The following is a 56676-nucleotide window of genomic DNA, read 5'->3' on the forward strand; positions in this document are numbered from 1 at the left end:
CAGTCGCTGCGACAGATCAACACCCACGAAGAACAATGATGCCGCAGCTCGCTACATCACCACATGAGACATCGTCTAAGCCCGACTTCTCCGGAAACTTCTGAAATGAACGTGGACTTTGCCGTCCGGGACGTGCGGTTGGTGTTCGACAGCGTGGGCCCGACACCCTTGTGGTACTGCTTTCCCTGACTGGACGGTATGTAGACGCCTTGATCGGGGCCGCAGTACTCGCCGTTTGGTGAATCGCCCTTGGGGGGCGGAACAGGACTGGTCGGTTCCTCTGGGGTGTTGCTGCCCTCGTCGGGCATCTCGATCAGATCCTCTTCCGGCTCTTCCGGAGGTGCCGTATGGATCTGGCTGTCATCCACTGCAATGGGATTACTTGCGGTGGATGGGGTATCCGCGTTTTGCGCGGCTGTGGCTGGTCCGGCCACGCCTACGCAGAGCACGAGCGCCGTTGCGGAAACGAGCGCTCCTCGGGTTGCGAAGATGCTCATGAGCACCTTTCTGCTTGAACCGCTCCCCCTGAGCGGCCGAGTGCCTGAACGCTATGTGAGAGTCATGTGCGCGACAAGAAGATCTGTGGCCTTCTGAGGACAACTTGAGCAATGTGGCCCTGAGTTGGATCGCGTCTCAGACGACGCTTCTTCGTCCGTGAACGTCCTCGTGCTGGACTCGGTGGGTCTCGGCGACGGCCGCGTCCGCACCGGCGGCGTCCTGCGGGGGGTCGCCGGTGGCCCGGCCGACCGTCCGTGCTTGACGGCGCCGGTCGTCCGGCCGTGTCCTCCGCCTGGGCGCCCGCCCGTGCCTGCCGCCCGGGGCTCCGCGCATCCGGCAGCCGTCACGTGGCCGGCCCGATGAGGTGGCCCGGGCGTGCCGGCGGCCCGGCAGGGCATGGTCGGTGACCTGGGATGCCCTGCGAGCCGGTTCGTGTCGACCTGTGGATGCCTTGCGAACGGGTTCGTTCCCGGTCCGAGCCGTTCGCGCGGTGACGCGGGACTAGTCCGGCTGGTGTTCCGGGCCGCCGAAGTCCGGGCTGGTGTAGTCGGGGCTGGAGTAGCTCGGGCGGGAGGCGCGGGTGGAGCCGCCCTCCGGGCTGCTGAAGCCCGGGCGGGCGTAGCCGAGGTTCGGGATCCGGCTGACGGGTGCGGACGGTGCCGTGGTGCGGTGCAGTGCGGCCGTCTCCGGGTCGGCGAGGGCGTCCCTCAGGAACGGGACTATGCCCCGTTCCAGCAGGGCCTCGCGCCAGGCCTCCCTGGCACGAGAAAGTTCCTCGTCGGCCTCCGGGTACGGTCCGCCCAGTGCGGACGGCTTGTTGCGCAGCGCGGTGAGCAGCAGGCCGATCGCGGCGACGAGGATCGCCACCGCCGTCACGGCACCGAACACCCAGCCCGTGGTGAGCATGGTCCGGGCGAACGCGGCGTCCGGGTCGAGCATCCGCAGGACGTAGCCGACCAGCAGGAAGATGCCCGCCGCGGTGCCGGCCAGCACCGGGGCCAGTACGGCGACCACGGCGACGACACCCGCGCCGGCCGCCTCGGCGACCTCGCCCATGCCGCCGGTGAGGCCCACCGCGCCGGCGGACTGTTCGGCGGAGGCGGGGCCGGACTCGCGTACGGACGGGTCGGCCGGTGCCGAGGGGCGGCGCAGTTCCTCGCGGACCTTGACGTAGTGCTGGTACTCGGCCGCCGCGGCGGCCGTGATGATCGCGGTGGCGCCCAGCGCCATGGTGCGCAGTTGTTCCGTGTTGAGCCGCTGACCGACAGCGGCGAGTTCCGGGCGGTGTGGTGCGGAGCGCAGCGCCTCATCGAGAACCCGCTCGAACTCCTGGCGGTCCTCGCTCAACAGGTGCTGCGGAACGCTGTTCATGTGCATCCCCCGATGCTCCGTAGGGCTTGGGGCTCGGCATGCTGACGAGCCGTCGGGCAGAAACGGAGGGGAGCCTGCTACGGATAAGCCGATGGTAGAGCGGTGACGGCGCGCGGTGACAGGGGGTTTACCGAAATTGACGCCGCGCGGACCCGGGAACCGGGCTCGGAACGTCCGGTCCGCCCAACGGTCACATGGACAGTGGCAGTTGCTGGACCAGCAGCTTTCCTGCCATGGTCACGCCGCCGTCCATGGCGATGGCCAGCCCGTCGGCGTAGACGTGCGGTCCCTCGACGACGGGGCCGGATTCGTCCCCTCCGTCCTCGGAGCCGACCTCGCCCAGCAGGTACGGAATGGGGCTGTGGCCGTGAACGACCCGGGTGCCGCCGTACGTATCGAGAAGGGAGCGCACCGCGTCGGCGCCGCCCTCGTCGCGGAAGGAGAACCGCTTGGTGAATTTGCGGAACAGGTCCCAGACCTCGTCCGCGTCGTTACGGGTGAGCGTCTCGCGGACGGTGTCGTTGACCTCCTCGATGGAGCGGCCGAAGTCGAGGTAGGCCGTGGTGTCGGAGTGCAGCAGCAGATGCCCGTCGACCTCCTCCACGGCGTCGAGGCGGGCCATCCACTGCAGGTGGTGGTCCTGGAGGCGGTCCATGTCGGTCTTCTGGCCGCCGTTGAGCAGCCAGGCCGCCTGGAAGGTGGCGGTGCCCGCGCCGGAGTTGACCGGGGTGTCGCCGAAGCGCTTGGCGCCGAGCAGCAGCAGCTCGTGGTTGCCCATGAGCGCCTTGCAGTAGCCGCCGGCCGCGGCGGCCTCGGCGGACAGGCGCATCACCAGGTCGATGACGCCGATGCCGTCCGGGCCGCGGTCGGTGAAGTCGCCCAGGAACCACAGCCGGGCGGTGCCCGCGCACCACCGGCCCGCGGAGTCGATCAGGCCCTTCTCCTGCAGCGCTGCCACCAGCTCGTCCAGGTAGCCGTGGACGTCACCGACCACGTACAGCGGGCCGGGGCCGCCGGCCGGCTGGGGGGCGGGGACGGAAACGGGATCGACGGTCACCTGGACAGTGTCCCCCCGGTTGATGACCGGGAGATCCCGCTGTGTGGGTGTGTATCCCTCCGGGTACGCCTCCTCGGCCGGGGGGACGACGTCGCCGGGGTGGGTGCTCTGGGTGTACGGACCGGTCTCGTGGACGTACGCGGGTACCCGGAAGTCGCGCAGCGTCGCCGTCCGCTCCACTTCGGGTCCCTGACCGGCCCCCTGAGTCATCGACCCCTCCACCATCGCGCCGCATCTGCACCGCTCGGACTGCCTGGTCGCAGCGGCCCGCGGTGTCGTGGGCCCATCATAGGAATGCGAATCGCGCCATGTGATGACCCAGGGGTGGTGAATCAGAGCAGGGCTCCAGTTCATCGCGGCTTTCGCCCTGATTGTGCCGGGCTGCGACCGCCTCACCGGCCCTCTCGCCCTGCTCTCGCCCTGGTCGCCCGGCGCGGGAGCGGACCGTCCTCCTCGGGCGACCGGCCCGTTTTCGCCCGGAGGAGTGGTGCCGTCCGCTGCCCTCAAGGCTGCGGAAGCTCCGGCTCCGCCCCGGTGGGCGGACCGGGGCGCGAGGGGCTCCACCCCTCCAGGAGCCCGTCGCCGTCTTCCGCCGGTGCCCCGGTCAGGCGCCCCTCGGCGACCTCGGCGGGCTGACCGTCGTCCGCGAGGGGCGCCGCTGGGACGAGGTGCGCACGATCAGCTCGGTCGGTATCACCTGCTCCACCGGGTGGTCGGATTCGACTCCCTCGATGGCGTCGATCAGCAGCTGGACGACCGCGGTGCCGATGCGGCGCGGCTTGAGGGAGAGCGTGGTGACGGGCGGGTCGGTGTTGGCGTAGACCGTGGACTCGCTGCAGCAGACCAGCAGCAGGTCGTCCGGCACGCGCAGCCCGTAGCGCCGGGCGGCGGCCAGCAGATCGGTGCCGTTCGGGTCGAACAGGCCGTAGACGGCGTCGGGGCGGTCGGGACGGGCGAGCAGCCGGTCGGCCGCTACGGCGCCCGCGCAGGGGTCGTGCGCCGGGTAGGCCTCGTACACCGGGTCCTGGCCCACGCGCTCGCACCAGCGCAGATACGCGGTGGTCGACAGGTGGGTGTAGGTGTCGGTCGTGGTGCCCGTCAGCAGGCCGATGCGCCGGGCGCCCGCGTCGGCGAGATGGTCGAGGATGCCGAGGACGGCGGCCTCGTGGTCGTTGTCCACCCAGGCCGTGACCGGCAGGGCGCCGGCCGGGCGTCCGTCGGAGACGACCGGTAAACCCTGCCGGACGAGCTCGCTGACCACCGGGTCGCGGTCGGAGGGGTCGATGACCACCGTGCCGTCCAGCGCGACGTTGGACCACACGTCGTGGCGGGAGGTCGCGGGCAGGATGACGAGGGCGTAGCCGCGGGCGAGCGCGGCGGAGGTGGCGGCGCGGGCCATCTCGGCGAAGTACGCGAACTCGGTGAAGGTGAAAGGTTCATCCCCGTAGGTCGTGACCGTCAGGCCGATGAGTCCCGACTTGCCGGTGCGGAGCGTACGGGCGGCGGCCGAGGGGCGGTAGCCCAGCCGGTCGGCGACCTCGCGGACATGCCGGCGGGTGGCGTCCGGGAGCCGGCCCTTGCCGTTGAGGGCATCGGAGACGGTTGTGATGGAGACTCCGGCGGCGGCGGCCACGTCCCTGATGCCCGCTCGACCCGGCCGGCTGCCTCGGCGTGAGGTTTCCGCGCGGCTCACCTGGTGCTTCCCTGCTGCTGTCATGGCGAGCCGATAGTAGGGCTCATGCGGTGGGGTAGGGCGGACGCATATGCGGGCGTTGACAGGCACGTTTCTGCATGATCATAAACGCTGAATTCCCTTGGATAGCAAGGAGGTTGAGCGCTCCCACGACGGGACCTGTCGTGCCGCTGCACGCGGGCCTGTCGAGGGTGCGATGTTGCGAAGAGGTCTCAACTCACCTGCACGGGTGATGCGCGCTACGGCGCAAGCCACCGGCGCATAGATATATGTGAGGCGCGCCCCCGCGGTGCGCGCCTTTCGTGCGCCTATGGGGATGTGTTGCCCCTGTTGTACCTGTGACGTATGAGGAACCACCTCGGGACGCCCGTCGCCGCTCTACGCAGCCGCGCGGAATCCTCATAAGGTGAGCAGTATTGATGTCGGCGGCGGTCATGGGCCGCCGGTCTTGTCGAGGAGGACTGCGGTGAGCGAGACGAGTCCCAGGCTGCGCGCCGAGCTGGAAGGGATTCCCACCTACAAGCCCGGCAAGCCGGCGGCGGCCGGTGGTCCGGTGGCCTACAAGCTGTCCTCCAACGAGAACCCCTATCCGCCGCTCCCGGGCGTGATGGAGAAGGTCACGGCCGCGGCCTCGTCCTTCAACCGCTACCCGGACATGGCCTGTACGGCGCTGATGGAGGAGCTCGCGGAGCGCTTCGCGGTTCCGGTGTCGCACCTGGCCACCGGCACGGGCTCGGTCGGCGTCGCCCAGCAGCTGCTGCAGTCCACCTCCGGTCCGGGCGACGAGGTGATCTACGCCTGGCGGTCCTTCGAGGCGTACCCGATCATCACCCAGATCAGCGGCGCCACGTCCGTGAAGGTGCCGCTGACGGCGGGCGAGGTGCACGACCTGGACGCCATGGCCGCGGCGATCACCGACCGGACGCGGCTCATCTTCGTCTGCAACCCCAACAACCCGACCGGCACGGTGGTGCGGCGGGCCGAGCTCGAGCGCTTCCTCGACCGGGTGCCCGGTGACGTCCTCGTGGTCCTCGACGAGGCCTACCGCGAGTTCATCCGGGACCCCGAGGTGCCCGACGGGGTCGACATCTACCGGGACCGGCCCAACGTCTGTGTGCTGCGGACCTTCTCCAAGGCGTACGGCCTGGCGGGGCTGCGGGTGGGCTTCGCCATCGCCCATGAGCCGGTGGCGGCGGCGCTGCGCAAGACGGCGGTGCCGTTCGGCGTCAGCCAGATCGCCCAGGACGCGGCGATCGCCTCGCTGCGGGCCGAGGACGAGCTGATCGGACGGGTCGGCTCGCTGGTCTGCGAGCGCAACCGCGTGGTGGAGGGGCTGCGGGCCCAGGGGTGGACGGTGCCGGAGACCCAGGCCAACTTCGTGTGGCTGCGCCTGGGGGAGCGGACGGTGGCGTTCGCCGAGGCGTGCGAGCAGGCGGGCGTGGTGATCCGGCCGTTCCCCGGCGAGGGTGTGCGGGTCACGGTCGGTGAGTCCGAGGCGAACGACATCTTCCTGAAGGTGGCGGAGGAGTTCCGCAAGGAGTCCTGAAGCACGCGAGCAGTCCTGCAACGAGGACCAAGGAGCCGGTCCGCGACTCAGCCGTAAGCCGGCTCCACGCGTATCGGGTCGCCGTCGCGGACGGTCGCGAGCCGCCGCGGGTCCTGGTCGATCCGGCCCAGGACGTTGCACGGGCTCGCCAGGCGGCATTCGTCCCCGTGGGAGATCGGCGTGGGTCCGAAGGGGAGGGCCAGGGCGTCACCGTCGGTCCAGAAGGCGACGGTGCCGGGCTCGACCACCTGCCGGGCGTCCGCCGTTTCACGTGAAACGGCCACACCCGTGTCGAAGTAGACCTCTTCGCCCCAGGTCCGGGCGGTGGAGGTGAGGGGCAGTGCCTTGGCGAGGGCCTGGGTGGTGGGGGTGTCGTCGAGGGTCGCGGTGAGGTGCCCCGCCGGCCAGGAGATGCGGATACGTGTGCTCATGGCCGCAAATTCAACAGAGTGTTGAAGTTCTTGCCAAGGGCTTGACGTCACAGGGGACCCCCCTTCCTGGTCCGAAAAGGGGTAAGTCATAATTGCTTGTGAATGTGAACGCGTTCACAAGCGCGGGTAAGGAGTGACGACGTGGACCTGGCTCTGGCGCCGGAGACCCTGGCGCGATGGCAGTTCGGCATCACCACCGTCTACCACTTCCTGTTCGTTCCCCTGACGATCTCCCTGGCCGCCCTCACCGCCGGCCTGCAGACCGCGTGGGTGCGCACGGAGAAGGAGAAGTACCTCAGGGCGACCAAGTTCTGGGGCAAGCTCTTCCTGATCAACATCGCCATGGGTGTGGTCACCGGCATCGTGCAGGAGTTCCAGTTCGGCATGAACTGGTCCGACTACTCGCGCTTCGTCGGTGACGTCTTCGGCGCCCCGCTCGCCTTCGAGGCGCTGATCGCCTTCTTCTTCGAGTCCACCTTCATCGGCCTGTGGATCTTCGGCTGGGACCGGCTGCCCAGGAAGATCCACCTCGCCTGCATCTGGATGGTCTCGATCGGCACCCTGCTGTCGGCGTACTTCATCCTCGCCGCCAACTCCTGGATGCAGCACCCCGTCGGCTACCGCATCAACGAGGAGAAGGGCCGCGCCGAGCTGACCGACTTCTGGCTGGTGCTCACCCAGAACACCACCCTCAACCAGGTCTTCCACAGCTTCTCGGCCGCCTTCCTCACCGGTGGTGCGTTCATGGCCGGCATCGCCGCCTTCCACCTGATGCGGGGGAAGCACATCCCGGTGATGCGGACCTCCCTGCGGCTCGGCCTGGTCACCCTGGCCGTCGGCGGCCTGTTGACCGCCATCAGCGGAGACACCCTCGGCAAGGTCATGTACGAGCAGCAGCCGATGAAGATGGCCGCCGCCGAGGCCCTCTGGGACGGCGAGGAACCGGCGCCCTTCTCGGTGTTCGCCTACGGGGACGTCGACGAGGGTCACAACAAGGTCGCCCTGGAGATCCCGGGCCTGCTGTCCTTCCTCGCCCACAGCGACTTCGAGTCGTACGTGCCCGGCATCAACGACACCAATGAGGCGCTGCAGGAGAAGTTCGGGCCCGGCGACTACAAGCCGATCGTCCCCGTCGCCTACTGGGGCTTCCGCTGGATGATCGGTTTCGGAATGGCGTCCCTCGCCCTCGGCGTGCTGGGGCTGTGGCTGACCCGGAAGAAGTTCATGCTGCCCGCGGCGTTGCGCACCGGGGAGGACGAGGTGCCGCATCTGGTGCTGTTCAGGCAGCCGCTCGGCGCGAGGCTCGGCCGTCTGTACTGGCTGCTGACGGTGTGGACCATGGCCTTCCCGCTGATTGCCAACGCCTGGGGATGGATCTTCACCGAGATGGGCCGTCAGCCCTGGGTCGTCTACGGCGTGATGCAGACCCGCGACGCCGTCTCCCCCGGCGCCTCCACGGCCGAGGTCGTCACCTCCATGTCCGTCTTCACCGCGCTGTACGCCGCCCTGGCCGTCATCGAGGTCAAGCTGCTCGCCAAGTACGTCAAGGCGGGCCCGCCCGAGCTGACCGAGAGCGACCTCAACCCGCCCACGAAGGTCGGCGGCGACCCCCGTGACGCCGACAAGCCGATGGCCTTCTCGTACTAGGCCGAGGGAGCAGCACCGTCATGGAACTGCACGACATCTGGTTCGTCCTGATCGCCGTCCTGTGGACCGGCTACTTCTTCCTGGAGGGCTTCGACTTCGGCGTCGGCATCCTCACCCGGCTGCTCGCCCGCGACCGGACCGAGAAGCGGGTGCTGATCAACACCATCGGGCCCGTCTGGGACGGCAACGAGGTGTGGCTGCTCACCGCCGGCGGAGCCACCTTCGCCGCCTTCCCCGAGTGGTACGCCACGCTGTTCTCCGGCTTCTACCTGCCCCTGCTCGCCATCCTGATCTGCCTGATCATCCGGGGTGTGGCCTTCGAGTACCGGGCCAAGCGGCCGGAGGAGAGCTGGCAGCGCCGGTGGGAGACCGCGATCTTCTGGACCTCGCTGATCCCGGCGTTCCTGTGGGGCGTGGCCTTCGGGAACATCGTGCGCGGGGTGAAGCTCGACGCGGACTTCGAGTATGTGGGGCACGTCTGGGAGCTGCTCAATCCCTACGCCCTGCTCGGCGGGCTGGTCACCCTGACGCTGTTCACCTTCCACGGGGCGGTGTTCACGGCGCTCAAGACCGTCGGGGAGATCCGGCAGCGGGCGCGGGCGACCGCCACCCGCGTGGGTCTCGTCACCGCCGTACTGGCGGCGGCCTTCCTGCTGTGGACCCAGGCCGACAAGGGGGACGGCAGCAGCCTGGTCGCTCTGGCGGCCGCCGTGGCGGCGCTGGTGGCGGCCCTGGCCGCGAACCGGGCCGGGCGTGAGGGCTGGTCGTTCGCCTTCTCCGGCGTCACCATCGTGGCCGCCGTGGCGATGCTCTTCCTGACGCTGTTCCCGAACGTCATGCCGTCCACGCTGAACGAGGACTGGAGCCTGACGGTCACCAACGCCTCCTCCAGCCCCTACACCCTGAAGATCATGACCTGGCTGGCCGTGATCGCCACCCCCGTCGTCCTGCTCTACCAGGGCTGGACCTACTGGGTCTTCCGCAAGCGGATCGGCACCCAGCACATCGCCGATCCCGTGCACTGAGGTGTGTTTCACGTGAAACCGATCGACCCGCGCCTGCTCCGCCACGCCCGTGCCACCCGCCTCTTCCTGGTCGCGGTCGTCGGCCTGGGAGCGGTCGGCGCGGGCCTGGTCATCGCCCAGGCCATGCTCATCGCCGAGACCGTGGTGGGCGCCTTCCAGCAGGGCAGGTCCGCCGGTGACCTCGCGACTCCCCTGGTGCTGCTGGCCGTGGTGGCGGTGGGCAGGGCACTGGTCGGCTGGCTGACCGAGCTGGCGGCCCACCGGGCGAGCGCCGCCGTCAAGTCCGAGCTGCGCGGACGGCTGCTGGAGCGGGCGACCGCGCTGGGTCCCGGGTGGCTCGCCGGGCAGCGCACCGGTTCGCTGGTCGCCCTGGCCACCCGGGGCATCGACGCGCTCGACGACTACTTCTCCCGCTATCTCCCCCAGCTGGGGCTGGCCGTGGTGGTGCCGGTGGCGGTGCTGGCCAGGATCGTCGCCGAGGACTGGGTCTCGGCCGCCATCATCGTCGGCACCCTGCCGCTCATCCCGGTCTTCATGGTGCTGATCGGCTGGGCCACCCAGTCCCGGATGGACCGTCAGTGGCGGCTGCTGTCCCGGCTGTCGGGGCACTTCCTGGACGTCGTCGCCGGGCTGCCGACGCTGAAGGTGTTCGGGCGGGCCAAGGCGCAGGCGGAGTCGATCCGCCGGATCACCGCCGAGTACCGGCGGGCGACCATGCGGACCCTGCGGATCGCCTTCATCTCCTCCTTCGCATTGGAGCTGCTCGCCACGCTGTCGGTGGCACTGGTGGCCGTGACGATCGGCATGCGGCTGGTCCACGGCGACCTGGATCTGTACACCGGCCTGGTCATCCTGATCCTCGCGCCCGAGGCGTATCTGCCGCTGCGTCAGGTCGGCGCCCAGTACCACGCGGCGGCGGAGGGCCTCGCCGCCGCCGAGGAGATCTTCCGCGTCCTGGAGACCCCCGCCCCGGACACGAAGGGCGGGCCGGTGCCGGCCGGGGCCGTGTCCTTCGAGGGCGTGACCGTCCGCTACCCCGGCCGCTCCACGGACGCCGTCACCGATGTGTCGTTCACCGTCGAGCCCGGCGAGACGGTCGCGCTGGTCGGGCCGAGCGGCGCGGGCAAGTCCACCCTGCTGAACGTGCTGCTGGGATTCGTCCGTCCCGACGCGGGCCGGGTGCGCATCGGGGGAGCCGATCTCACCGGGCTCGATCTGACCGAGTGGCACCGCAGGGTCGCCTGGGTGCCGCAGCGTCCGCAGTTGTTCGCCGGGACGGTCGCCGAGAACGTACGGCTGGCCCGGCCCGACGCCGACGACGACGCGGTACGGCGGGCGCTGCGGGACGCGGGAGCCTGGGACTTCGTCGCCGCGCTGCCCGAGGGCATCCACACACCGCTCGGCGAGGACGGGTCGGGACTGTCCGCAGGGCAGCGGCAGCGCCTCGCGCTGGCCCGGGCGTTCCTCGCAGACCGGCCGGTGCTGCTGCTCGACGAGCCGACGGCCGCGCTGGACGGCGCCACCGAGGCCGAGGTCGTGGCGGCGATCCGACGGCTGGCGGCGGGCCGGACCGTGCTGCTGGTGGTGCACCGGCCCGCGCTGCTCACCCTCGCCGACCGCGTGGTGCGGCTGACGGAGCCGGGGGACGGAGGCAGCGCTGCCCCCGCACCGGGGACTGCTGCCCCCGTGACCGGCACACCGCAGGCGGGCCGCGAACCGGAGGCCAGTACTGAGCCGACGCCCGACCTCGCAGGGGAGCCTGTGGCACCGGACCGCCAGGGCAGTGTCCTCGCCCGGGTCCGGGCCATGTCCGGTGCCCGGCGGGGACGGCTGGCGCTCGCGCTGCTGCTGGGCAGCCTCGCCCTGGGCAGCGCCGTGGGGCTCATGGGGACATCCGGGTGGCTCATCTCGCGGGCCTCGCAGCAGCCGCCCGTGCTCCACCTGATGGTGGCCGTCACCGCGACCAGGGCCTTCGGTATCGGCCGGGCGGTGTTCCGGTACGCCGAGCGGCTGGTGTCCCACGACGCGGTGCTGCGGATGCTGGCCGACACCAGGGTGGCGGTCTACCGGCGCCTGGAACGGCTGGCGCCCGCGGGTCTGCGCCGGGTGCGCCGCGGCGATCTGCTCTCCCGGCTGGTCGCCGATGTGGACGCGCTGCAGGACTACTGGCTGCGGTGGCTGCTGCCGGCCGGCGCGGCGGTCGTCGTCTCCGTGCTGTCCGTCGGCGTCACGGCCTGGCTGCTGCCGGAGGCGGGCGCGGTGCTCGCGGCCGGGTTGCTCGCCGCGGGAGCCGGGGTGCCGCTGCTCACCGGGGCCGTGGCCCGGCGGGCGGACCGCATGCTGGCACCCGCGCGGGGCGCGCTGGCGACCCGGGTGACCGATCTGCTCACCGGCACCGCGGAGCTGACCGTCGCCGGAGCCCTGCCCGCGCGGGCCGCCGAGGCGCGGCGGGCCGACCAGAACCTCACCCGGATCGCCTCCCGCGCCGCGACCGCGACCGCCCTGGGCGACGGGCTCACGGCACTGATCTCCGGACTCACCGTCACCCTGGCGGCGCTGGCCGGGGTTCAGGCGGTGGCCGCCGGACGCCTGGACGGGGTGACGCTGGCCGTCGTGGTGCTCACTCCCCTGGCCGCCTTCGAGGCCGTGCTCGGCATGCCGCTCGCCGTGCAGCACCGGCAGCGGGTGCGCCGGAGCGCCGAGCGGGTGCACGAGGTGCTGGACGCCCCCGCGCCGGTACGGGAGCCGGAGTCGCCCCGGCAGGCACCCGCGGAGCCGTTCCCGCTCACGGTGAAGGGACTGTCCGCGCGTCACGCCGGGCAGGACCGGGACGCCCTGACCGGGCTGGACCTGACGCTGACGCCGGGGCGCAGGATCGCGGTGGTCGGGCCGTCCGGCTCCGGCAAGACGACCCTCGCCCAGGTGCTGCTGCGCTTCCTGGACCCGGGTGCGGGCTCCTACACGCTGGCCGGCGCGGACGCCCGCACCCTGGACGGTGACGACGTACGGCGGCTGGTCGGCCTGTGCGCCCAGGACGCGCACCTCTTCGACAGCTCCGTGCGCGAGAACCTGCTGCTGGCCAGGCGGGACGCCACGGAGGACGAACTGCGCGACGCGCTCGCCCGGGCCCGGCTGCTGGACTGGGCCGACTCCCTGCCCGACGGGCTCGACACCCTGGTCGGCGAGCACGGAGCGCGGCTGTCCGGCGGCCAGCGGCAGCGGCTGGCGCTGGCCCGGGCGCTGCTCGCGGACTTCCCGGTCCTGGTGCTCGACGAGCCGGCGGAGCATCTCGACCTGCCCACGGCGGACGCGCTCACCGCCGACCTCCTGGCCGCGACCGAGGGCCGCACGACGCTGCTCATCACCCACCGCATGGCCGGGCTGGACGCGGTGGACGAGGTGATCGTGCTGGACCGGGGGCGTGTGGTGCAGCGCGGTCCCTACGAGGAACTCGCCCTGGTGGACGGGCCGTTGCGGGAGATGCTGCGCAGGGAGGCCGAGGCGGTCACGCTGATGACCGCGCGTCAGCCCGTCGCACCGGCTTGACGCGACATCAAGCCTTCGGGGGACGCCGATCGTTCGATCAGACGGCCGCATCACTGGTCCATCCGGGCACGAGGTCCCCCGGGCGTACGACCAGAACAGGCCGCTGCGGCGGGGCCGGGTGAAGGATCGCTGTCATGCGCCTCATCCGTCGCCGTCCGCTGCTCGTCACCGTGCTGCTGTGTGCGCTGGCCGTGCTCGCCGCGCGGCCCAGTGACGGCGACGGCGCCCACGCCCCCGGCCACGGGGCCCCCACCAGCGTCAGCGCCCAGGTGGCCAAGCTGTACGCGGAGGCCGCGGCGGCGACCCGCCGGTACGAGGCCGGGCAGCGCCAGGCGGCCAGGCAGAGGTCGGAGGCACAGCGGCTGGAGAAGCTGCTGGACCGCGAGCGGCGGGAGATCGCCGTGCTGCGCCAGGACCTCGGGCGGCTCGCCCGGTCCCAGTACCGCAACGGCGGCGGGTTGCCGCTGACCGCCCACATGATCCTCGCCGACGACCCCGAGGAGCTGATGCGTGGTCAGCGGGTGTTCTCCCAGGCGAATCTGGCGCTCGACAACGCGCTGGAGAAGAGCGCCCGTGCCGAGTCACGGCTCGCCCGTGACGAGGCGAGGGCCGCGGCGGCCTGGAAGAAGCTGGAGAAGCGCAACCGGCAGCTGGTTGATCTGAAGCGGGACATCGAGCAGAAGCTGGAGACGGCGCGCTGGCGGCTGCAGGGCCAGGCGGACGCCTCGGTGGCGGCCGGCTCCTGCCGGGGCGCGGTGCGGCTCGACCAGCCGGAGACGAACTTCACCGACCCCTGGGTGGCGCCGGTGGAGACCTATGAGCTGTCGGCGTCCTACGGCAGTGGCGGCGCGCGGTGGGCCAACCGGCACACCGGGCAGGACTTCGCGGTGCCGATCGGCACAACGGTGCGGGCGGTGGGCCAGGGCAAGGTGGTGAGGGTGTCCTGCGGAGGCGCCTTCGGCATCGAGATCGTGATCCAGCACGCGGGCGGCTACTACACGCAGTACGCCCACCTGGCCTCGGTCGCCGTCGACCAGGGGGAGCACGTCGCACCGGGGCAGTGGATCGGCCAGTCCGGGACCAGCGGAAACTCCACCGGGCCGCATCTGCACTTCGAGGTGCGGGTCACCCCGGAGATGGGTTCGGCGGTGAACCCGGTGTCGTGGCTGGCCCACCGCGGGGTGTCGCTCTGAGCAGCCCCTGACCAGGGCCAGCCTCATCCTTGCTCGGTCCGTTGATCAGCCGTGTTCGGCCAGCAGCTGCTCGATCACCACGGCGACGCCGTCGTCGTTGTTGGCGACCGTGTGGCCCGAGGCGGCGGCGAGGACGTCCGGGTGGGCGTTGCCCATCGCGTAGGAGCGGCCCGCCCAGGTCAGCATCTCCACGTCGTTGGGCATGTCCCCGAACGCGACGACCTCCTCGTGCGATATGCCGCGCTCGGCGCAGCACAGGGCGAGGGTGCTGGCCTTGGACACGCCCGGTCCGCTGATCTCCAGCAGGGCGCTGGGGCTGGAGCGGGTGACGGTGGCGCGGTCGCCGATCGCGACCCGGGCCAGGGTGAGGAAGGCGTCGGGATCCAGCTCGGGGTGGTAGGCGAGGATCTTGAGCACCGGCTCACCGGCGGCCTGGGAGTCCGGTGCCAGCAGCTCCTCGGCGGGAGCGAGGGCGTCGGGGATCTCCATGTGCAGCTTCGGATAGTCGGGCTCCTGGTAGAAGCCGTAGGTCTGCTCCACGGCGTAGAGCGTGCCGGGTGCGGCCTCGCGCAGCAGCCGTACGGCGTCCAGCGCGTTCTCGCGGGCCAGCTCCCGCACCTTGACGAAGCGGTGCTCGCCGGGGCCGCCGTGCAGGTCGACGACGGCGGCGCCGTTGCCGCAGATGGCGAGGCCGTGGCCGTGGACGTGGTCACTGACGACGTCCATCCAGCGGGCGGGGCGGCCGGTGACGAAGAAGATCTCGATGCCTGCCTTCTCGGCGGCGGCCAGCGCGGCGACGGTGCGCGGGGACACCGACTTGTCGTCGCGCAGCAGAGTGCCGTCGAGGTCGGTGGCGATGAGCCGCGGTGGAGTGGCGAAAACCGGGGTCACGGGCTGTCGGGTCGCTGAGGTCACCCGGCCATTGTCCCGCATATGCCCGCACGGCCGTGCGGATCTCCGCACATCTGAGTGGTTACTCCCGTCACCACTCGGCAGCCCGCCGCCACGCCCTGGGGTCGTCGGCGGCGCGCTTCTACTCCCCTGATGACGCCGGCGCCCCAGGGCTCACGGAAGCTGCGCGGCCGCCTCGGTGGCGATGCGCTCGAAGACCTTCTGGTCCACGGCGAAGTCCGAGTCCGGGATGGGCCAGTGGAGCACGATCTCGGTGAAGCCCAGCTCGGCGTGCCGGCCCGCGAAGTCGACGAAGGCGTCCAGGGACTCCAGCGGACGGTTCCGGTCCGGGGTGAACCCGGTGAGCAGGATCTTCTCAAGCGCGGCGACGTCCCGCCCGATCTCGGCGCAGGCGTCGGCCAGCCGCTCCGTCTGCCTGCGAAGGGCCTGGACCGACTGCTCGGGGGTGCCGTTCTCGTACAGCTTCGGGTCGCCCGTGGTCACCCAGGCCTGCCCGTAGCGTGCCGCCAGCCGCATGCCGCGCGGTCCGGTGGCGGCCACCGCGAACGGCAGCCGGGGCTGCTGCACACAGCCGGGGATGTTGCGTGCCTCCTGCGCCGCGTAGTGGTCGCCCTCGTACGACACCGAGTCCTCGGTGAGCAGCCGGTCGAGCATGCCGATGAACTCGGCGAAGCGGTCGGCCCGCTCGCGCGGGGTCCACGGCTCCTGACCGAGCGCGGTGGCGTCGAAGCCGGTGCCGCCGGCTCCTATGCCAAGGGTGACGCGTCCGCGGGAGATGTCGTCGAGGGAGATGAGCTCCTTGGCGAGGGTGACCGGGTGCCGGAAGTTGGGCGAGGTCACCAGGGTGCCGAGCCGCATCCGATCCGTCACGCACGCCGCTGCGGTCAGGGTGGGGACGGCACCGAACCAGGGGCCGTCCCGGAAGCTGCGCCAGGACAGGTGGTCGTAGGTGTATCCGGCGTGGAAGCCGAGCTCCTCGGCCCGTTCCCAGCTCGCGCGGCTGCCCTCGTGCCAGCGGCGGTAGGGGAGGATCACGGTGCTCAGGCGCAGACTCATGCCCCCGAGCCTAAGTGCCGTCACCTGTTTCACGTGAAACGGTCACGGTCCGTGGCGTCGCAGGCGAGCGGTCACCGCACCCGGCTGCTGAGCCAGGGCGTCAGGGCGATCACCGGGACGTACTCCTTGTGCGTCCGGTCGCCGGGCAGCGGCACGATCAGGAAGTAACCGGGCAGAAAGCGGCGGGCCTTGACGTAGGCCAGGCCGTCGAAGAGGGAGCGGAGGAAGGCGGGCACGTCGTCGCGGGGGATGTCCGGGCACTCGACGCCCTCGACATCGATCAGCGCGTCGTCCTCCGGAAACAGCCGGACGCTCAACCGAGGCAGGCCGCCGAACTCGACGAGTGCCTCGTGGGGGAGCGAGCCGTCCGGGTCGGTGACGACGCCGACGCCGGCGGCCGTGCGGCGCGAGGTCTGGTCGGCGCCGATGTCGTGGCTGACCCGGATCTCGCGTCCGTATCTCTCCGCGAGCTCCTTCAGCACGGTCACGGCGGCTTCGGTGGTCGGCAAGTGGTCCATACCACTGATCATGCCGCAGAGTCCTCGGGGAACCGCAGATACCGGGGTGGCACCGCCTGGGTCAGCCACACGCCGTTCGCGCTCACCCGGAAGGCATGACCGTCCCGGTGCCATAACCCCCGCCTCCACGGTGAGCACCATCGGGCGGCCCCTGCGGGCCCCCACCCGCGTGGCGGTCTCGGTGTCGGCGGACAGATGCACGTCGTGCCGCGCCATGGGCCGCAGGCCCTCCGCCCGGATCGCTGCCAGATGGCGGGCCACGGTGCCGTGGTAGAGGAGCCGCGGAGGGGTGGCCGGCGGCAGCCCGAGGTCGACCTCGATGCTGTGGCCCTGATTGGCCCGGATGCGGTTGCCCTCAACGGTGAAGCGCCGCTTGTCGTTGACGGCGACACATGGTCCAACTCCTCCCGGGTGAACCGGAAGCCGTGGGCGGCCGCCGCGGCGATCAGCGCGTCGATCTCCACCCAGCCGCCCTCGTCGGGCACCAGTCCGATCCGTTCCGGCTGGTGGCGCAGGTGCTTGGCGATGTACTTGGACACCCGCACGGTGCGTCTCTCGTCCATGCCCTCAGCTTGCCGGGAGAGACGCACATCACGCGATTGATTTCGTCCGAGAGGTTTGATCCACAGTCAACTCGGGTCATCCACAGGCGATTTGAGCCTCCCTGTGGACAGCCCTCGCAGTCCAGTCGCGCGCTCTCCGGGGGGCTCAGTCACACCGGCGGCCTCACCCGCGCCACCCTGCGCAGCACCCCCGGTGCCCACCGCTTCAGCGCATGGGCCACTCGTGCCTCGGCGGTCACCGGCACCACCGCCTGATTGCGTACCACCGCCCGCAGGATCGCGTCGGCGACCTTCTCCGGCGGGTAGTTGCGCAGCCCGTACAGGCGGGCCGCCCGCCTCCGCAGCCGCCGCTGTTCCTCGGCGTCCGCGCCCGCGAAGCGCGCCGTGGAGGTGATCGCGGTGTTGACGAAGCCGGGGCAGATCGCCGTCACGCCGATGCCCCGCCCGGCGAGCTCCGCGCGCAGGCTCTCGCTGAGCATCAGCACCCCCGCCTTGGACGTGCCGTAGGCGGGCAGGGCCCGGGTCGGCAGGAAGGCCGCCGCCGAGGCGACGTTGACGATGTGGCCGCCCTGCCCGCGCTCCGCCATCCGCCGGCCGAACAGCCGGCAGCCATGGATCACGCCCCACAGATTGACGTCGAGGACCTGCTTCCAGTCCTCCGGGGTGGTGTCGAAGAAGGAGCCGCCGAGTCCGATGCCGGCGTTGTTGACCAGGACGTCCACCACGCCGTACTCCGTGGTGACCCGGTCCGCCAGCTTCTCCATGGCCTGCTCGTCGGACACGTCCGCCGGCTCCGCCCAGGCCGCCGGGGCGCCGGCCCGGCGGGCGTCCTCGGCGGTGCGGGCGGCGGAGTCCGGGTCGCGGTCGACGGCCACCACCCGTGCGCCCGCCCTCGCGAACGCCAGCGCCGTCGCCCGCCCGATGCCGCTCCCGGCGCCGGTGACCAGCACCAGCTGCCCGCCGAAGCGGTCGGCGTACCGGCCCCGTGCCGCCACCCGGGTCCGGCCAGCCTCCACCGAGGTGACGAAGTCGGTGATCCACACCGCCAGCTGGTCGGGGCGGGTGCGCGGTATCCAGTGCCGGGCCGGCAGCGTCCGCCGGGTCAGCTGCGGCACCCACTGCTCCAGTCCGTCGTAGAGCCGCTCGGACAGGAACGCGTCGTCCAGCGGCGTGATCAGCTGCACCGGCGCATGCGCGTACGCGTCGGGCCGCGGCCTCTTCAGCCGGGCGCGGACGTTGTCCCGGTAGAGCCACGCCCCGTGGGCCGCGTCCGACGGCAGCGACGAGGTCGGGTAGCCGCCGCCGGGGGCCTTCTCCATCCGCGCCAGGATGCGCGGCCAGGCCTTCCCCAGCGGCCCGCGCCAGGCCAGCTCGGGCAGCACCGGGGTGTGCAGCGCGTACACGTACCAGGACTTGGCGCCCTGGCCGAGCAGCTGCCCGACCCGGCGCGGGGTGGGGCGCCTCAGGCGCCGGTCGATCCAGTGGCCGAAGTGGTCGAGGGACGGCCCGGACATGGAGGTGAAGGAGGCGATCCGGCCCTTGGTGCGCGCCACGGTGGTGAACTCCCAGCCCTGCACCGAACCCCAGTCGTGCCCCACCAGGTGCACCGGCCGGTCCGGGCTGACCGCGTCGGCGACGGCCAGGAAGTCGTCGGTGAGCTTCTCCAGGGTGAACCCTCCGCGCAGCGGACGTGGTGCCGTGGACCGGCCGTGGCCCCTCACGTCGTACGCCACCACGTGGAAACGCTCGGCGAGGCGCGGCGCCAGCTCGGACCACACCTCCTTGCTGTCGGGGTAGCCGTGCACCAGCACGACAGCCGGCCGTCCGGGCTCGCCCAGCTCGGCCACGCACAGCTCGACCCCGCCCGTACGCACCCGGCGCTCCCGCGCGCCGGCCAGGCTGCTCTCCGCCGTCCCCGCCATCTCCGCCCTCCCCGCCATCCCCGGCCCCCTTCGCCACGCGTCCGCAACGCGGCGTGAGCGGACGCGACTGCCGCGAATCTGGCAGTTGTTGGACAAGACGTCAACAGTGCCCCCTGCAGGCATGTACGACTCCCCTACGGGAACGTACGACTCCAGATGGACCCCAAGACGGCTCTCCGGTCTGACGACCGGGGTGGTACGGGTCACTACCGTCGAGGACGTGACTGTGATCGCGACCGAAAGCCTGAGCAAGCGGTACCCGAGGGTGACCGCTCTTGACCGGCTCTCCGTGGACATCGGGCCCGGTGTGACCGGACTCGTCGGAGTCAATGGAGCCGGCAAGTCCACTCTGATCAAGATTCTCCTTGGTCTCTCCCCCGCCACCGAGGGCCGTGCCGAAGTGCTCGGACTCGACGTCGCCACCAAGGGCGCCGCCATCCGGGAGCGGGTCGGCTACATGCCGGAGCACGACTGCCTGCCGCCGGACGTGTCGGCGACCGAGTTCGTCGTCCACATGGCCCGCATGTCGGGACTGCCGCCCACCGCCGCGCGCGAACGCACCGCGGACACGCTGCGCCACGTCGGCCTGTACGAGGAGCGCTACCGCCCCATCGGCGGCTACTCCACCGGCATGAAGCAGCGCGTGAAGCTGGCTCAGGCCCTGGTGCACGACCCGCAGCTGGTCTTCCTGGACGAGCCGACCAACGGCCTCGACCCGGTCGGCCGCGACGAGATGCTCGGTCTGATCCGCCGCATCCACACCGACTTCGGCATCTCGGTCCTGGTCACCTCCCACCTGCTGGGCGAGCTCGAGCGCACCTGCGACCACGTCGTCGTCATCGACGGCGGCAAGCTGCTGCGCGCCAGCTCCACCACCGACTTCACCCAGACCACCACCACCCTCGCGATCGAGGTCACCGACACCGACGAGCACCCGGACGGCACCCGCGCGGTGCGCGAGGCGCTCCGGGCGCGCGGGGTGAGTGTCGAGGACGGCAGCGGACTGCCGGGCGCCGGACACATCCTGCTGCTCACCGCGCAGGGCGAGGAGACCTACGACCTGGTCCGCGACGTGATCGCCGACCTGGGCCTCGGCCTGGTGCGCATGGAGCAGCGCCGGCACCACATCGCCGAGGTCTTCACCACCAGCGACGAGCAGCGGAAGGAGGCGGTCGGCCATGGCAGCTGAGCAGTCCCCGCGGACACCCGCCACCGCCGCGGGTGACACCCGTATCCACAACATCGGCTACCGCTCCTACGACGGTCCCCGTCTCGGCCGCGCCTACGCCCGCCGCTCGCTGTACTCGCAGTCGCTGCGCGGCGCCTACGGCCTCGGCCGCTCGGTGAAGTCCAAGGTGCTGCCGATGCTGCTGTTCGTGGTGATGTGCGTGCCGGCCGCGATCATGGTGGCCGTCGCCGTGGCCACCAAGGCCAAGGACCTGCCCGTCGACTACACCGAGTACGCGATCATCATGCAGGCCGTGATCAGCCTGTACGTCGCCTCGCAGGCACCGGTGGCGGTCTCGCGCGACCTGCGCTTCAAGACCGTCCCGCTGTACTTCTCGCGGCCGATCGAGACCGCCGACTATGTGCTCGCCAAGTTCGCCGCGCTGGCCTCGGCCCTGTTCGCCCTCACGGCCGCACCCCTGCTGGTGCTGTATCTGGGCGCGCTGCTCGCCAAGCTCGACTTCACCGACCAGACCAAGGGATTCGCTCAGGGAATCGTCTCCGTGGCACTGCTCTCGCTGCTTCTCGCCGGCATCGGCCTGGTCATCGCCGCGGTCACCCCGCGGCGCGGCTTCGGCATCGCGGCCGTGATCGCGGTCCTGACCATCTCCTACGGCGCGGTCTCCACGCTCCAGGCGATCGCGGACGCCCAGGGCAGCGACGGCTCCATCGCCTGGATCGGCCTGTTCTCGCCGATCACCCTCATCGACGGGGTGCAGACCGCCTTCCTCGGGGCCACGTCCACCTTCCCCGGCGGGGTCGGCCCGGACAGCGCCGAGGGCGTGGTCTACGTCCTGTTCACCCTCGGTCTGATCGCCGCGTGCTACGGACTCCTGGTGCGCCGCTACAAGAAGGTGGGCCTGTGACCACGCTCTCCATCGACCACGTCTCCCGCTGGTTCGGCAATGTGGTCGCCGTCAACGACATCACCATGACCATCGGCCCCGGCGTGACCGGCCTGCTCGGCCCCAACGGCGCCGGCAAGTCCACCCTCATCAACATGATGGCGGGCTTCCTCGCCCCCTCCACCGGCACCGTCACCCTCGACGGACAGCAGGTGTGGCGCAACGAGGCCATCTACAAGCACATCGGCATCGTCCCCGAGCGCGAGGCGATGTACGACTTCCTCACCGGCCGCGAGTTCGTGCTCGCCAACGCCGAGCTGCACGGCCTGGGCGCCAGGGCGGCGCAGAAGGCGCTCGCCACGGTCGAGATGGAGTACGCCCAGGACCGCAAGATCGCCACGTACTCCAAGGGCATGCGCCAGCGCGTGAAGATGGCCTCGGCGCTGGTCCACGAGCCCTCGCTGCTGCTGCTCGACGAGCCGTTCAACGGCATGGACCCGCGCCAGCGCATGCAGCTGATGGACCTGCTGCGGCGCATGGGCGACGAGGGCCGCACGGTGCTGTTCTCCTCCCACATCCTCGAGGAGGTCGAGCAGCTCGCCCGGCACATCGAGGTGGTGGTGGCCGGCCGGCACGCGGCCAGCGGCGACTTCCGCAAGATCCGCCGCCTGATGACCGACCGCCCGCACCGCTACCTGGTGCGCTCCAGCGACGACCGCGCCCTGGCCGCGGCGCTGATCGCCGACCCGTCCACCTCCGGCATCGAGGTCGACCAGGCGGAGGGCGCGCTGCTCATCCAGGCCGTGGACTTCGGCCGCTTCACGGCGCTGCTGCCGCGGGTGGCCCGCGACCACGGCATCCGGCTGCTCACCGTCTCGCCGTCGGACGAGTCGCTCGAGTCCGTCTTCTCGTATCTCGTCGCGGCGTAGGAGGCCGAAGATGTACGACCCCACAGTCGCCCGGCTCACCTACCGGGCCCTGCTCGGCCGCCGCCGGGCCCTCATCCTGGGCGCGCTGCCCCTGCTGCTCCTGCTGATCGCGTTCGCGGTGCGGGGCCTGGCCGGAGCCGACGACCAGACCGCAGCCGACCTGCTGGGCGGGCTGGCGCTCGCCACCATGGTGCCGCTCATCGGTGTCATCGCGGGCACCGGTGCGATCGGCCCGGAGATCGACGACGGCTCGGTGGTGTACCTGCTGTCCAAGCCGGTCAAGCGGCCCACGATCATCTTCACCAAGCTGATCGTCGCCATCGCCGTGACCATGGTCTTCTCGGCGGTGCCCACCCTGATCGCGGGCTTCGTCCTCAACGGCAACGGGCAGCAGATCGCGGTCGCCTACACCGTGGCGGCGCTGGTCGCCTCCATCGCCTACGCGGCGCTGTTCCTGCTGCTCGGCACGGTCTCGCGGCACGCGGTGGTGTTCGGTCTGGTGTACGCGCTGGTGTGGGAGGCGCTGTTCGGCTCCCTGGTGCCCGGCGCCCGCACGCTGAGCGTCCAGCAGTGGTCGCTGGCCGTGGCGCAGAAGGTCGCCGGGGGCGATCTGATCACCTCGGACGTGGGCCTGACCACCGCGACGGTGCTGCTGGCCGCGGTCACCGTGCTGGCGACCTGGTTCGCCGGCCAGAAGCTGCGCACCCTGACCCTCGCCGGGGAGGAGTGACCCGCGGACTGCGTCAGTACCGCGCCGGGGCGCCGCCGATCACGGTGGCGCCCCGGCGCGGTTCGTCAGCCCTGTGGCACGGTTTCCGCGGATTTATTCGGTGGCGTCCGGCACGGCCGGCCGGGCAGAGTGGTTTTGTCCAGCGCCGGTGAGGATCCGGCGCCCCTGCACTGGGAGAGGAGCGGGACGATGTCCATGCACGGCAGTACGTCCTGCTCCCGTCAGGGCAGCCCGCGGCGGACTCCGGAGTAATCCCTACCGCTCCGTCGAGACCGCACCCCACGGGAGCTGCCCGGGGCGGCCGCTTCGAGCACGCGAGTCGCACCTCGCGTGGGCCGCCCACCCGGAGGATTGGCCGAGTGGCAAGGCACTGGCCCTGCGCTGCGCTCCACCAGAGGCAGGCCACGGTCGGGCTGAACAGCCCGCGCACGTTCGATCCGTGCATCCTCCGCCGATCACCGAGCCGACCGCGATGACCGAGCCGGCCGTCGATGATCCGAGCGACGCCGCTGACCGCGGGCGGTTCCGCTGATCGCGGCCGGTTGAGCGATTCCGGCCGGTTGAGCGATTCCGGCCGGTTCAGCGTTCCCGGCCGGTTCAGCCCAGCAACTGCTCCAGCACGACGGCCACGCCGTCCTCGTCGTTGGACGACGTCACCTGGTCGGCCACCGCCCGCAGTTCCGCATGGGCGTTGGCCATCGCCACACCGTGTCCGGCCCAGGCGAACATCGGGATGTCGTTCGGCATGTCCCCGAAGGCGATCGTCTCCGGGGCCTTCACCCCGAGCCGGCGCGCCGCCAGCGACAGCCCCGTGGCCTTGGACAGGCCCAGCGGCAGCAGCTCCACGATGCCCTCGCCCGCAAGCGTCACGGTGACGAACCCGCCCGCGGTCCGCTCGGCCGCCTCGGCCAGCTCGTCGTCGCTCAGCGCCGGGTGCTGGATGTAGAGCTTGTTCAGCGGCGCGGACCACAGGTCCGAGGCGTCCGTGAACGGGGTCGCGGGCAGCCCGCCCACCACCTCGTAACCGGGCCCGACCAGCACCTCGCCGTCCAGCCCGTCCCGGCTCGCCGCCAGATGCAGCGGGCCGACCTCCGCCTCGATCTTGGCCAGAGCCACCCCGGCGAGCTGCCGGTCCAGGGTGACCGAGGTCAGCAGGCGCCGGGCCCCGGCGTCGTACACCTGGGCGCCCTGGCCGCAGACGGCGAGGCCCTGATAGCCGAGGTCGTCGAGGACGGGGCGGGTCCAGGGGACCGCGCGGCCGGTGACGACGATGTGCGCGGCGCCCGCCGCCGCTGCCGCGGCGAGCGCGTCACGGGTGCGCCGGGTCACCGACCCGCCGGAGCCGAGCAGCGTTCCGTCGAGGTCGGTGGCGACGAGCCGGTACGGGAACGGCGACGGGGTGCCGCTCACTTGGCGACCGGTTCCAGCAGCTCCCGCCCGCCCAGGTAGGGACGCAGCACCTCGGGCACCCGCACGGAGCCGTCGGGCTGCTGGTGGTTCTCCAGGATCGCCACGATGGTGCGGGGCACGGCGCACAGGGTGCCGTTGAGCGTGGCCAGCGGCCGCACGGTCTTGCCGTCACGGACGCGGATCTGCAGGCGGCGCGACTGGAACTCGGTGCAGTCGGAGGTGGAGGTCAGCTCGCGGTACTTGCCCTGCGTCGGGATCCACGCCTCGCAGTCGTACTTGCGGGCGGCCGAGGAGCCCAGGTCGCCCGAGGCGACGTCGATCACGCGGAACGGCAGCTCGAGCGAGGTCAGCCACTGCTTCTCCCACTCCAGCAGCCGCCGGTGCTCCTCCTGCGACTCCTCGGGAGCGACGAAGGAGAACATCTCGACCTTGTCGAACTGGTGCACCCGGAAGATGCCGCGGGTGTCCTTGCCGTGCGAGCCGGCCTCGCGGCGGAAGCACGGGGAGAAGCCGGCGTAGCGCAGCGGCAGCCGGTCGGCGTCGATGATCTCGTCCATGTGGTACGCGGCGAGCGGTACCTCGGAGGTGCCGACCAGGTAGAGGTCGTCCTTGTCGAGGTGGTAGACGTCCTGCGCCGCCTGGCCGAGGAAGCCGGTGCCGGCCATCGACTGGGGGCGGACCAGCGCCGGGGTCAGCATCGGCGTGAAGCCGGCCGCGGTGGCCTGCGCGATGGCCGCGTTCACCAGCGCCAGCTCCAGCAGGGCGCCCACGCCGGTGAGGAAGTAGAAGCGGGAACCGGAGACCTTGGCGCCGCGCTCGACGTCGATGGCGCCGAGGATCTGGCCGAGCTCCAGATGGTCCTTGGGCTCGAAGCCCTCGGCGGCGAAGTCACGGATGGTGCCGTGCGTCTCCAGGGTGACGAAGTCGTCCTCGCCGCCGACGGGCACGTCGGGGTGGACGATGTTGCTCAGCTTGAGCAGCAGCTCCTGCGTCTCCTGGGCCGCGGCGTCACGGTCGGCGTCGGCCGCCTTGACGTCGGCCTTGAGCTGCTCCGCCTTCCTCAGCAGCTCGGCCTTCTCGTCGCCGGTCGCCTTGGGGATGAGCTTGCCGAGCGCCTTCTGCTCGGCGCGCAGCTCGTCGAAGCGGACGCCGGACGACCTGCGCCTCTCGTCGGCAGACAGGAGGGCGTCGACGAGCGCGACGTCCTCTCCACGGGCGCGCTGAGAAGCGCGCACACGGTCGGGGTCCTCACGAAGCAGGCGAAGGTCAATCACGGCTCAAGGCTACCGGTGCGGACCGACGGCTCTCGACTCACCATTGCCGCAGCATCGATTACGTCCCGTTATGTGCGAAATGCGCACTGTGTTCCGTGGGGTCAAGGAAATGGCGGCGCCGCCCGGAACGGGTAAGTGCGAGTATGCGGGTTGACCGGAATTCCTTGGCTGTGAGGGCACTTGGCGGCCGGTTGTCCACAGGTCCGGGCGTGATCCGGAAAGTTATCCACAGGGTGTGGGGAAGAACTGTGGACGTCGGAATTGATCACTCCGAATACCTTGATCGAACTCGAGGATTCCCTGGACAAAGACCCTTTACCCCCACTTTCGAGTGGAAAGGAGTAGCTCCAAAGGGTTGACCAAAGGAAAAGGGTGGACGAAGGGTGATCTGCGGGACGGTGAGCGCGACCATGACCCAAAGGGTGATTTGTCGACCGAAGTGGTCTTTGGTGTCGACTTGTCCCCAGGTCGAGAAGCGGACCTGTGGATAACTCCTGTGGACAACCCAAAATCAGCAGGTAGCACCGCTCGGAGCCGCCGCGCGGGGCCCGGTTCCGCACCCCGTCGGTCTGGCTCAGAGGGTCAGAACCTGCCGTCCTGGCACCGCGCCACCCAGTCCGCCGCCGCGGCGAACTCCTCGTCCGAGGTCCCCGGCAGCAGCGGGCGCACCTCCTCGGGGCGCACATCCGCCCGCGGGTACGAGCCGAGGAAGCGCACCTGCAGGCAGATCCGCTTCAGCCCCATCAGCGCCTCGGCCACCCTGCGGTCCGAGATATGGCCCTCGGCGTCGATGCAGAAGCAGTAGTTGCCGATGCCCGCGCCCGTCGGCCGGGACTGCAGCAGCATCAGGTTGATGCCGCGGGTGGCGAACTCGCCCAGCAGATCACGCAGGCCGCCGGGATGGTCGTCGCGCTGCCACAGCACCACGGAGGTCTTGTCGGCACCGGTCCGCGCCGCGGGCCGGGCCGGCCTGCCGACCAGTACGAACCGGGTCTGCGCGTTCTCCGCGTCGTGGATGTTGGTCTCCAGGGCCTCCAGGCCATAGCGGGAGGCGGCGAACTCACCGGCGAAGGCCGCGTCGTAACGGCCCTCCTGCACCAGCCGGGCACCGTCCGCGTTGGAGGCGGCGGACTCCCAGACGGCGTCCGGGAGATTGGCCTTCAGCCAGTTGCGGACCTGCGGCTGGGCGGCCGGGTGGGCCGTCACCGTCTTGATGTCCGACAGCTTGGTGCCGGGCCGCACGAGCAGCGCGAAGGCGATCGACAGCAGTACCTCGCGGTAGATCATCAGCGGGGCGCCGGCGACCAGCTCGTCGAGCGTGGTGGTGATGCCGCCCTCGACGGAGTTCTCGATCGGCACGAAGGCCGCCTCCGCCTCACCGGCGCGCACCGCGTCCAGCGCGGACTGCACGGACACATACGGGACCAGCTCCCGGGTGGCGGCCTCGGGAAGCGTGCGCAGGGCGACCTCGGTGAAGGTGCCTTCGGGGCCGAGATAGGCATAGCTCGCGGGCATGACCTCACCCTAATGGGCCCACGCCCGTGACGGCTCGGCATGACCTCTCCGGGGTGACAGACAGGCGCTTCAGCCCTCCAGCAGGTGCTGCCCCACGTACTCTCCCTCCGCCGCGCCGCCCGGCACCGCGAACAGCCCGCTCGCCTCGTGCCGGATGTACGGCGACAGCGCGTCCCCGCGGTCCAGCTTGCGCTGCACCGGCACGAACCCGCGCAGCGGATCGGCCTGCCAGCAGATGAACAGCAGCCCCGCGTCCGGCACCCCGTCCGCGTCGATCCCGTCGTGGTAGGAGAACGGGCGCCGGAGCATCGCCGCCCCGCCGTTCTGGTCGGGCCGGGTGATCCGGGCGTGGGCGTTGTAGGGGACGACGAGATTGCCCTCGGCGTCCGTCTTCTCCAGGTCCATCTCCGAGGTCTCGGTTCCCCCGGAGAGCGGGGCGCCGTCGGACTTGCGGCGCCCGATGACGTTCTCCTGCTCCTTGAGCGACAGCTTCTCCCAGTCGTCGAGCAGCATGCGGATCCGGCGCACGACCGCGTAGGAGCCGTTCGCCATCCAGGCGGGCTCGCCGTCCTCCGGGACGAAGATGCGCTTCTCGAAGTCGGGGTCGGAGGGCTTGGGGTTGCGGGTGCCGTCGATCTGGCCCATGAGATTGCGGGCGGTCATGGGGTGGGCGGTGGCACCCGGGGTGCGGTTGAAGCCGTTCATCTGCCAGCGCACCCGGGCGGCCGAGCCCGCGTCCTTCTGGATCGCGCGCAGCGCATGGAAGGCGACCAGCGCGTCATCGGCGCCGATCTGCACCCACAGGTCGCCGTTGCTGCGCGCCTTGTCGAGGTGGTCGGAGGAGAACTCCGGCAGCGGGTCAAGGGCCACCGGGCGCTGCTTCTCCAGCCCGGTGCGGCCGAAGAAGCTGTGCCCGAAACCGAAGGTCAGGGTCAGCCCGGAGGGACCGGCGTCACGGGCCACATCGGTGTCGCCGTGCGCGGCCGGCTCCCCGGCCATCAGCCGCCGTGCCGTGTCCGACCAGCGGCGCATCAGGGCGGCGGCCTCCTTGCGGCCGGCGCCCGGCGCCAGGTCGAAGGCGATCAGATGGCCACGGGCCTGGAGTCCCTCGGTGATGCCGGGCTGGTGTTTCACGTGAAACGGCACCCGGCGCTCTCCCACCGACGACAGCGGGGTCGACGCCCCCGCCGGTGCGGAGGTGTATCCCACGGCACCGCCCGCCGCGCCGAACACAAGGCCCGTCGCCCCGGCGGTGCCGAGCAGCCGGCGCCGCGAGATCCCATGACCCGCGGCCTGCGTGACGGCGCCCTCCTCGGGGGCGTCCGGAGCCGTCTGGGAAGTGGACTGGTCAGCCATGGTGGTTCAGCCGATCTGCGTGTTCTTGGAGACGGTCACCTGGTCGATGTCGGAGGTCCGCACGGTCGCCTCGATCTTCCAGTCGCCGGCCATGGGGATCTGCACCCCGCTCGCGGACCAGTGTCCGGTGGAGAGGCGATCGGGCACGACCGGTAGCGGCCCGATGTCCTTGGCCTCCAGAGTGAAGGCGATCTTCACCTCGGGGATGTCGTAGGGCTTGCCGTCGGGACGCTCCACATAGACGTGCACGGCGTTGCTGCCCACCTGCGCCGGGTCCAGGTCGATGGTCACCACGCCCTTGCCGTCCTTGCCGCCGGTGTCGAACGGCATGTTCAGCGTGACCGCGCCGGACCCCTGACCGGAGGCGGCGGACGACGAGGAGGAGGACGAGGTGGCCGCGGCGGCCTCCTGCACGGTGCGCCCCGGCTCGGTCTGCGTCAGGACGGTGGTCACGGCGAGCAGGACGACGGCGACGCCCGCCTCGGCGAGCACGGAGCGACGCAGACCGGAGCGGTCGGGGTCGGCGTCCCGCAGCCGCTTCTGCCGGGCCGCCTCCATCGCGGCCCGCTGCCGGGCGAGCTGCGCGGCCCGCACGGAGCCGGCATCGCTACCCGCCTTTCCGGCGGGCGCGGCGTTCTTCCGGGCGTTGCCCTCGGCGGCAGAGCTGCTGCCCGCGTCGGCTTCGGTCGCGGACCCGTCGCCCGCACCGGCCTCACCCGAGGAGCTCGTGCCCTCGCCGGCCTCGCCGGACGTGCCCGTGCCCTTCCGCTCGACGGCCTCACCCGCACCGCCCCCGGTGGCACCCGCACCGGCTCCGGCGGTACCGCCCTCGACCGCGCCGCTCGTGGCCGCACTCTTGCCCGTGCCGCTCTTCGCCACGGCGCCCGCGGGCTCCTTGGCCTCATCGGCCTCCTTGGCCTCCTCCCGCCGGGCCGGGGCGGGCCGGGGCTCCGCCAGCCGGGCCGTCCACGTCCGTGAGACATAGGCGATCCCGACGAGCACCGCCACCAGACCGATCTTCGCCAGCAGCAGCTGCCCGTACCGCGTGTCGGTGAACGCCGACCAGGAGCCGAGCTGACGCCAGCTCTGGTAGATCCCGGTGACGGCCAGGACGATCACGCTGCCGAAGGCCAGCCGGGAGAACCGCCGGACCGCGTCCCGGCCGACCGGGGTCTCGGCCGGCGCCCGGTAGAGCGCCACCAGCAGGGCGGTGAGCCCGCCGAGCCAGGCGGCGGCGGCCAGCAGATGGATCACGTCGACCGGCATGGCGATGCCCGGCTGGAGCCCGGTGGAGGCGTGCTCGGACAGCGCCCAGCTGGCCGCCAGCCCGGCCGCCACCACCGTGCCGCCGATCGCCAGACCGAAGGCCAGATCCCGCTTCTCCTCGTCCTCCCGCTTGTCGTACGCGCCGAAGAGCACCGCGATGAACAGCGCCGCCGCCGCGAGCAGCAGCAGCCGGGACACCAGCGCCGCACCCGTCTTGGTCTGCAGCACCTCACCGAGCAGCGACAGGTCGAAGACGTCCCCGACCTTCCCGGAGCCGGTGTAGGAGCCGCGCAGGAGCAGCAGCGCCAGGGTGGCCGAGGTCAGCGCCAGCCAGCCGGCGACCACCAGCCGCTGCAGCGCCCGCACGCCGGACCCGCGCGGCCAGCAGGCCAGCACGAAGGCGGCCGCGCCGACGAGCACCACGAACCCGGCGTAGGACACATACCGTCCGGCGCCGTACAGCCAGCCGACCACGCCCTCGTCCGAGGCCTGCCCGGACGTCGCCACGGTGGTCTCGGAGGGCGCCCCGATGGAGAAGGTGAAGGCACCGGTGACGGGATGACTGTCCGCCGACACCACCTGGTAGGTCACGGTGTAGGTGCCGTCGGGCAGCCCGCTGAACAGGCGCACCGAGTAGGTGGTGCCGCTCGGGTTGGACGGGTCGCCCCGGTCGACGCGCTTGCCCTTGGGGTCGAGCACCCGCAGGGCGTCGTCGCTGACCGCGATCGGCTCGGAGAAGGTGAGCGAGACCTTGGTGGGGGCCTTGTCGACCACGGCCCCCTGCCGGGGGTCGCTGCCGGTCAGCGCGGCGTGCGCGGAGGCGGGAGCGGCCCCGGCCAGGAGCGCGCCGGCGACGGCCAGCAACAGCAGGACCAGGGTCCGGACGCGGGGGGCGATGGTCTGGGTGGTCACGGGGGTGGTCTCCCTCAGTGTCCGTGCTTCGGGGTGTAGGTGGCCGGCTTCACCGGGATGTCGACCGTGACGGGGCCGGAGTGGGCGAAGCGCAGCTCGACGGTGACCTTCTGGCCCTCCTTCGGCTTGCGTTTCAGCTCCTCGAACATCAGGTGGTTGCCGCCGCTCTTCAGCACGAGCCGGCCGTGGGCCGGGATCTCGAGGCTGTCGACCTCCTGCATCGAGCCGTCGACGGTCTCGTGCACGGTGACCTGGCCGGCGATGTCGCTGCTGACCGAGGTCAGCCGGTCGTCGGCGCCGCCCTTGTTGGTGATGGTGAAGAACCCGGCCGCCATGTCCGACACCGGCTGCGGCATGTAGGCACCGGTGACGGACAGCTCGGCCTTGTCCGGCGCCGCGTCCGGCCCGGAGTCCGAGCCGCCGCAGCCGGCCAGGGTGAGCGCCCCCGCGACGACCCCGGCCGCGACCGCGAGCCGCCTCACGGGTTCTCCCCCTTGATGATCTTCGGGAGGTCCTTGGCGTAGTCCTGGACGGTGGCGTCGTCGCCGTAGAAGAGGTAGCCCGCGTCGGTCTTCGGCGAGAAGGCGACGACCTGGGTGCCGTGGTCGGAGACGATCTTGCCCTTGTCGTCCTTGCGCGGCGGCTCGATGGAGATGCCCAGGGTGCGGGCGCCGGCCTGGATGGTGTCGAAGTCGCCGGTGAGGCCGGTGACCTGGGGGTCGATGCCCTTGAGCCACTTGCCGAGCTCCTTCGGGGTGTCCCGCTCGGGGTCGGTGGTGACGAAGACGATCCGCAGCTTGTCCTGCTGCTCCTTGGGCAGCTGCTTCTTGGCCACCGCGATGTTGTTCATCGTCAGCGGGCACACGTCGGGGCAGTGGGTGTAGCCGAAGTAGATCAGCGTCGGCTTGCCCGCCGTCTCCTCACGGAAGTCGTAGGGCTTGCCGTTGGTGTCGGTGAGGACCAGGTCCGGCTTCTCGAACGGCTTGTCGAGAACGGTGGCCGCCTTCTTCGGGCCGGCCTCCTCGGAGACCACGGTGACAGGGTCGCCGCCGCCGTCGCCGCGGTCGGTGCCGCAGGCGGTGAGGGTCAGGGTGGCGGCGAGCAGGGCCGCCGCCGTGAGGGTCTTGTTGCGCATGAAAGGTGTCCCGGAGGTGAGTGCACCGGCGTGCACCGGGAGGACACGGGGCCGCGGCCGGTCCCGGTGCACGCCGTGGAAGGGATGCGGTCAGGTGGTGGTGCGCCGGCGGCCGGCCAGCACGCCGTAGGCGACACCCGCGGCACCGACCACGATGCCGACGACGCCCAGGACCCGGGCGGTGGTGTCGGTTCCGCCACCGGACTCCTCGGAGCCCGCGGCGCTGGTCCTGGCGGCTGCGTTCGCGGTCCCGTCCTCCGCCTTGCCGGCCGAGGCGCCGTGGTGGCCGTCGTCCGAGGCCTCGGACAGGGCGAGGACCGGCGCCGGGTTCTCCGGCTCCTCCTGACCCTTCTGCGGCACCTCGATCCAGCGGACGACCTCCTTGTCGGAGTACGTCTGCAGGGCCTTGAAGACGAGCTCGTCGGCGTCCTCGGGCAGCGTGCCCATGGACACCGGGAACTTCTGGAAGAAGCCCGGCTCGATGCCCTTGCCGTCGGCGGTCCAGGTGACCTTGCTGACCACCTCGTCGATCTTCTTGCCGTGCAGCTCGAGCGGCTTGTCCAGCTTGGACTTGGTGACCTCGGCCTTCCAGCCCGGCACCGGCTGCGGCATCACCGACGCCAGCGGGTGGTCGGCGGGGAAGGTCACCTCGAGCTTGGTGGTCGAGGCGTCGTCCCGCTCGTTGGGGACCTTGAAGTCGACGACCGCGTACGAGCCCTTCGCGGCCTCGCCCTCCGGCTGCACACTCACGTGCGCGACGGCGGGGGCGGACAGGGCGAGGACGGCGGCACCGGCGACGGCACCGGCGGCGGCGATACGGGAAGCCTTCATGGCAGAAGCACTCCGCTTCGGTTCGTGGTTTCACGGACGGTGACGCGTACGCGGACGGCACCCTCGCTCGGGGCGGTCCGGGCGCACGCGGAGAACGGGGGCGCACCCGCGCATGCCGGGCCTCACCTCGAGGAGACCCGAGCCGGGCCTCTTCTCGACGAGGCCGGGGCGTCCCCCTCCGCGGAACCGGAAGCGGCGCCGTGTCAGGCGGCGAGCGCGAATGCGGTGCGGCCGGCGGGCGGGCCGCGGCGGATCACCGTGTGGTGGAGTGCGTTCGTGTGCAGCGGGGGCGGCGCGAGCAGGGCGGTGCGCGGCGTTCTCGGCGCGGCTTCCGGCGCGCCGGGCAGCCCCGCACGCAGCGCGCGCACCAGGGCGATCGCGGCGCGCAGCGACCGCATGAGCGCGCCCTCGGTGACGCCGTGGGCCGACAGCTCGGCGAGCCGCAGCAGCGCGAGATCGCCGTGCCGCAGCAGCCAGCCCGTGGCGAGCGCCGCCAGGACGTGCACCAGCAGCATCGGCAGGGACGGCAGCAGCGACACCGGGGCGTTTGCCGAGGACACCGAGTCCGCCAGGACGTGCCCGGCGTGCGGATCGCCGCCCGCGGGGAGCACCCGGGCGTCGGCCAGGATCCGGCGCGCCTGCCCCGTACTGATCGCCCCCTCGTGCGGCCCGCAGGCCAGCCGCGCCGCCCGCTCGACCAGCGCCGCGTCGGAGAGCCTGGACGCGCCCGGGGAACCGGCCCCGTGCTGCCCCAGTCCGAACAGCGTGTGCAGCGCCGTCTGACCGACCGCGAGCATGGCCGCCGTCCCCGGCAGCGAGCGGGGACGCCCCGCCAGCGGCACCGCGACCACGAGCGCCGCGAGGAAACCGGCGCCCAGCGCCCACAACGGAACGGCGGTGCAGGAGGTGATCGTATGACCTGCCCCGGCCAGCACGACACAGACCGCGGCGAACACCGCGGCCCGCATGATCCGGAGCCCTGCTCCGGTGCGCGTCGTACGCGGGTGGGGGGCAGTCATGGCGGGCCCATCATCGCACCGGGCCCGTGGGCGCCGTACGGCAGGTCCCGAAGATGAGGTTCGACCGGAAGGTCGCCTTGGCGGCCGACCGCCCCACATACACCGATCGCCTTCACGACACACCCGCCATATGGGCGGCATCACGTCAACTTCACGCTTACAAGTGAGCACCCAGGGCAATACGTAACGGTATGTCGAGGCGCGGCCTGGAGGCTGGAGCATGAGCATCTGGTGGTCACTCCAACTGCGGCGTGAGGCTGCCAGCGTGCCGCTCGCCCGACGCCTGCTGCTCGGCACGATGGAGACCGCGGGCGTCGACCCCGACGTCTCCTACGACCTGTCCGTCGCCCTCAGCGAGGCCTGCGCCAACGCCGTCGAGCACGGCGGCGACGGCGCCCGCGGCGCCTCCTCCGAGGCCTACCGGGTCACCGCCTATCTGGACGGCGAGAAGTGCCGTATCGAGGTCGCCGACGCCGGCCCCGGCTTCCCCGCCGGGGCCGGCTCCCGTTCCCGCCTCCCTGCCCGTCCGGCCCCCGCCGACGCGGAGCACGGCCGCGGCCTCTGCCTCATCCAGGAACTCGCCGACCACGTCCACTTCGGCACCGAACCCGGCCGCGGTGGCGCAGTGGTGAGCTTCGACAAGATCCTCAAATGGCGAGAAGACGCTCCCTTGATGGCGGTGTAGCCCAGAAGGCAGGCAAGCTTGTGCCCGTCGCCCCGGGCAGCCGGCGTCCGTCCCGGACTCCGAGAAGAGCCTTCCGGCGCGTCGAACTCCGGTGCACCACCCTCCCCTTGACGGCAACAGGCGATGGATTTTCCCGCGACCCGGTTCCATTGTCATGCCGTGATCAATAGCACCCTCGTTACACCAGCAAACGGATGTGCTGCAAGATCGATGTCAGGTACGGATAAGGAGCGCACCGCGCCTGGGGAAATCGAAGGCGGGGCCGTTCACAGTTTCGGGGCTGTTCACACTTCTGAGACCGACCGCTGTGCCCCGCTGCCTATGACCTCTTCAGTCGCAAGAGCAAGCGCGAATCTCTGCATTCGCACCATGAAACGGGGAGAAACAAGTGAAGAAGACGCTGCTGACCACGGGTCTCGTCGGGATGCTGCTGGTCGGAGCGACCGCGCTTGCCATAGCCATCTCCGACTCCGCCTCGACGCCGCTGCCCGGCACGGGGGCGAAGGTCAGGCCAATGCGTGGCAGTGCAACGCGTACGTGGACAAGTGCTCCTTCAAGACCTCGACCAAGGCCAAGAAGGGCAGCTCGAAGTACAAGGTCAGCAAGATCACCAACACGGCGACCGTGAAGGCCAACGGCTGGCAGGCCACCCTGTCGCTCAGCCCGAGCGGTACGAAGGTGAGTGAGAGCACTCGCCGCGTCAGCTGGACGAACAAGAACACCTGGATCTCCGACATCAGCGGTATCGCCGACCCGGGCGGCGCGCTCAACATGAGCGTCACCACCTGCTCCGACGGCGGCGCCTTCAAGTCCGGTGTCAAGGCGTTCGCCTCGGCCTGCGCCAACGACTGACCGACGATCCGATCCATCCGGCTGCGGGGTCACGCATGTGCGTGGCCCCGCTCAGCCATGAGGAACCTCATGAAGATCAATCCTCTTCAGGCCGGTACAGGACGTCGCAGCCGTGTGGTCGCAGCAGTGGCACTGGCCGCAGCCGCGGCCGCCCTGGGCGTGACCGTGTTCGGCGGCGGCTCGGTGAACCGTCCCGAGCGGCCGGGCGACGGGCTCGCCGAACAGCTCGACGCCCTGCGCGGCGCGAACGACCTGGTCCGTGCCACGACCGAGGACGTCGGGCAGGACCCCGCCCTGTACCCGACCGCGTACGGACGCATGGAGGCCACGCTCGCCGCCGGCCGCCGGTCCGCGGCCCGGGTACCCGAAGTCCGTACCGCCGCCCTGGCGGATCTCGCCCGCACGGAGATGCTGGACACCCCGGCCTGGCGGGCGCACTACGTGTGTCTGTCGTTCACGGGCTCCGGGGGACCGCCGTCCGCGGATGCCGCGACGGTCCTGGACCGGGCCGGGATCCGGAGAAGGGCCGAGCGCGAGGCACTCGCGTATCTGCGCAAGCCGGATGAAGGGGATGACGCTCTGACGTCGCTCGCCACGCGGGCGGCGTTCCTCCAGACCCTGACGTGCCTGGGGCGCGGGGACGACGTGCCTCGCGCCGTACTGGACCGTCTCGCCACGGACACCGCTCGTGCCGACCAGCCCGTACCGGTGCTCTACGCCGTCGACGCGTTGCGGGCCGCCGGGGTCCGTGCCCGCGCCACGCGGGTTCTGCGGGACGCCGGGACGCACCTGAACGCCGGCTGCGCGAAGTCCGGTCCGATGCAGCGAGCCGCTCTGGCCCTGCTCAGCCAGAACTTGACGCAGCAGACGCGCTCCTGCCTGCTGCCCGCGCTGAAGGACTCCGACACCCAGACCCGCTGGGTGGCCCGGCGTGCCCTCACCAGTGCCACCGCCAAGTCGGCTGCCCCGCTGCCCGCCCCGGCGGGCAGCATCAGGGCCGACGGTCTGGTCGCCAAGTCCCCCGCTCAGCTGGGCACGCTCACCGCCACGTACAACGCCGCCCGGGCCCTGACCGCCAGCGCCCAGCAGGAACAGGCACCGGACTGGCTGAAGAAGCGACTCAAGCAGCTCGGTTCGGATCCCGAACTCGACCCGTCCGACCGTGTCCTGCTCGCCATGACGTGCCACCGGCTCTCCCTGGACTGCGGGCCGCAGGCGGAGAAGGGAGCCAAGGAGGCCGCCGAGCTGAAGGTGCCGGCCCGCCTCACCAAGGAGAACCAGCGCAGCTGGTACGGCGCCCTGGCGGCCCGTGCCGAGTTCGGACTGGGATGCCGGCGTACGTCCGTCGAGCTGCCCGAGGACAAGGGCTCCCCGCTCTCCTACCGCTCGCTGCACATCGTGACGGTGCTCGCCGACTCGGGCTGCGAGCAGCAGGCCGCCCGGCTCACCAAGGGGGTCGACCTCGTGGCTCAGGTCCGCAAGGCTCTGCGCGACGGGGATCTGCTGACAGCTTCCGACGCGGCCCAGGCGGCCCTCGTCTCCGATCAGAACATCCCGCAGTCGCTGTGGGACGAGATCCCCGGCCTGCTGAGACGCTACCGCGACGCCGAGCACGGGGCGCTGTACGCGGCGACGCCGGGCGGTCCCGCCACGGCGGATGCGACCAGAGCCGCCTACTACCTCCTCGCCTGAATTACCCCGTCCCCACCGCAGAAGGAAGACCCCCTCGTATGAACACCGATTCTCCACCCGCCGTCCTGGCCGAAGGACTGGCCTTCAGCTATGCCTCCGGCGGCGGGCTGGCCCGTGCCGACCTCACGCTCGACGCGGGAGTGATGGCTGCCGTCGAGGGTCCTTCCGGCTCCGGCAAGAGCACCCTGCTCGCCTTGCTCGGACTCATCCTGTCGCCGGCCGAGGGCTCCCTGCACATCGCCGGCACGGACGCCGGCGCGCTGTCCCAGGCGGAGCGGGACCTTCTGCGGCAGCGATCCATCGGCATCGTGCTTCAGGACCTCGGTCTGCTGACGTTCCTCAACGCCTGGGAGAACGTCGCCGCGGCCTTCGGTCCGCGGCTCGGCCGGCACCGCACGGCCGCCCGGGACCTGCTCGGCGACCTCGGCATGGCGCAGCTCGCCGACTCCCCGGTCACCGAACTCTCTGGTGGCCAGCGGCAGCGCATCGCCGTCGCGCGGGCCGCCGTGAAGCAGCCTGTGCTCATCTTGGCCGACGAGCCGACCTCCGGCCTCGACCCCAAGACCGCGAACTCGGTCATGGACTCGCTGCGTGCCTGCGCTGAGAAGGGCGCCGCCGTGCTGCTCGTCACGCACGACTCCGCGATCGCCGGGAAGTGCGACCAGCGCTACGTCCTCGACGAGGGAGTGCTGTCGGCCGCCGGTGATCAGGCCGCAGCCGCTCCGACCGCCGACAAGGAGACCCTGCGATGAGCCGTTGGAGCCTTTACACCTGGAAGCGTGACGGGCGTTCGCTGCGCAGGGCGTTGCCGACGCTCACCGTCCTGGCGGCTCTGCTGACCACCTCGGCCGGGGTGGCGGCGGGGGCCGCCGGGGCCGTGGAGCGGGATGTGCTGGGGTCGGGCGGGCTCACCCAGATCGAGCTCTCCTCGTTCGAGGGCGACGCCTCGGTCCGTCCGCTGACCACCTCGGCGCTGCGGGACGCGGAGGGTGTGCCGGGGGTCCGTCAGGTGGTCGCCGACTACTCCTCCGTGCTGTACGCCGAGGAGGAGGGCACCTTCGACCTCACCAGTCACACCCTGACCCCCGGGGACGACCTTCCGGTCACCGAGGGTGAGATCCCCGCCGAGCTCGGGCGGGACGAGGTCGTGCTGCCGGCCACCGCGCAGGGCACCGACTTCACTCCGCTCCTCGGGCGGAGCGTGGCCTTCGGGTACACCAAGGCGACGGGTGCGTCCTCCGGCACGACCGCCGTGATCAAGCTGAGGATCGCCGCCCTGTACGACCCGAGCTGGCAGGTCGACGGACCGGGTGTGGCCTATCTCTCCGAGGAGACCGCTGCGCTGCTGGCCGCGGCACGGGCGGGGCAGGAGCCCGAGACCTTCCGCAAGAAGGAGGGCGCCCAGTCCGCCATCGTCGTGGTCGGGCACCAGAAGCAGGTGGCCGCCGCCACCAAGGCGCTGCAGGACGACGGCTTCTCGGCGTCCCCGGTGTCCGACCGGGTGCGCAATCTGCCCGGTCTGTTCGGCGCCGCGGATCTCGCGATGCGGGTCGGCGTCCTGATCATGGCGCTGGTCGCCATCGGGCTCGGTGTCGTGCGGGCGGCGGACAGCACCCGCGCGCGGATCGGTCAGTTCGCCGTGCTGCGGATCCTCGGTTCCGGACGGCCGGAGTTGCGCCGGATCCTGCTCGGCGAGGCCCTGCTCACGGGCGGTGTGGCAGGCGTGGTGGGCACGGTCGCCGGCACCGGAGTCTCCCTCGCCCTGGCCGGTCCGCTCAGCGACATGCTCGGCCTGCCGATCACCCGCGCGGACGCCCTGCCCGGGCCGGGCTGGGCCGCCGCCGCGCTGCTCCTGCCCGCGGCCGGCCTCGCCGCCGGGACGCTCTTCGGCAGCCGTGAGGTCCTCCGCCGGGATCCCTACCTCACCGCGCGGGCGCACAGCTGACAAAGGCTGTATGGAGAGCGCTCATGCGGAAGCCGTGAGTGGAAGAGGCCGGGTACCCATCGGTACCCGGCCTCTTCGGCGTCAGGGAATGTCAGCCCTTGAGGGAGGCCATCCAGGCCTCGACCTCGTCCGAGCGCCGGGGCAGGGCGGCGGAGAGGTTCCGGTTGCCGTCCTCGGTGACCAGGATGTCGTCCTCGATGCGGATGCCGATGCCCCGGTACTCCTCCGGCACGGTCAGGTCGTCCGCCTGGAAGTACAGGCCGGGCTCGACGGTGAGCACCATGCCCGGCTCCAGCGTGCCGTCGACATAGGTCTCGGTCCGTGCGGCGGCGCAGTCGTGGACGTCCATGCCGAGCATGTGCCCGGTGCCGTGCAGGGTCCAGCGGCGCTGCAGACCCAGCTCCAGCACCCGCTCCACGGGCCCCTCGACCAGGCCCCACTCCACGAGCCGCTCGGCCAGCACCCGCTGGGCCGCGTCGTGGAAGTCCCGGTACTTGGCGCCCGGCTTCACCGCCGCGATCCCGGCCTCCTGGGCGTCGTACACCGCGTCGTAGATCTTCTTCTGCAGCTCGGTGTAGCGGCCGCTGATCGGCAGGGTGCGGGTGACGTCGGCCGTGTAGTACGTGTGCGTCTCCACGCCCGCGTCGAGCAGCAGCAGGTCGCCGGCGCGGACCGGGCCGTCGTTGCGCACCCAGTGCAGCGTGGTGGCGTGCGGGCCTGCCGCGCAGATGGAGCCGTAGCCCACGTCGTTGCCCTCCACGCGGGCGCGCAGGAAGAAGGTGCCCTCGATGTAGCGCTCGCTGGTCGCCTGCGCCTTGTCGAGAACCTTCACCACGTCCTCGAAGCCGCGCACGGTCGAGTCGACGGCCTTCTGCAGCTCGCCGATCTCGAAGTCGTCCTTCACCAGCCGCATCTCGGAGAGGAAGACCCGCAGCTCCTCGTCGCGCTCGGCGGTGACCTTGTCGGTCAGCGCCTCCTCGATGCCGGCGTCGTGGCCGCGCACCACGCGGACGGGGCCGGTGGCCTCGCGGAGCGCGCCGGGCAGCTCACGCACGTCGGACGCGGGGATGCCGTAGAGCTTCTCCGCCTCGGTGAGGGAGTGGCGGCGGCCGACCCACAGCTCGCCGTGGCCGTCCAGCCAGAACTCGCCGTTCTCCCGGTTGGAGCGCGGGCGGAGGTAGATCGTCGACTGGTGGCCGTCGGCGGTGGGCTCCATGACGAGGACGCCGTCCTCGGTCTGGTTGCCGGTGAGGTACGCGTACTCGACCGAGGCGCGGAAGGGGTAGTCCGTGTCGTTCGAGCGGGTCTTGAGGTTGCCCGCGGGGATCACCAGGCGCTCGCCGGGAAAGCGCGCGGACAGCCGGGCGCGGCGGGCGGCGGTCTCGGCCGCCTGCGGGATCGGCTCCAGGTCGTGCAGCTCGGTGTCGGCCCAGCCGGTCTTCATGTTCTCGGCCAGCTCGTCGGACACGCCCGGGTACAGGCCGTTCTTGCGCTGCTTGATGGGCTCTTCGGTCTCTTCCGGGGTCTCCGGGGTGAGCTCGTCGGCCACGTCATCCTCCTCGATACGGCACTGGACCGCCCTCCATCGTACGGTCGCGCCGAAACGGTCACAGGAGGTGAGCGCCTCTTACGTCACCGGTCACCGACGCCGGTCGTCGCGCGTGGGCGGCACCGGAGGACTCCGGTCGGAGGTCTGCTCGGACCTGGCCTACTCGAAGCGCGCCGCCAGCAGCACCACGTCCTCGCCCGAGTCCGCGGGGTCCGTCTCGTCCGCCCGGCCCGGCAGCACCGTCCGCAGGATGTGGTCGACGATGGCGTCCGGGTCGCGCCGCAGCGCTCTCGGCACCCCGGCGGCCGCCGCGTGCAGCCGGGCGAAGGCGCGGTCCGTGGGGTCGCCGGTGCGGTGCAGCAGCCCGTCGGTGTACAGCAGAACCGTCTCTCCCGGTTCGGCGTGGATCTCCACGCTCGGCGCCTCCCAGCAGGCGAGCATGCCGAGCGGGGCCGACACCGAGGTCTCCACGAACTCGGTGCGCCGCTCCCCGATCAGCAGCGGCGGGCTGTGCCCGGCACCGGCCAGGGTGATCTTGCGCAGCGCCGGTTCGCAGTAGCCGAACAGGGAGGTGGCCGACCAGGCGGGCTCGGTGAGCCGCAGCAGCAGCTCCAGGTCGGACAGCACGGCGACCGGGTCCTCCCCCTCCATCACCGCGTACGCCCGCAGGGAGGCGCGCAGCCGGCCCATCGCGGCGACCGCGCTCGGTCCCGACCCGGTGACGGAGCCCACGGCCAGACCGAGCGCCGCGTCCGGCAGCGGCAGCGCGTCGTACCAGTCGCCGCCGCCGCGCGGGGAGGTGCGGTGCCGGGCGGCGAGCTGGACGCCGGGGACGCGCGGCAGCCGGGAGGGCAGCAGCTCCTCGCTCATGGTGGCCATGGCCGTGCGGGTGCGGTGCAGCTCCACCAGGCGGGCGAGGTGCTCGGCGGCGTAGCGGGCGTAGAGGCCGACCAGGTGCCGCTGGCGTTCGCCGGGCTCGGCCGGCTCGTCGTACAGCCACACCGCGGCGCCCAGGCGCTGCGCGGACTCGGCGGCGAGCGGCAGCGCGTAGCTGGCGGCGTAGCCGAGGCGGGCGGCGACCTCGCGGTGGCGGGGGTCGAGCCCCTTCTCGGCGAACAGGTCGGGCTCCGCGATGCCGTCGTCGGCGCCGGGCAGGCCGTCGAGGATCCTGCCGTACGACAGCGAGCTGCGCGGCACCGTCTCGATGTGGCCGAGGTCCGAGTGGGCGAGGCCGAGACCGACGGTGGTGTCCGGGCCGAGACCGTCGGCGGGCTCCAGCACGACAAGTCCGCGCCGGGCGCCCACCAGGGCGGCTCCGGCGCGCAGCAGTTCCCGCAGGGCCTCGTCGAGCGTGCTCGTCCGGGTCAGGCGTTCGGTGAGTTCGTGGAGGGTCGTGAGGTCGGAGACCCATCCCGCCAGCCGGTCCTGGAGCACCGCGCTCGGTGCGTGCTGCGGGCCGGGCGGTGCACCGGAGCTGTCGGCGACGACGGACCCGACAGTGTGTGCGGGGGCGGGAACCGTTGAATCGATTCCGGCCACTTTCGGAGGGTGCGGGGCGTTCATGGCGTCCGGCTTTCCGGCCGGTGCGTACTGCACAAAAGCATCGCAAACCCCCATGTCATTCTGCGTCGCCGGCAGTGTTCCACATGTACACGCACTCGTGAGGAGATGTCCAGCATTGTCCTGCTGGGATTCCTGGTGTCCGTGAGCCTGAAGGGAATGGCCCACAGACCCCTTGCCGAAATATGAAGTTGGCTTGAAACTGCCTCAGGGGGAGGCCTCTTGCGGTCGACTGGGTTTGCTCGACGGAGCGTCACAGCGGTCGTGTGGGGTACGTACTGGGTTAAGGCCAGGGGTGGTTGGGAGCCACCCGGGAACCTGGTGACGGGCCCGGGCGTCCTATCCACCGAAGACCGTGCCCCATCCTCCCGTGGCGGAGGCGGAGAGCAGTACGCGCGACGGCAATCGCCAGACTTCGCCACCCCACGCCACGCCCGTGCTTCTGGTAGACGCAGTATGGGCGGACGGCTGGACGCAGTATGGGCGGACGGCCGCGGAGGCAGCCCACGCTCGACCCCCAGGGGTTCCCCTTGCCCGGTGCAGGGGTGTGATGCGCCAACAGGTACGCACAGTGAAGTGATCAACACATGTTGTGATGTGGACCACGGTGTTGCCAGGCGTGCAACGGAAAGGAACGAGCGCTCATGCGCGAGATCCTCGGAAGGCGACGCAGGCTCCTGTCCCGGCGACGCGAATCAGGGCCTGAGCTGATCGACGCGGCCCTGACCTTCGCCACCCAATGGCAGTGGCCCGTACTCCCGGGCGTGGCGGCGGACCCGCAGGGCAGGTCCCGCTGCGGCTGCCCCGACCCCGAGTGCACTGTTCCGGGTGCCCATCCCTTCGACCCCGGCCTCCTCGCGGCCACCACCGACGAGCGGATGGTGCGCTGGTGGTGGAGCAACCGGCCGACGGCGCCCATCGTGCTGGCCACCGGGGGCAAGGCGCCGTGCGCCGTCTCCCTGCCCGCCCTTCCCGCGGCCCGCGCCCTCGCCGCGCTCGACCGCCTCGGCATCCGCCTCGGCCCGGTCGTCGCCGGCCCCGACCGCTGGTCGATCCTGGTCAAGCCGTACTCCCTGGAGCAGCTGGGCGAGCTGCTGTACGCCAAGGACTTCGTCCCCGGCTCGCTGCGCTTCCACGGCGAGGGCGGCTATCTCGCGCTGCCCCCGTCGCACACCGGCCAGGGCGAGATCCGCTGGGAGCGCGCCCCGCTGCCCGGCTCGGCCTCGCCGTGGGTGCCCGATGTCGAGGCCGTGGTGGACGCCGCGGTCGAGGCCCTCACTCGTACGGGTGTGAGCGCGCCGGAGATGTAGCGGGACCGGCGCGCGCCGCGCCCGCTTCCGCCGCCCCGGGGCGTTATGTTCCGGGGCCATGCCGCGTCATGCCGGGGCCCGTGCCCGGACTCTGCGAAACACACGACTGCTCGCGGGCGTCGTGCTGGCGGGCGCGGTCGTGCTGCCCCTGGCCATGGCCACCGCCGGGCCGGGCGGCTCCGACACCACCACCGACATGAAGCGCGCCACCCAGCGGCACACGGCCGCCGGCGTGGGCGATCCCGCCCCCGGGACGGACGCGGGGGACTCCGCCTTGCCTTCCCCGGGTGACGACAGCGGGGCGCCGGCGTCCGCCGCGAGCGGGGAGGGCAGCGGTGCCCCGATGACGCCCGGCGGCATCCACCTGTCCACAGCCGTGCGCTGCGGGCCCGAACTCACCTCCCCCGAGGGCATCGAGGCCCAGACCTGCGTGGTGGCGCAGGGCGAGGACGTCTGGGCGCGCACCTACTACCGCAACGCCACCGGGGGCGCCCTGCACGCCGTCCTCGCGCTGCTGGGCCCGGGCGGCCGCAGCGTCCGCATGCCGTGCGCGGCGGACGCCGGGGACGAGCCGGCGATCTGTGAGACGCCCAGGGGGCGCAGCCGGGGGGAGCTCGCCGGTTACTCGGCCGTCGCGGAGTTCTCGCGGCACGCCGGGCGGGGGCCGCTGCTGCTGCGCTCCGGGAGCAACTCACAGTCGTAAACGTGCAGTTGACCGCAGGCTCCGGTGCGTGAGCGGGCCCGGATGCGAAAAGACCCGGTTGCTGGCGACGGGGGATGCACCAGCAACCGGGCTACTGAAACGGTAACAAGAGATCGGCCGTTAGCAAATTCGATCTCAGGGATTCCGGTCACCTATTGGCTTGTCCGGACCGGGAGTTGTGGACGGAACGGGTTCTTCTGCCGACCCTCCGGGCCGCTGACCGACCGTTCAGCAGCGGGGATGCCGTACGGCCGCGACTCCGGGCGCGGTGACCGTGGCCTTGGTCACGGGCGGCCCGTGGGCCCGGTTTTGCCTGACCGGGCCCCCGGTCATGGCCCGGCAGCGGCTTGGTCGCGACCCGGTCCCGCTCAGCCGCGGCCTGGTCGCGGCTCGGCGCGGCGGTGTCCCTCCGCGGCCGGGTGGGTGGCCGGTCGAGGCCCGACGGGTGTCCGGCCGAGGCCCTGGGGCCGGCCGGGCGAGTGCCGGGCCGCGGGTCAGCTCAGCGTGATCTGGCGGTTGGTCAGGCCGCCGCGCGCACGGCGCTCGTCGGCGGTGAGCGGAGCGTCGGTGGCCAGCGCCTCGGCGAGCCGCTCGGCGAACTCCGCCGCGGGCTTCTCCACGTCGTCCGCGCCGGTCCCGCTCGGCAGGTCCCAGACCGGGACGGTCAGCCCGTGCGCGCGGAAGGAGCCGACCAGCCGGGTGCCCTCACCGAGGGAGGAGCGGCCCGCCGCGTGCAGCCGCGCCAGGGCGTCCAGAAGCTGCTCCTCGGGATGCGGCATCACCCACCGCAGATGGTTCTTCTCCGGGGTCTCGCACCAGTAGGCGGCGTCCACCCCAGACAGCTTGACGGTCGGGATGGCCGCGGCGTTGGCCCGCTCCAGCGAGGCCGTGACGTCCGGCGTGGCGTTCTCCGGGTCCGGCACCCAGAACTCGAAGCCGCTGTGCACCACCGGCTCGAAGGGAGCGTTCAGGTCCAGCAGGTCCTGCAGCCGGGGCCCGTCGGCGGGGGCCCGGCGGGCCTTGACCGGCGTACCGGGGTCGGCGGCGAGCGCGCGCTGGAGGGTGTCGGCGAGATCGCGGCTGATGTCGCCGGAGGAGGTGTCGTTCTGCAGGCCGAGCAGCACCGAGCCGTCGTCGCGGCGCAGGGCGGGCCAGGCCATGGGCAGCACGGTGGCCAGCGTGACCGACGGGACACCCTCGGGCAGGCCGTCCTTGAGCATCAGCTCGGCGGTGGCCGCGGGCACCAGCTCGCGCAGCGCGATCCAGTCGCACTCGCCGGGCAGGCCCTCGAAGGGGCGGTGCACCAGCTCGGTCACGGCGTGCGCGGCGGCACGGCCGTGGCAGGCCTTGTAACGGCGGCCGCTGCCGCAGGGGCAGGGCTCGCGGGCACCGACGACCGGGATCTCTCCCTCGGTGAGCTGGGGCCGCTTGGCCTTCGTCTGGGGTCGCTTCTTGGCCATCGTGGGTGTCTCCCGGTTACAGCACTTCGCGTACGGGCGCGAGCCTAGCCGCTCGCACCACGGTCCACGGGATGCTGTGGACAGCGTGCCGGGTCGTGCACCGGTGCGCCGGTGCACCGGGAGGGCGTCCGCCGGACGGCCGGGCCGTCGTTCGGGGTCATCAGTTGAGGCAGTCGATCGGCCCCGTCAGCCGGGGGCGTCAGCCGAGGCCGTCAGTCAGATCGTCGACCGAGGTCATAAGTCGAGCCCGTCGGCCGAGGCCGTCAGTCGAGCTCGTCGGCCGAGGGCGTCAGTCGAGCTCGTCGAACGCGTCGGCGAAGCCCAGGCCGGGTATGTCCGCGACCGCCGGGGCGGCGACCCGCGCGGCGAAGTCGTCGCGGCGGTGGCCCGCGTCGCGGTCGTGGACCGCGGCGTGCACCACGACCCAGACCGTGACCTCTCCGGGCACCTCGTCGCGCACCCCCCAGTCGTCGGCCAGGGCGGCGATGATGTTCAGTCCGCGTCCGCCGTGCGCCGTGACCGAGGGAGTGGAGGGAGCCGGTCGGGTCGGGCCGCCGCCGTCCGTGACCTCGACGACGAGGCGGCCCTGCTGATCGAGGCGCCAGGCGGCACGCACATCACCGTCCCCGGCCTGCGCGTCGCCCAGCGGGCGACCGTGCTTGCACGCGTTGCTCAGAAGCTCGGAAAGGATGAGTACGGCGTCGTCGATGACCTGGTCCGGCAGCCCGCCCTCACGCAACTGAGTGCGCATCCGGTGCCGCGCCCGCCCTACGCCCGCAGGGCCATGGGGTACGGCCATGCTCGACGACGTGGGCACCTCCTGTGCCACCACCAACGCCACCCCCGAGACCTCCTTCGCCCCACGCCACGGAGTGGATGCCCCATTGGCCTGAACCGGAAACCGGCCAATCCAAGTGGGGCGACGCATTCGACCGGGGTGAACACGCACTGAACGCGCCGGAGCACTCCCCGTAATCGAGTGGCTGGATTTCATCGGTGTGGCCGAGACGTGAGGATCCTCCTGAGCTCGGATGCGAGTCAAGAGCTCTGCGGGACGGCCGCTTCCGCCGCGCCCGGCCGCCTCGTCCGGTGGCCCTGCTTCAGCGCCCGAGCTGATCAAGCACCGCGCGCGGCCGGTTGGTGATGATGGCGTCCACTCCGAGCCCGAGGCACAGGTCCACGTCCCTCGGGTCGTTGACGGTCCACACGTGCACCTGGTGGCCGTTCTGCTTGAGGCGCTCGATGTACCCGGGGTGGCTGCGCACGATCCGGATCGAGGGGCCCGCGATCCGCACCCCCGTCGGAAGCCGTCCGTCGCGCAGCCGGGGCGAGACGAACTGCATGAGGTACACCGTCGGCAGCGTCGGTGCCGCGGCCCGCACCCGGTGCAGGGAGCGCGCGGAGAAGCTCATCACCCGCACCGGGGACTCCTCCGGACTGGCCGGAGCGTCAAGGCCGAAGCGTTTGAGCAGGAGCAGCAGCCGCTCCTCCACCTGCCCCGCCCACCGCGTGGGGTGCTTGGTCTCGATCGCCAGCTCCACCCGGCGTCCGGCGTCGGCGACGAGCTCCAGCAGCCGCTCGAGGGTGAGGACGGAGGTGGCCTCCCGGTCCTCGGGCCGGTGCTCCCAGTCCGGCTCCTCCATGCGGCCGGCCGCCGAGCCGCGGGTCTTCCAGGCGCCGAAGTCCAGCGCCGCCAGGTCGGACAGCTCCATCGCGGAGACGGCGCCGCGGCCGTTGGACGTACGGTTGACCCGGCGGTCGTGCACGCACACGAGGTGACCGTCGGCGGTCAGGCGCACATCGCACTCGAGCGCGTCCGCGCCGTCCTCGATCGCCTTGCGGTACGCGGCCAGGGTGTGCTCCGGGGCGTCCTCGGAGGCTCCCCGGTGGGCGACGACTTGGGTCAGGTGCTGTCGTGCGTGGGTCACCGCGTCATGGTGCCACCACGCCGGGGCAGACGTGAGGTCGGAGGAGTCCCGGCGGCGCAAACGTGATCGACGTCCGGTCGGAGGCATAGCGATGGCAAACCTTTAGCGAGTAATGCCCTATATAAAGGATGGTCCCGGACCCACAGGAACGGCTTATGGTGCCCTGACAGCGTGTGGGAAATGCTGTCGTCATACAAAGAGACCCAGACCCGCACAGCCGCAGCGCGCCGAAGCTCGTCGACAGCGTGAGCGAGCGTGACCGAGTGCGAACGACTGCACCAGCCGTGGATCGAGGAGAAGAGCTGTGAGCACCGAGAACGAGGGCACCGCGGTACCCCCGGCCCCGTCCGCACCGCCCACGCCGGTGGATGCTCCCGCTGCTCCGGCACACCAGGAGCACCCGGCTCCGGACAGGGGCACCGACCCCACCACCCCCCTGCCTCCCGTCCCGCCGAACACGCCCCGCGCCCACGGCGCACCCGGCGCACACAACGCTTCCAACGACACCGGCACACCGGGTGGCCCCGGCGCCGGCCACGGCGCGCCCGGACCGGCCTCCGGCTCCCCGTCCGCCCCGGACCCGTCCTGGCCCCCGCCCCCGCCGGGCGGCGGCTCGCCCGCGGACGGCGGCGCCGGGCAGGGCGGCGGCTGGGGCTCCACGTACCAGCAGTCCGCGCCCGGACCGAAGAAGAACGGCCGCGGCGGGCTGCTCGCGGCGGTCCTGGTGGCCGCGCTGGTCGCGGGCGGCCTCGGCGGCGGTCTCGGCTACACCCTGGCCAAGAACAACGACGACACCTCCTCCACCACGGTCTCCGCGTCCACCAGCGGCGGCAACGTCAAGCGCGAACCGGGCACGGTCGCCGCGGTGGCCGCGAAGGCGCTGCCGAGCACGGTCACCATCGAGGCCGAGAGCACCAGCGGCGAGGGCGGCACCGGCACGGGCTTCGTCTTCGACAAGCAGGGCCACATCGCCACCAACAACCACGTCGTCGCCGACGCGGTCGAAGGCGGCCGCCTCTCTGCGACGTTCCCGGACGGCAAGAAGTACGAGGCCGAGGTCGTCGGCAACGCCCAGGGCTACGACGTGGCGGTCATCAAGCTCAAGAACGCCCCGTCGAACCTCAAGCCGCTCACCCTCGGCAACTCCGACGAGGTGGCGGTCGGCGACTCCACCATCGCGATCGGCGCGCCCTTCGGCCTGTCCAACACGGTGACCACCGGCATCATCAGCGCCAAGAACCGCCCGGTCGCCTCCAGCGACGGCAGCGGCAGCCAGGCGTCCTACATGAGCGCTCTGCAGACCGACGCCTCCATCAACCCGGGCAACTCCGGCGGACCGCTGCTGGACGCGCAGGGCAATGTGATCGGCATCAACTCCGCCATCCAGTCCACCAGCAACGGCGGCTTCGGCACCGGCCAGGCCGGCTCGATCGGCCTCGGCTTCGCCATCCCGATCAACCAGGCCAAGTTCGTCGCCCAGGAACTGATCAAGACCGGCAAGCCGGTGTACGCCAAGATCGGCGCCTCGGTCTCGCTTCAGGAGAACACCGGCGGCGCGAAGATCACCGAGCAGGGCGCGGGCGGCGCCGAGGCGGTCGACCCCGGCGGCCCCGCCGACAAGGCCGGACTGCAGCCCGGTGACGTCATCACCAAGCTGGACGACCGGGTGATCGACTCCGGCCCCACCCTGATCGGCGAGATCTGGACCCACAAGCCGGGCGACCGGGTCACGATCACCTACGAACGCGACGGCAAGGAGCGCACCACCGAACTCACCCTGGGCGCCCGGGTCGGCGACAACTGACACCACCGCGCCCCGACCGACCCGTTACTCTGGACCCCGCGCCGCCGATCACGGCCCGGCGCGGGGAGGTGTGCCCGAGCGGCCTAAGGGAACGGTCTTGAAAACCGTCGTGGCAGCGATGTCACCGTGGGTTCAAATCCCACCGCCTCCGCTTGCTGAGCAGTGAGAACGGCCCCCTGACCTGGATAGTCGGTCGGGGGCCGTTTTCCTACCGTGGCGCGGTCGCCGCGGTCAGGAACATCGGCAGGGCCAGGAAGAGTCGGTCGGCTTCCGCTCGCACGTGCTGCTCGGTGAGCCAGCGGTCCGCCTGCTCACGCGTGACGGCAGCGGCAGAGCAGGCCGCTTTGGACAGTGCGGCGAGCAAGGGCAGCATCTCTGGTCCGGTGAACACTTCGGTTCGTATCTCGACCGTCACGTCGTCGAAGCCGGCGTCCAGGAGCAGGTTGCGGTACCGGCGGGCGGCTCGCGGGCTGGTGATCAGATCCGCGCGGGCGTGCACGATGGTGCGGGTGAGGGCGGAATCGTCGGAGTCGATGACGATGGTGTCCCAGTCCTGACCGGCCAGCACGATCCGTCCCCCGGGTGTGAGCACCCTACGGGCTTCCGCCAAGGCGCGAGCAGGGTCGGCCAGCTCGTGGAACACCTTGTCGGCCCGGTAGGCATGCACCGACGCATCCGGCAGCGGCAGGTCGTACGCATCCGCGATCCGGAAGTCCGCTTCGGGCCACCGCCTGCGGGCGATGGCGATCATGTGCTCGTCCGGGTCCACGCCCAGGGCCTTCGCGCCTCGTTCGTGCAGTTCCGCCACGGCTCGTCCGGCGCCACACCCCACGTCCACCACCGCTGTGCCGGGTCCGGCGGCGAGCAGGTCGTAGGAGAGAGCCCGCAGTGCCGTGCTCCCCGGCAGTCGGTCGAGCGCGTCGAGCCGCGCGAGGAGTTCGCCGGTCGACGAGCGGTCCTGTCCCTGTTCCTCGGTCACATCCTCGGTCGCTTCCTCGGTCACATCCTCGGTCGCTTCCTCGGCCATTTCCTCGGGCATTTCCTCGGTCATGTGCGGCAGGGTGCGACTTAATGTCGGCATGAGGTCAAGCGAGCACAGGACGCCAGAGGATCACGCGGGCGCGTCGATGAGTATCGGCGCCCTCGCCGAACGCTTCGGCCTGGCCACGCACGTCCTGCGGCACTGGGAGGCGATGGGGCTGCTGACGCCCGTCCGCGACGCCGCCGGCCGCCGCCGTTACGGGAGCGCCGATCTCACCCGCGTCGCCGTCATCCTGCGGGCCAAGGAGGCAGGGCTGTCCCTCCGCTCCATCCGTTCTCTGACCGCGGCCGGTGATCCCGCCAGGCGCAGGGACATCCTGAGTGCGGAAGCCGAGGCGCTTCGCTCGCGCATCGCGGCCGCGCAGGCATCCCTCGACCTCATCGAATGCGCCCTCGGCTGCGACCACGACGGGCGGTGGTCTGCTCGCGCTGGGGTGGCGCATTCCGGGGATCGTGCAGCTGGTCGTTCTCGTGGGCGGCGCGATGCTGGTTTCCGGGCTGGGGTCCGTCGGTGACGCCTGCCTCAGGCAGAGGTCGTGGTCTCAGTCCTCGTCGGAGCTGCCGCGTTCGCTGTCGGTGGTCAGGGGGCCGACGACGACCTTCTCGACCCGTCCTGCGGCGAAGTGGATCCAGGTGGCCAGTCCGACCTGCGGGGTGTCCGCGTAGATCCAGGCCTCGGAGCGGTTCCTCCGCCGCCAGCCGCGGAAGTTGAGCCTGCGGCGGCTCGAATACAGGGCCAGGTATTCGTTGTCGTCGACCGAGTGCGTAGGTTTTCCGAGCAGTTGCTTGACCTGTTGGGCTGTCATGCCCGTCGCCACGGTGGTCATGGGCGCACCCTAGTGAGCGCCGATACACCCTGCCGTTGCCCTCACAGGATCTCCTCAACGGTCCGGCACGCGAGCGGGATCTCCTCGTCCACCGCCAGCCGCTCCCAGGGCAGCTCCCGCAGCGCGGGCTCCGCGTCGCAGCCCGACGGCGCGCGGGCGGTCGGCTGGAACCAGACGACGGTGAGGCAGGAGCGGTGCAGGGCGTGGTGGTGGGCGGGATCGAGGGGCTCGGAGCGGAAGCTGCCGAGGCAGGCGACGCCGGGAAGAACCTCCACGGGGCCGGAGGAGCCCGGGTACTGGTCGGGGTACTCGCGCGGCGGGATCAAATGCACCGGGGCACCGGGGTAGACCTGTTCGGCCGTGCGGAGCAGCTGCCGGATCCTGTCGTCGTCGACCGGTCTGCAGGGGTAGATGGCGAGCGGCCCGCCGTAGGTCGAGGACATGTGCAGTTCGGCGAGGTGCACCGCCCTGCCGGAGGTGAGGACGAGGCGGGCGAGTGACATGGCCGGCACTCGGGGGCGGTGGTGCATCGGGCTCTTTCGGTGGTGCGAGCGGTGCCTGGTCTCCCGCCGGTGGCGGGCGGTGGCCGGCCGGTGGTCGGGTCGGTGTCACTCGGCGGTGGCGGGGCCGGGGCTCTCGGGCGGCTCAGGGAGGCTCAGGGACGGCCCAGGAACGGCCCAGGGGCACCTCAAGGGCGTCTCGAGGGCAGCTCAAGGAGGGCTCAGGGCCTGTCGAGGGCGGTTCAAGGGCGTCTCAAGGGCATCTCAAGGGCGGCACAGGGGCCGGTTCAGGGGTCGGTTCAGGGGCGGCACAAGGGCCGGCTCAGGGGCCGGTTCAGGGGCGGTGCCCCGTCATCCGTGCCGCGGAGGCGATCGTGGCGCGGGCCTCGCGTTCGGACAGCCCCGTGTTGAGGGCCGCCTCGACGAGCGGGTCCACCAGGGCGGGCCCGATGCCGTCCTCGTAGGCGCGGCAGGCGGCCCAGAAGAGCCGGGTGTTGCGCTGGCCCTCGTGCGCGGCGAGGACGAACTGGACCAGGCCCTGGCCGTGGCTGCCGGTCGAGACGGGCGTGGGGTGGTGGTGGCGGGGCGGCGGCAGGAGGAGGCGCAGCAGGGCCTGCGGGCAGGGGGCGGGGGCGAGGTGGGCCGTGCCGGGGGCGGTGGTGTAGCTGCCGTGTTCGGTACGGGAGCCGGGGCCGACGAGGTAGCCGCCGGCGCCCCGGATGTCGATGCCGGGCGCCAGGCGGCCCGCGGAGTTGGGCACGACGGCGTCCGGCGGGCCGCTGAGCCACAGGTGGCGGCCGCCGCTGGGGGTCAGGACGACCACCGTGGGCGGGATGGTGAACAGGTGGCGCAGGGCCAGCTCGCGCAGTGCCGCGGAGGAGTCCGTTCCGTTCTTGGTGTCCAAGTCGATGCCGATGAGGTGGTGCGGCGGCAGACCGCAGGCGATGCCGTAGCCGGTGGCCCTGGGCGCGGCGGCGAACATCTCGCGGATGCGGGCGGGGTCGGTGGAGGCGTCGTAGACGCCGTGGCCGAAGCGGCCGCACTCGCCGTGGCAGGGCGGCGCCGCCGGGTCGGGGTCGTCGCGGTGCGGGGAGCGCAGGGCCGGCAGCTTGGTGCGGGACAGGGGGATGACGGCCAGTCCGCGTTCGGCGGCTGACAGGGCGTGTGCGAGGGCCAGCGTCGTGGCCTGCCGGTCGGTGGTGGCCATGACTCTATGTTCGTACGTACGTTCGAAAAAGGAAAGGGGGAGCCGGGGCGACACGCCGGGCGGTTCCGGGACCCGCGCATGATGCCGGAACGCTTCATCCCTTGCGCGGCTTGGGAGCCGGTGCGCCCGTCTCATGTGATCTATGACTCATGAGGTGCGAAGGGGTTTATCGACTAGTCGTCACGCTTGCGTGCGAAGAGCGGCTTCCGGGGTGGTTCGACGGGGATTCGGTGGGCAACTCTGATCACGCGACGTCGTGCACAGCACCAGGGCGATCGGCCGAAAACCCTGGTGGCAGCCGTACTTCACGCAATGTCCGGCACACACGGCCACGAGCCGGTGGGTCCTTGTTCTGGAGGGAACACAACATGGCAAGCATCCGTACCGCCCGCGTCATCGCCGCTGTCTCCGCGCTTCCGCTCGCGGCCGCCCTGTTCACCGGTGTCGCGTCGGCGGACAACGGAGCCTTCGCGGACGACGGTTCGAACGCGACGGCGGCGACCGCCGATGCCGGCGTCCTCGGCAGCGGCGTAGGCGGCGACAACTTCGGCAACTCGTCGACCACCAACCAGCAGGCCATCGGCTCCGGCGCCTCGAACCAGAGCAACACCGCTCAGGTCAACGGCTCGGCGTTCACGGCGGTCAACCAGGGCAACGACAACGTGGCCATCAGCTTCTCCCCGCTGTGGTGGTGAGGTGAGAGGGCCGCCATCGGCCCTCTGACGGAACTGTGGGTGTGCTTCGTGGGGTGCAATGCGTCTGCGCGGCGGTGCTTCGGTGCCGCCGCGCAGGCGTTTGCGGAGACGGTGACCTTGACAGTCGGCGGGTGGGGATCGAATCTGACGGATAGTCAGATGTGGAGTGGCGCTGCGGGGCGTTGCTGCCGCTCGGTGCGGGGAGCGTGGGGCCCGAAGGGCTCTCGTGAAATTCCGTCGTTGGAGTGGGAACCCGAGGGGCGGGTGCGGTGTACCAGAAGTGTCAGGACGGACACGGACGTCGTGATGAGACGACGGTGGTACGAGGAGGGGGATCCGCATGAGCGGGGAGGCGGTCGCCAGTGCGGAGCGCGGGCAGGGCCTCGAGCAGGATCTCGGGGCGCGGCTGAAGGCGTACGAGGGCCGGCCCGCCGTCACGGGCGGCAGGGGGCGGGATCCCGTCAACGAGCCGATGATCAGGCACTGGTGCGAGGCGATGGGCGACACCAACCCCGCCTATGCGGGGCCCGGGGCCGCCGCGCCGCCGACGATGCTCCAGGTGTGGACCATGGGCGGCCTCTCCGGGCAGGCGGCACGCACGGAGGCGTTCGACGAGCTGCTCGCGCTGCTCGACGAGGCCGGGTTCACGGCGGTGGTGGCCACCGACTGCGAGCAGGAGTACGTCCGTTGCCTGCGCCCCGGGGACGAGGTGACCTTCGACGCGGTGATCGAGTCGGTCTCCGACCGCAAGATCACCAGGCTCGGCACGGGGCACTTCGTCACCACGCGGATGGATGTCCGTGCGGGAGGTGACCTGGTCGGTACGCACCGCTTCCGCATCCTCAAGTACGCGCCCGCACAGGCAAGTCGGCCGGTCCGACGCGGGCCGCCGTTGTCCGGGCGGAGGCCCGGGCAGGAACCCGGGTCGGGGCCCGGGGCCCGCCCCGAGGCGCACCTCGCCCGGCGCCCCGAGCCGGACCCTGCCCGGCGCCCGGAGCCGCACCCCGAGCGGCGCCCCCGCCCGGTCGTGAACCGGGACAACGCCGGCTTCTGGGAAGGCGTGGCCCAGCACCGGCTGCTGATCCAGCGCTGCACCGGCTGCGGCACCCTGCGCTTTCCCTGGCTGCCGGGCTGCAACAGATGCGGCTCGCTGGAGTGGGACACGGCGGAGGCGTCCGGCGAGGGCACCGTCTACTCCTACGTGGTCATGCACCATCCGCCCTTCCCCGCCTTCGACCCGCCGTACGCCGTGGGGCTGATCGAGCTGGCGGAGGGCGTGCGGATGATCGCCGATGTGGTGGACGTGCCCTGCGACCAGGTGCGGATCGGCATGCCGGCGCGGCTGGAGTTCCGGCGGTACGACGAGGAGCTGGTGCTGCCGGTGTTCCGGGAGGTGAGGGGATGACGCGGACGGACCGTGCGGTACCTGCGGTCGGCGATCGGCTTCCCCCGCTGGAGATCCCGGTCACCCGCACCCTGATCGTGGCGGGAGCGATCGCCTCCCGCGACTTCCAGGACGTGCACCACGACGCGGAGGCGGCCCGGCAGAAGGGGTCGCCCGACATCTTCATGAACATCCTGACGACCAACGGCCTGGTCGGCCGCTACATCACCGACCACTTCGGCCCGACGGCGGTGCTCCGCAGGGTCGCCATCAGACTGGGCGCACCCAACTACCCCGGAGACACGCTGCTGTTGTCGGGAACGGTGGAGGAGGCCGACGGGGACACGGTCACGGTCCGGGTCACCGGGACGAACGGCATCGGCAGACATGTCACGGGCACGGTGACCGTCACGCCGGGCGGAGCGGACCGGCCGCCGGAGAGGGGTGCGGGATGAGCCTGCGCGGACGGGACACCCTCGGCGGGCGGGCGGCGATCGCCGGCATCGGGGCCACGGAGTTCTCCAAAACCTCGGGCGCAGCGAGCTGCGGCTGGCCGTGGAGGCGGTGCGGGCCGCGCTGGAGGACGCCGGGCTGACTCCGGCGGACGTGGACGGGATGGTCACGTTCACCATGGACACCAGCCCGGAGATCACGGTGGCCCAGGCGGCCGGCATCGGCGAGCTGTCCTTCTTCTCCCGCGTCCACTACGGCGGCGGCGCGGCCTGCGCCACCATTCAGCAGGCGGCCCTCGCGGTGGCGACGGGGGTGGCGGAGGTGGTGGTCTGCTACCGGGCGTTCAACGAGCGGTCGGGCCGGCGCTTCGGCGCGGGTGTGCGGCACCGGGAGCCGTCGGCGGAGGGGGTGGCGCTCGGCTGGGCGCTGCCGTCCGGGCTGCTGACGCCGGCCTCCTGGGTGGCGATGGCGGCACAGCGGTATCTGCACACCTTCAAGCTGGCCCCGGAAGCGTTCGGGCATGTGGCGGTGACGGCCCGCAGATACGCGGCGGCGAACCCGGCGGCGTACTTCCACGGCCGGCCCATCACGCTCGCCGATCACGCCGCCTCGCGCTGGATAGCCGAGCCGCTGCGGCTGCTGGACTGCTGCCAGGAGACCGACGGCGGGCAGGCGCTGGTGGTCACCTCGGTGGAGCGGGCCCGGGATCTGCCCCGTCCCCCGGCCGTCGTGGCGGCGGCGGCCCAGGGGGCCGGGCGCGCCCAGGAGCAGATGACCAGCTTCTACCGTGACGATCTCACCGGGCTGCCCGAGATGGGGGTGGTGGCCCGGCAGCTGTGGCGGACCTCGGGCCTGACGCCGGAGGACGTCGATGTGGCGGTCCTGTACGACCACTTCACCCCGTTCGTGCTGATGCAGCTGGAGGAGTTCGGCTTCTGCGACCGGGGAGAGGGGGCGGCCTTCGTCGCCGAGGAGCGGGTGCCGCTGAACACCCACGGCGGGCAGCTGGGGGAGGCGTATCTGCACGGGATGAACGGACTGGCGGAGGCGGTGCGGCAGATACGCGGGACCTCGGCGAATCCGGTGCCGGGCGCGGAAAGAGTCCTGGTGACGGCAGGCACGGGGGTGCCCACCTCGGGGCTGGTGCTGACCGCGGACGGCTGATCCGGAAGCCCTGGAACCGTCACCTCCTGCCGGTGCCGGGGTGCTGCTCTCAGGGATGAACCCGCACGATCCCTCATCCTCCGGTCCACCCAGAGGAGGTGCAGCGGGCCCCACCCCTACAACCTGAGGGGGACGCGGCTTCGGGACCTGCGGGCGATCCGCCGGACATGCCCCCGCTCATAGCGTTGAGCCATGACCACACCCGTCTGCACCAGCGCTTCGAACGCGGCTGCTCCAGCGACGCAGACCCTCGCGTACCCGTCGTTCGCGTCGTTCATGAGGGCCCGCCAGCCGGTGCTTCTGCGTACCGCTCGGTCCCTGACCGGGAATCCCAGCGACGCGGAGGACCTGCTGCAGACCGCGCTCACCAAGACGTTCGTCGCCTGGGAGCGGATACAGGACCACGGTGCGCTGGACGGCTATGTGCGCCGGGCGCTGGTGAACACCCGCACCTCGCAGTGGCGCAAGCGCAAGGTGGACGAGTTCGCCT

49 protein-coding genes, 2 tRNA genes and 2 pseudogenes (1 of these 53 only partly in view) are annotated in these 56676 nt (G+C 71.5%); 25 read left to right on the top strand and 28 right to left on the bottom strand.

All coding sequences use genetic code 11. The features are described 5' to 3' along the window. Nucleotides 1-56: 56 nt before the first annotated feature. The 4 genes from ABD198_RS21255 to ABD198_RS21270 all read right to left on the bottom strand — a co-directional run bounded on the left by ABD198_RS21255 (nucleotide 57) and on the right by ABD198_RS21270 (nucleotide 4643). On the bottom strand, nucleotides 57-497 hold the full coding sequence (locus tag ABD198_RS21255) for a hypothetical protein (RefSeq protein WP_344004302.1): 441 nt from the start codon (nucleotides 495-497) through the stop codon (nucleotides 57-59). Nucleotides 498-999: 502 nt separating this feature from the next. Then, nucleotides 1000-1875, bottom strand: a complete 876-nt coding sequence (locus ABD198_RS21260) for a hypothetical protein (RefSeq protein ID WP_344004306.1) — start codon at nucleotides 1873-1875, stop codon at nucleotides 1000-1002. 184 nt (nucleotides 1876-2059) lie between these two features. After that, entirely contained in the window at nucleotides 2060-3151 is a 1092-nt protein-coding gene (locus ABD198_RS21265; protein ID WP_344004309.1) for a metallophosphoesterase, read from the bottom strand. Nucleotides 3152-3530: 379 nt separating this feature from the next. Further along, entirely contained in the window at nucleotides 3531-4643 is a 1113-nt protein-coding gene (locus ABD198_RS21270; RefSeq protein ID WP_344004312.1) for a LacI family DNA-binding transcriptional regulator, read from the bottom strand. A gap of 442 nt (nucleotides 4644-5085) precedes the next feature. On the opposite strand from ABD198_RS21270, the gene hisC reads away from it, so the two are divergent. Further along, nucleotides 5086-6165, top strand: a complete 1080-nt coding sequence (gene hisC, locus ABD198_RS21275) for a histidinol-phosphate transaminase (protein ID WP_344004315.1) — start codon at nucleotides 5086-5088, stop codon at nucleotides 6163-6165. A gap of 47 nt (nucleotides 6166-6212) precedes the next feature. Here hisC and ABD198_RS21280 read toward each other — a convergent pair whose 3' ends face one another. Continuing rightward, nucleotides 6213-6596 carry a cyclophilin-like fold protein gene (locus ABD198_RS21280; protein WP_344004318.1) on the bottom strand — a complete coding sequence of 128 codons (384 nt, stop codon included), beginning with the start codon at nucleotides 6594-6596 and terminating at the stop codon, nucleotides 6213-6215. A gap of 141 nt (nucleotides 6597-6737) precedes the next feature. Here ABD198_RS21280 and ABD198_RS21285 point away from each other — a divergent pair, with 141 nt between their 5' ends. The 4 genes from ABD198_RS21285 (at nucleotide 6738) to ABD198_RS21300 (ending at nucleotide 14007) form a co-directional block, all read left to right on the top strand. Then, nucleotides 6738-8243, top strand: coding sequence for a cytochrome ubiquinol oxidase subunit I (locus ABD198_RS21285; RefSeq protein WP_344004323.1), 1506 nt, complete (start codon nucleotides 6738-6740; stop codon nucleotides 8241-8243). 20 nt (nucleotides 8244-8263) lie between these two features. Beyond that, on the top strand, nucleotides 8264-9268 hold the full coding sequence (gene cydB, locus ABD198_RS21290) for a cytochrome d ubiquinol oxidase subunit II (protein ID WP_344004325.1): 1005 nt from the start codon (nucleotides 8264-8266) through the stop codon (nucleotides 9266-9268). Nucleotides 9269-9280: 12 nt separating this feature from the next. Next, nucleotides 9281-12814, top strand: a complete 3534-nt coding sequence (cydD, locus tag ABD198_RS21295) for a thiol reductant ABC exporter subunit CydD (protein WP_344004328.1) — start codon at nucleotides 9281-9283, stop codon at nucleotides 12812-12814. Between the two features lie 134 nt (nucleotides 12815-12948). Beyond that, complete coding sequence (locus ABD198_RS21300; protein ID WP_344004331.1) at nucleotides 12949-14007, top strand: M23 family metallopeptidase; 1059 nt, start codon at nucleotides 12949-12951, stop codon at nucleotides 14005-14007. 45 nt (nucleotides 14008-14052) lie between these two features. On the opposite strand, the gene ABD198_RS21305 is transcribed toward ABD198_RS21300, so the two are convergent. From ABD198_RS21305 to ABD198_RS21325, 5 genes and pseudogenes are all read right to left on the bottom strand, one after another. Then, nucleotides 14053-14940, bottom strand: coding sequence for a Cof-type HAD-IIB family hydrolase (locus ABD198_RS21305; RefSeq protein WP_344004334.1), 888 nt, complete (start codon nucleotides 14938-14940; stop codon nucleotides 14053-14055). Nucleotides 14941-15072: 132 nt separating this feature from the next. Further along, on the bottom strand, nucleotides 15073-15975 hold the full coding sequence (locus tag ABD198_RS21310; RefSeq protein WP_344004337.1) for an LLM class flavin-dependent oxidoreductase: 903 nt from the start codon (nucleotides 15973-15975) through the stop codon (nucleotides 15073-15075). 71 nt (nucleotides 15976-16046) lie between these two features. Next, on the bottom strand, nucleotides 16047-16493 hold the full coding sequence (locus ABD198_RS21315; RefSeq protein WP_344004340.1) for a hypothetical protein: 447 nt from the start codon (nucleotides 16491-16493) through the stop codon (nucleotides 16047-16049). 8 nt (nucleotides 16494-16501) lie between these two features. Beyond that, nucleotides 16502-17056 (bottom strand): annotated as a pseudogene (locus tag ABD198_RS21320) (RNA 2'-phosphotransferase). 149 nt (nucleotides 17057-17205) lie between these two features. Then, entirely contained in the window at nucleotides 17206-18978 is a 1773-nt protein-coding gene (locus tag ABD198_RS21325; RefSeq protein WP_344004343.1) for an SDR family oxidoreductase, read from the bottom strand. A 226-nt stretch (nucleotides 18979-19204) separates the two neighbouring features. Between ABD198_RS21325 and ABD198_RS21330 the strand changes: the two genes are divergently transcribed. From ABD198_RS21330 to ABD198_RS21350, 5 genes are all read left to right on the top strand, one after another. Further along, nucleotides 19205-20167, top strand: coding sequence for an ABC transporter ATP-binding protein (locus ABD198_RS21330; protein WP_344004436.1), 963 nt, complete (start codon nucleotides 19205-19207; stop codon nucleotides 20165-20167). Beyond that, complete coding sequence (locus tag ABD198_RS21335) at nucleotides 20157-21071, top strand: ABC transporter permease (protein ID WP_344004346.1); 915 nt, start codon at nucleotides 20157-20159, stop codon at nucleotides 21069-21071. Before ABD198_RS21330 ends, ABD198_RS21335 begins: the two co-directional genes overlap by 11 nt. Beyond that, on the top strand, nucleotides 21068-21979 hold the full coding sequence (locus ABD198_RS21340) for an ABC transporter ATP-binding protein (protein WP_344004349.1): 912 nt from the start codon (nucleotides 21068-21070) through the stop codon (nucleotides 21977-21979). Before ABD198_RS21335 ends, ABD198_RS21340 begins: the two co-directional genes overlap by 4 nt. Before the next feature lie 10 nt (nucleotides 21980-21989). Further along, the gene (locus ABD198_RS21345) at nucleotides 21990-22709 is read left to right on the top strand and encodes an ABC transporter permease subunit (protein WP_344004352.1); all 720 of its coding nucleotides are present in this window, start codon (nucleotides 21990-21992) and stop codon (nucleotides 22707-22709) included. Nucleotides 22710-23054: 345 nt separating this feature from the next. Beyond that, nucleotides 23055-23160 (top strand) — tRNA-OTHER (locus tag ABD198_RS21350). 146 nt (nucleotides 23161-23306) lie between these two features. Here ABD198_RS21350 and ABD198_RS21355 read toward each other — a convergent pair. The 9 genes from ABD198_RS21355 to ABD198_RS21395 all read right to left on the bottom strand — a co-directional run bounded on the left by ABD198_RS21355 (nucleotide 23307) and on the right by ABD198_RS21395 (nucleotide 33427). Beyond that, complete coding sequence (locus ABD198_RS21355) at nucleotides 23307-24119, bottom strand: HAD family hydrolase (protein ID WP_344004356.1); 813 nt, start codon at nucleotides 24117-24119, stop codon at nucleotides 23307-23309. Next, entirely contained in the window at nucleotides 24116-25393 is a 1278-nt protein-coding gene (gene serS / locus ABD198_RS21360) for a serine--tRNA ligase (protein WP_344004360.1), read from the bottom strand. Before serS ends, ABD198_RS21355 begins: the two co-directional genes overlap by 4 nt. Before the next feature lie 582 nt (nucleotides 25394-25975). Beyond that, complete coding sequence (gene pheA / locus ABD198_RS21365) at nucleotides 25976-26908, bottom strand: prephenate dehydratase (protein ID WP_344004363.1); 933 nt, start codon at nucleotides 26906-26908, stop codon at nucleotides 25976-25978. Between the two features lie 69 nt (nucleotides 26909-26977). Next, a complete protein-coding gene (efeB, locus tag ABD198_RS21370) occupies nucleotides 26978-28264 on the bottom strand; it encodes an iron uptake transporter deferrochelatase/peroxidase subunit (protein ID WP_344004365.1) in 1287 nt (428 codons plus the stop codon). A gap of 6 nt (nucleotides 28265-28270) precedes the next feature. Further along, nucleotides 28271-30442 (bottom strand): copper resistance CopC/CopD family protein, encoded by a 2172-nt coding sequence (locus ABD198_RS21375; protein ID WP_344004368.1) that lies wholly within the window; start codon nucleotides 30440-30442, stop codon nucleotides 28271-28273. A gap of 14 nt (nucleotides 30443-30456) precedes the next feature. After that, nucleotides 30457-30924, bottom strand: coding sequence for a copper chaperone PCu(A)C (locus ABD198_RS21380; RefSeq protein ID WP_344004371.1), 468 nt, complete (start codon nucleotides 30922-30924; stop codon nucleotides 30457-30459). Then, complete coding sequence (locus ABD198_RS21385) at nucleotides 30921-31577, bottom strand: SCO family protein (protein ID WP_344004374.1); 657 nt, start codon at nucleotides 31575-31577, stop codon at nucleotides 30921-30923. The genes ABD198_RS21380 and ABD198_RS21385 overlap by 4 nt, the downstream gene beginning before the upstream one ends. A gap of 90 nt (nucleotides 31578-31667) precedes the next feature. Beyond that, nucleotides 31668-32408 carry a YcnI family copper-binding membrane protein gene (locus ABD198_RS21390; RefSeq protein WP_344004377.1) on the bottom strand — a complete coding sequence of 247 codons (741 nt, stop codon included), beginning with the start codon at nucleotides 32406-32408 and terminating at the stop codon, nucleotides 31668-31670. Nucleotides 32409-32611: 203 nt separating this feature from the next. Next, the gene (locus tag ABD198_RS21395; protein ID WP_344004381.1) at nucleotides 32612-33427 is read right to left on the bottom strand and encodes a hypothetical protein; all 816 of its coding nucleotides are present in this window, start codon (nucleotides 33425-33427) and stop codon (nucleotides 32612-32614) included. A 220-nt stretch (nucleotides 33428-33647) separates the two neighbouring features. On the opposite strand from ABD198_RS21395, the gene ABD198_RS21400 reads away from it, so the two are divergent. The 5 genes from ABD198_RS21400 to ABD198_RS21420 all read left to right on the top strand — a co-directional run bounded on the left by ABD198_RS21400 (nucleotide 33648) and on the right by ABD198_RS21420 (nucleotide 38601). After that, nucleotides 33648-34112, top strand: a complete 465-nt coding sequence (locus tag ABD198_RS21400; RefSeq protein ID WP_344004384.1) for an ATP-binding protein — start codon at nucleotides 33648-33650, stop codon at nucleotides 34110-34112. A 537-nt stretch (nucleotides 34113-34649) separates the two neighbouring features. Next, nucleotides 34650-34964 (top strand): hypothetical protein, encoded by a 315-nt coding sequence (locus ABD198_RS21405; RefSeq protein WP_344004386.1) that lies wholly within the window; start codon nucleotides 34650-34652, stop codon nucleotides 34962-34964. A 114-nt stretch (nucleotides 34965-35078) separates the two neighbouring features. Then, nucleotides 35079-36656, top strand: coding sequence for a hypothetical protein (locus ABD198_RS21410; RefSeq protein ID WP_344004388.1), 1578 nt, complete (start codon nucleotides 35079-35081; stop codon nucleotides 36654-36656). Between the two features lie 38 nt (nucleotides 36657-36694). Continuing rightward, on the top strand, nucleotides 36695-37408 hold the full coding sequence (locus ABD198_RS21415) for an ABC transporter ATP-binding protein (protein ID WP_344004390.1): 714 nt from the start codon (nucleotides 36695-36697) through the stop codon (nucleotides 37406-37408). Continuing rightward, nucleotides 37405-38601, top strand: coding sequence for an FtsX-like permease family protein (locus ABD198_RS21420; RefSeq protein WP_344004392.1), 1197 nt, complete (start codon nucleotides 37405-37407; stop codon nucleotides 38599-38601). Before ABD198_RS21415 ends, ABD198_RS21420 begins: the two co-directional genes overlap by 4 nt. Before the next feature lie 91 nt (nucleotides 38602-38692). Here the strand turns inward: ABD198_RS21420 and ABD198_RS21425 are convergent, their stop codons facing one another. Together ABD198_RS21425 and ABD198_RS21430 are read right to left on the bottom strand one after the other, a co-directional pair. After that, nucleotides 38693-40150 (bottom strand): aminopeptidase P family protein, encoded by a 1458-nt coding sequence (locus ABD198_RS21425; protein WP_344004395.1) that lies wholly within the window; start codon nucleotides 40148-40150, stop codon nucleotides 38693-38695. A 159-nt stretch (nucleotides 40151-40309) separates the two neighbouring features. Continuing rightward, complete coding sequence (locus tag ABD198_RS21430) at nucleotides 40310-41767, bottom strand: PP2C family protein-serine/threonine phosphatase (protein ID WP_344004398.1); 1458 nt, start codon at nucleotides 41765-41767, stop codon at nucleotides 40310-40312. Between the two features lie 587 nt (nucleotides 41768-42354). On the opposite strand from ABD198_RS21430, the gene ABD198_RS21435 reads away from it, so the two are divergent. Further along, nucleotides 42355-43020, top strand: a complete 666-nt coding sequence (locus ABD198_RS21435; RefSeq protein ID WP_344004401.1) for a bifunctional DNA primase/polymerase — start codon at nucleotides 42355-42357, stop codon at nucleotides 43018-43020. Between the two features lie 58 nt (nucleotides 43021-43078). Next, on the top strand, nucleotides 43079-43723 hold the full coding sequence (locus tag ABD198_RS21440; RefSeq protein ID WP_344004404.1) for a hypothetical protein: 645 nt from the start codon (nucleotides 43079-43081) through the stop codon (nucleotides 43721-43723). Nucleotides 43724-44217: 494 nt separating this feature from the next. Here ABD198_RS21440 and ABD198_RS21445 read toward each other — a convergent pair whose 3' ends face one another. From ABD198_RS21445 to ABD198_RS21455, 3 genes are all read right to left on the bottom strand, one after another. Continuing rightward, a complete protein-coding gene (locus ABD198_RS21445) occupies nucleotides 44218-45183 on the bottom strand; it encodes a DUF5926 family protein (protein WP_344004406.1) in 966 nt (321 codons plus the stop codon). A gap of 289 nt (nucleotides 45184-45472) precedes the next feature. Then, complete coding sequence (locus ABD198_RS21450; RefSeq protein WP_344004408.1) at nucleotides 45473-46111, bottom strand: ATP-binding protein; 639 nt, start codon at nucleotides 46109-46111, stop codon at nucleotides 45473-45475. Nucleotides 46112-46283: 172 nt separating this feature from the next. Further along, the gene (locus ABD198_RS21455; RefSeq protein WP_344004411.1) at nucleotides 46284-47111 is read right to left on the bottom strand and encodes a glycerophosphodiester phosphodiesterase; all 828 of its coding nucleotides are present in this window, start codon (nucleotides 47109-47111) and stop codon (nucleotides 46284-46286) included. A gap of 304 nt (nucleotides 47112-47415) precedes the next feature. Here ABD198_RS21455 and ABD198_RS21460 point away from each other — a divergent pair, with 304 nt between their 5' ends. Beyond that, nucleotides 47416-48915, top strand: a complete 1500-nt coding sequence (locus ABD198_RS21460; RefSeq protein ID WP_344004413.1) for a S1C family serine protease — start codon at nucleotides 47416-47418, stop codon at nucleotides 48913-48915. A 64-nt stretch (nucleotides 48916-48979) separates the two neighbouring features. Further along, nucleotides 48980-49066: transfer RNA gene (locus ABD198_RS21465), tRNA-Ser, on the top strand. A 57-nt stretch (nucleotides 49067-49123) separates the two neighbouring features. Here ABD198_RS21465 and ABD198_RS21470 read toward each other — a convergent pair. Beyond that, on the bottom strand, nucleotides 49124-49966 hold the full coding sequence (locus tag ABD198_RS21470) for a methyltransferase domain-containing protein (RefSeq protein WP_344004416.1): 843 nt from the start codon (nucleotides 49964-49966) through the stop codon (nucleotides 49124-49126). Between the two features lie 76 nt (nucleotides 49967-50042). Between ABD198_RS21470 and ABD198_RS21475 the strand changes: the two genes are divergently transcribed. Continuing rightward, nucleotides 50043-50471, top strand: coding sequence for a MerR family transcriptional regulator (locus ABD198_RS21475; RefSeq protein WP_344004419.1), 429 nt, complete (start codon nucleotides 50043-50045; stop codon nucleotides 50469-50471). A gap of 27 nt (nucleotides 50472-50498) precedes the next feature. Here ABD198_RS21475 and ABD198_RS21480 read toward each other — a convergent pair whose 3' ends face one another. From ABD198_RS21480 to ABD198_RS21490, 3 genes are all read right to left on the bottom strand, one after another. Beyond that, nucleotides 50499-50783, bottom strand: a complete 285-nt coding sequence (locus ABD198_RS21480) for a hypothetical protein (protein ID WP_344004421.1) — start codon at nucleotides 50781-50783, stop codon at nucleotides 50499-50501. Nucleotides 50784-50824: 41 nt separating this feature from the next. After that, nucleotides 50825-51286, bottom strand: coding sequence for a hypothetical protein (locus ABD198_RS21485; RefSeq protein ID WP_344004423.1), 462 nt, complete (start codon nucleotides 51284-51286; stop codon nucleotides 50825-50827). 331 nt (nucleotides 51287-51617) lie between these two features. Further along, a complete protein-coding gene (locus ABD198_RS21490) occupies nucleotides 51618-52490 on the bottom strand; it encodes a bifunctional DNA primase/polymerase (protein ID WP_344004425.1) in 873 nt (290 codons plus the stop codon). 368 nt (nucleotides 52491-52858) lie between these two features. Between ABD198_RS21490 and ABD198_RS21495 the strand changes: the two genes are divergently transcribed. From ABD198_RS21495 to ABD198_RS21515, 5 genes and pseudogenes are all read left to right on the top strand, one after another. Continuing rightward, nucleotides 52859-53185, top strand: a complete 327-nt coding sequence (locus ABD198_RS21495) for a hypothetical protein (RefSeq protein WP_344004427.1) — start codon at nucleotides 52859-52861, stop codon at nucleotides 53183-53185. Between the two features lie 340 nt (nucleotides 53186-53525). Beyond that, entirely contained in the window at nucleotides 53526-54590 is a 1065-nt protein-coding gene (locus tag ABD198_RS21500; protein ID WP_344004429.1) for an OB-fold domain-containing protein, read from the top strand. Beyond that, nucleotides 54587-55024, top strand: a complete 438-nt coding sequence (locus tag ABD198_RS21505; RefSeq protein ID WP_344004431.1) for a MaoC family dehydratase — start codon at nucleotides 54587-54589, stop codon at nucleotides 55022-55024. Before ABD198_RS21500 ends, ABD198_RS21505 begins: the two co-directional genes overlap by 4 nt. Further along, a pseudogene (locus tag ABD198_RS21510) lies at nucleotides 55021-56186 on the top strand (lipid-transfer protein). Before ABD198_RS21505 ends, ABD198_RS21510 begins: the two are co-directional and overlap by 4 nt. Nucleotides 56187-56378: 192 nt before the next feature. After that, nucleotides 56379-56676: the 5' portion of a SigE family RNA polymerase sigma factor gene (locus tag ABD198_RS21515; protein WP_344004433.1), read on the top strand. 263 nt of this gene lie beyond the right edge of the window; 298 of the gene's 561 nt are visible here — the first part of the coding sequence; its start codon is at nucleotides 56379-56381; its stop codon lies off the right edge, out of view.

The sequence above is a fragment of the Streptomyces thermocarboxydovorans genome, from assembly GCF_039524635.1.
GTDB lineage: Bacteria > Actinomycetota > Actinomycetes > Streptomycetales > Streptomycetaceae > Streptomyces > Streptomyces thermocarboxydovorans.

Excerpts from the sequence above, each read along its gene's own strand:
- ABD198_RS21255 (WP_344004302.1), bottom strand. The coding sequence starts at position 497 with ATGAGCATCTTCGCAACCCGAGGAGCGCTCGTTTCCGCAACGGCGCTC.
- ABD198_RS21260 (WP_344004306.1), bottom strand. The coding sequence starts at position 1,875 with ATGCACATGAACAGCGTTCCGCAGCACCTGTTGAGCGAGGACCGCCAG.
- ABD198_RS21265 (WP_344004309.1), bottom strand. The coding sequence starts at position 3,151 with ATGGTGGAGGGGTCGATGACTCAGGGGGCCGGTCAGGGACCCGAAGTG.
- ABD198_RS21270 (WP_344004312.1), bottom strand. The coding sequence starts at position 4,643 with ATGACAGCAGCAGGGAAGCACCAGGTGAGCCGCGCGGAAACCTCACGC.
- ABD198_RS21280 (WP_344004318.1), bottom strand. The coding sequence starts at position 6,596 with ATGAGCACACGTATCCGCATCTCCTGGCCGGCGGGGCACCTCACCGCG.
- cydB (WP_344004325.1), top strand. The coding sequence starts at position 8,264 with ATGGAACTGCACGACATCTGGTTCGTCCTGATCGCCGTCCTGTGGACC.
- ABD198_RS21300 (WP_344004331.1), top strand. The coding sequence starts at position 12,949 with ATGCGCCTCATCCGTCGCCGTCCGCTGCTCGTCACCGTGCTGCTGTGT.
- ABD198_RS21305 (WP_344004334.1), bottom strand. The coding sequence starts at position 14,940 with ATGCGGGACAATGGCCGGGTGACCTCAGCGACCCGACAGCCCGTGACC.
- ABD198_RS21310 (WP_344004337.1), bottom strand. The coding sequence starts at position 15,975 with ATGAGTCTGCGCCTGAGCACCGTGATCCTCCCCTACCGCCGCTGGCAC.
- ABD198_RS21315 (WP_344004340.1), bottom strand. The coding sequence starts at position 16,493 with ATGGACCACTTGCCGACCACCGAAGCCGCCGTGACCGTGCTGAAGGAG.
- ABD198_RS21325 (WP_344004343.1), bottom strand. The coding sequence starts at position 18,978 with ATGGCGGGGACGGCGGAGAGCAGCCTGGCCGGCGCGCGGGAGCGCCGG.
- ABD198_RS21335 (WP_344004346.1), top strand. The coding sequence starts at position 20,157 with ATGGCAGCTGAGCAGTCCCCGCGGACACCCGCCACCGCCGCGGGTGAC.
- ABD198_RS21345 (WP_344004352.1), top strand. The coding sequence starts at position 21,990 with ATGTACGACCCCACAGTCGCCCGGCTCACCTACCGGGCCCTGCTCGGC.
- pheA (WP_344004363.1), bottom strand. The coding sequence starts at position 26,908 with ATGCCCGCGAGCTATGCCTATCTCGGCCCCGAAGGCACCTTCACCGAG.
- efeB (WP_344004365.1), bottom strand. The coding sequence starts at position 28,264 with ATGGCTGACCAGTCCACTTCCCAGACGGCTCCGGACGCCCCCGAGGAG.
- ABD198_RS21385 (WP_344004374.1), bottom strand. The coding sequence starts at position 31,577 with ATGCGCAACAAGACCCTCACGGCGGCGGCCCTGCTCGCCGCCACCCTG.
- ABD198_RS21390 (WP_344004377.1), bottom strand. The coding sequence starts at position 32,408 with ATGAAGGCTTCCCGTATCGCCGCCGCCGGTGCCGTCGCCGGTGCCGCC.
- ABD198_RS21395 (WP_344004381.1), bottom strand. The coding sequence starts at position 33,427 with ATGACTGCCCCCCACCCGCGTACGACGCGCACCGGAGCAGGGCTCCGG.
- ABD198_RS21400 (WP_344004384.1), top strand. The coding sequence starts at position 33,648 with ATGAGCATCTGGTGGTCACTCCAACTGCGGCGTGAGGCTGCCAGCGTG.
- ABD198_RS21415 (WP_344004390.1), top strand. The coding sequence starts at position 36,695 with ATGAACACCGATTCTCCACCCGCCGTCCTGGCCGAAGGACTGGCCTTC.
- ABD198_RS21420 (WP_344004392.1), top strand. The coding sequence starts at position 37,405 with ATGAGCCGTTGGAGCCTTTACACCTGGAAGCGTGACGGGCGTTCGCTG.
- ABD198_RS21430 (WP_344004398.1), bottom strand. The coding sequence starts at position 41,767 with ATGGGGGTTTGCGATGCTTTTGTGCAGTACGCACCGGCCGGAAAGCCG.
- ABD198_RS21435 (WP_344004401.1), top strand. The coding sequence starts at position 42,355 with ATGCGCGAGATCCTCGGAAGGCGACGCAGGCTCCTGTCCCGGCGACGC.
- ABD198_RS21440 (WP_344004404.1), top strand. The coding sequence starts at position 43,079 with ATGCCGCGTCATGCCGGGGCCCGTGCCCGGACTCTGCGAAACACACGA.
- ABD198_RS21445 (WP_344004406.1), bottom strand. The coding sequence starts at position 45,183 with ATGGCCAAGAAGCGACCCCAGACGAAGGCCAAGCGGCCCCAGCTCACC.
- ABD198_RS21450 (WP_344004408.1), bottom strand. The coding sequence starts at position 46,111 with ATGCGTCGCCCCACTTGGATTGGCCGGTTTCCGGTTCAGGCCAATGGG.
- ABD198_RS21470 (WP_344004416.1), bottom strand. The coding sequence starts at position 49,966 with ATGACCGAGGAAATGCCCGAGGAAATGGCCGAGGAAGCGACCGAGGAT.
- ABD198_RS21475 (WP_344004419.1), top strand. The coding sequence starts at position 50,043 with ATGAGTATCGGCGCCCTCGCCGAACGCTTCGGCCTGGCCACGCACGTC.
- ABD198_RS21480 (WP_344004421.1), bottom strand. The coding sequence starts at position 50,783 with ATGACCACCGTGGCGACGGGCATGACAGCCCAACAGGTCAAGCAACTG.
- ABD198_RS21485 (WP_344004423.1), bottom strand. The coding sequence starts at position 51,286 with ATGTCACTCGCCCGCCTCGTCCTCACCTCCGGCAGGGCGGTGCACCTC.
- ABD198_RS21490 (WP_344004425.1), bottom strand. The coding sequence starts at position 52,490 with ATGGCCACCACCGACCGGCAGGCCACGACGCTGGCCCTCGCACACGCC.
- ABD198_RS21495 (WP_344004427.1), top strand. The coding sequence starts at position 52,859 with ATGGCAAGCATCCGTACCGCCCGCGTCATCGCCGCTGTCTCCGCGCTT.
- ABD198_RS21500 (WP_344004429.1), top strand. The coding sequence starts at position 53,526 with ATGAGCGGGGAGGCGGTCGCCAGTGCGGAGCGCGGGCAGGGCCTCGAG.
- ABD198_RS21505 (WP_344004431.1), top strand. The coding sequence starts at position 54,587 with ATGACGCGGACGGACCGTGCGGTACCTGCGGTCGGCGATCGGCTTCCC.